Origin of the sequence: Nocardia acidivorans NBRC 108247 (assembly GCF_001625085.1) — a bacterium.
In the GTDB taxonomy this organism is placed as follows: Bacteria; Actinomycetota; Actinomycetes; order Mycobacteriales; family Mycobacteriaceae; genus Nocardia; species Nocardia acidivorans.
In genome coordinates, this window is the sequence record NZ_BDAW01000006.1 from 1 (window position 1) to 54,740 (window position 54,740).

At 66.7% G+C, this 54,740-nt stretch carries 62 protein-coding genes (1 of these 62 running past the window's edge); 28 read left to right on the forward strand and 34 right to left on the reverse strand.

What is annotated here, in order from left to right; all coding sequences use genetic code 11:
- Both NA10_RS38040 and NA10_RS01660 read left to right on the forward strand, forming a co-directional pair.
- On the forward strand, positions 1-436 hold a 436-nt coding region (locus tag NA10_RS38040), incomplete at its 5' end, for a hypothetical protein (protein ID WP_373862325.1).
- A gap of 351 nt (positions 437-787) precedes the next feature.
- Positions 788-1,477, forward strand: coding sequence for a DUF6461 domain-containing protein (locus NA10_RS01660; RefSeq protein ID WP_067562408.1), 690 nt, complete (start codon positions 788-790; stop codon positions 1,475-1,477).
- 282 nt (positions 1,478-1,759) lie between these two features.
- On the opposite strand, the gene NA10_RS01665 is transcribed toward NA10_RS01660, so the two are convergent.
- Both NA10_RS01665 and NA10_RS01670 read right to left on the reverse strand, forming a co-directional pair.
- Positions 1,760-2,611, reverse strand: a complete 852-nt coding sequence (locus tag NA10_RS01665; RefSeq protein WP_157555936.1) for a class III extradiol ring-cleavage dioxygenase family protein — start codon at positions 2,609-2,611, stop codon at positions 1,760-1,762.
- Positions 2,612-2,718: 107 nt separating this feature from the next.
- Positions 2,719-3,186: a hypothetical protein gene (locus NA10_RS01670; RefSeq protein WP_157555938.1), complete on the reverse strand. Its 468-nt coding sequence runs from the start codon at positions 3,184-3,186 to the stop codon at positions 2,719-2,721.
- Positions 3,187-3,800: 614 nt separating this feature from the next.
- On the opposite strand from NA10_RS01670, the gene NA10_RS01675 reads away from it, so the two are divergent.
- A complete protein-coding gene (locus NA10_RS01675) occupies positions 3,801-4,652 on the forward strand; it encodes an acyl-CoA thioesterase domain-containing protein (RefSeq protein WP_067562415.1) in 852 nt (283 codons plus the stop codon).
- Between the two features lie 73 nt (positions 4,653-4,725).
- Here NA10_RS01675 and NA10_RS01680 read toward each other — a convergent pair whose 3' ends face one another.
- On the reverse strand, positions 4,726-5,472 hold the full coding sequence (locus NA10_RS01680; RefSeq protein ID WP_067562417.1) for a hypothetical protein: 747 nt from the start codon (positions 5,470-5,472) through the stop codon (positions 4,726-4,728).
- Positions 5,473-5,566: 94 nt separating this feature from the next.
- On the opposite strand from NA10_RS01680, the gene NA10_RS01685 reads away from it, so the two are divergent.
- Both NA10_RS01685 and NA10_RS01690 read left to right on the forward strand, forming a co-directional pair.
- The gene (locus NA10_RS01685; protein WP_067562419.1) at positions 5,567-5,929 is read left to right on the forward strand and encodes an ArsR/SmtB family transcription factor; all 363 of its coding nucleotides are present in this window, start codon (positions 5,567-5,569) and stop codon (positions 5,927-5,929) included.
- 159 nt (positions 5,930-6,088) lie between these two features.
- Positions 6,089-6,754, forward strand: a complete 666-nt coding sequence (locus NA10_RS01690; protein WP_084514216.1) for an alpha/beta fold hydrolase — start codon at positions 6,089-6,091, stop codon at positions 6,752-6,754.
- 136 nt (positions 6,755-6,890) lie between these two features.
- On the opposite strand, the gene NA10_RS01695 is transcribed toward NA10_RS01690, so the two are convergent.
- From NA10_RS01695 to NA10_RS01730, 8 genes are read right to left on the reverse strand one after another with little or no spacing between them, the layout of a single operon-like run.
- Entirely contained in the window at positions 6,891-7,715 is an 825-nt protein-coding gene (locus tag NA10_RS01695; protein ID WP_067562424.1) for a carbohydrate ABC transporter permease, read from the reverse strand.
- The gene (locus tag NA10_RS01700; RefSeq protein WP_174562461.1) at positions 7,708-8,661 is read right to left on the reverse strand and encodes a carbohydrate ABC transporter permease; all 954 of its coding nucleotides are present in this window, start codon (positions 8,659-8,661) and stop codon (positions 7,708-7,710) included. The genes NA10_RS01695 and NA10_RS01700 overlap by 8 nt, the downstream gene beginning before the upstream one ends.
- Before the next feature lie 4 nt (positions 8,662-8,665).
- Positions 8,666-9,523: a metallophosphoesterase gene (locus NA10_RS01705; RefSeq protein WP_067562427.1), complete on the reverse strand. Its 858-nt coding sequence runs from the start codon at positions 9,521-9,523 to the stop codon at positions 8,666-8,668.
- Positions 9,520-10,890: an ABC transporter substrate-binding protein gene (locus NA10_RS01710; protein ID WP_067562429.1), complete on the reverse strand. Its 1,371-nt coding sequence runs from the start codon at positions 10,888-10,890 to the stop codon at positions 9,520-9,522. The genes NA10_RS01705 and NA10_RS01710 overlap by 4 nt, the downstream gene beginning before the upstream one ends.
- 33 nt (positions 10,891-10,923) lie before the next feature.
- On the reverse strand, positions 10,924-12,057 hold the full coding sequence (locus NA10_RS01715) for an ABC transporter ATP-binding protein (RefSeq protein WP_067562432.1): 1,134 nt from the start codon (positions 12,055-12,057) through the stop codon (positions 10,924-10,926).
- 8 nt (positions 12,058-12,065) lie between these two features.
- Positions 12,066-12,959, reverse strand: coding sequence for an alpha/beta hydrolase family protein (locus NA10_RS01720; RefSeq protein WP_067562434.1), 894 nt, complete (start codon positions 12,957-12,959; stop codon positions 12,066-12,068).
- Positions 12,956-13,483 (reverse strand): YiiD C-terminal domain-containing protein, encoded by a 528-nt coding sequence (locus tag NA10_RS01725; RefSeq protein ID WP_067562437.1) that lies wholly within the window; start codon positions 13,481-13,483, stop codon positions 12,956-12,958. Before NA10_RS01725 ends, NA10_RS01720 begins: the two co-directional genes overlap by 4 nt.
- 28 nt (positions 13,484-13,511) lie before the next feature.
- Positions 13,512-14,672 carry an acyl-CoA dehydrogenase family protein gene (locus NA10_RS01730; RefSeq protein WP_067562439.1) on the reverse strand — a complete coding sequence of 387 codons (1,161 nt, stop codon included), beginning with the start codon at positions 14,670-14,672 and terminating at the stop codon, positions 13,512-13,514.
- A gap of 145 nt (positions 14,673-14,817) precedes the next feature.
- Here NA10_RS01730 and NA10_RS01735 point away from each other — a divergent pair, with 145 nt between their 5' ends.
- Complete coding sequence (locus NA10_RS01735; RefSeq protein WP_067562441.1) at positions 14,818-15,744, forward strand: PDR/VanB family oxidoreductase; 927 nt, start codon at positions 14,818-14,820, stop codon at positions 15,742-15,744.
- Between the two features lie 104 nt (positions 15,745-15,848).
- A complete protein-coding gene (locus tag NA10_RS01740; RefSeq protein ID WP_067562444.1) occupies positions 15,849-16,541 on the forward strand; it encodes a DUF8020 domain-containing protein in 693 nt (230 codons plus the stop codon).
- 166 nt (positions 16,542-16,707) lie between these two features.
- Here the strand turns inward: NA10_RS01740 and NA10_RS01745 are convergent, their stop codons facing one another.
- The 4 genes from NA10_RS01745 to NA10_RS01760 form a co-directional block, all read right to left on the reverse strand.
- A complete protein-coding gene (locus tag NA10_RS01745; RefSeq protein ID WP_218021423.1) occupies positions 16,708-17,157 on the reverse strand; it encodes a type II toxin-antitoxin system VapC family toxin in 450 nt (149 codons plus the stop codon).
- The gene (locus NA10_RS38410; protein WP_245676951.1) at positions 17,147-17,563 is read right to left on the reverse strand and encodes an AbrB/MazE/SpoVT family DNA-binding domain-containing protein; all 417 of its coding nucleotides are present in this window, start codon (positions 17,561-17,563) and stop codon (positions 17,147-17,149) included. Before NA10_RS38410 ends, NA10_RS01745 begins: the two co-directional genes overlap by 11 nt.
- Complete coding sequence (locus tag NA10_RS39055) at positions 17,560-17,991, reverse strand: LysR family transcriptional regulator (RefSeq protein ID WP_067562446.1); 432 nt, start codon at positions 17,989-17,991, stop codon at positions 17,560-17,562. Before NA10_RS39055 ends, NA10_RS38410 begins: the two co-directional genes overlap by 4 nt.
- A gap of 76 nt (positions 17,992-18,067) precedes the next feature.
- Positions 18,068-19,282 (reverse strand): MFS transporter, encoded by a 1,215-nt coding sequence (locus NA10_RS01760; protein WP_067562449.1) that lies wholly within the window; start codon positions 19,280-19,282, stop codon positions 18,068-18,070.
- A gap of 166 nt (positions 19,283-19,448) precedes the next feature.
- Here NA10_RS01760 and NA10_RS01765 point away from each other — a divergent pair, with 166 nt between their 5' ends.
- Entirely contained in the window at positions 19,449-20,324 is an 876-nt protein-coding gene (locus NA10_RS01765) for a LysR family transcriptional regulator (RefSeq protein ID WP_067562450.1), read from the forward strand.
- A 58-nt stretch (positions 20,325-20,382) separates the two neighbouring features.
- Here NA10_RS01765 and NA10_RS01770 read toward each other — a convergent pair whose 3' ends face one another.
- Positions 20,383-21,252 (reverse strand): NAD-dependent epimerase/dehydratase family protein, encoded by an 870-nt coding sequence (locus NA10_RS01770; protein ID WP_067562453.1) that lies wholly within the window; start codon positions 21,250-21,252, stop codon positions 20,383-20,385.
- A gap of 250 nt (positions 21,253-21,502) precedes the next feature.
- The gene (locus NA10_RS01775; RefSeq protein ID WP_067562455.1) at positions 21,503-22,726 is read right to left on the reverse strand and encodes a cytochrome P450 family protein; all 1,224 of its coding nucleotides are present in this window, start codon (positions 22,724-22,726) and stop codon (positions 21,503-21,505) included.
- A gap of 153 nt (positions 22,727-22,879) precedes the next feature.
- On the opposite strand from NA10_RS01775, the gene NA10_RS01780 reads away from it, so the two are divergent.
- Entirely contained in the window at positions 22,880-23,347 is a 468-nt protein-coding gene (locus NA10_RS01780; RefSeq protein WP_067562457.1) for a PaaI family thioesterase, read from the forward strand.
- A 61-nt stretch (positions 23,348-23,408) separates the two neighbouring features.
- Here NA10_RS01780 and NA10_RS01785 read toward each other — a convergent pair whose 3' ends face one another.
- Genes NA10_RS01785 through NA10_RS01810 form a run of 6 tightly spaced genes read right to left on the reverse strand, consistent with a single transcriptional unit; the run spans position 23,409 to position 28,387 of the window.
- Entirely contained in the window at positions 23,409-24,257 is an 849-nt protein-coding gene (locus NA10_RS01785; RefSeq protein WP_245676953.1) for an acyl-ACP desaturase, read from the reverse strand.
- A complete protein-coding gene (locus tag NA10_RS01790; RefSeq protein ID WP_067562458.1) occupies positions 24,257-25,102 on the reverse strand; it encodes an SAM-dependent methyltransferase in 846 nt (281 codons plus the stop codon). Before NA10_RS01790 ends, NA10_RS01785 begins: the two co-directional genes overlap by 1 nt.
- A complete protein-coding gene (locus tag NA10_RS01795) occupies positions 25,102-25,353 on the reverse strand; it encodes an acyl carrier protein (RefSeq protein ID WP_067562461.1) in 252 nt (83 codons plus the stop codon). The genes NA10_RS01790 and NA10_RS01795 overlap by 1 nt, the downstream gene beginning before the upstream one ends.
- A complete protein-coding gene (locus NA10_RS01800; RefSeq protein ID WP_067562462.1) occupies positions 25,340-25,906 on the reverse strand; it encodes a PaaI family thioesterase in 567 nt (188 codons plus the stop codon). The genes NA10_RS01795 and NA10_RS01800 overlap by 14 nt, the downstream gene beginning before the upstream one ends.
- Positions 25,903-26,691 carry a ferritin-like domain-containing protein gene (locus NA10_RS01805; protein WP_067562465.1) on the reverse strand — a complete coding sequence of 263 codons (789 nt, stop codon included), beginning with the start codon at positions 26,689-26,691 and terminating at the stop codon, positions 25,903-25,905. Before NA10_RS01805 ends, NA10_RS01800 begins: the two co-directional genes overlap by 4 nt.
- A 37-nt stretch (positions 26,692-26,728) precedes the next feature.
- Positions 26,729-28,387 carry an AMP-binding protein gene (locus NA10_RS01810; protein ID WP_067562468.1) on the reverse strand — a complete coding sequence of 553 codons (1,659 nt, stop codon included), beginning with the start codon at positions 28,385-28,387 and terminating at the stop codon, positions 26,729-26,731.
- A gap of 223 nt (positions 28,388-28,610) precedes the next feature.
- On the opposite strand from NA10_RS01810, the gene NA10_RS01815 reads away from it, so the two are divergent.
- From NA10_RS01815 to NA10_RS01845, 7 genes are read left to right on the forward strand one after another with little or no spacing between them, the layout of a single operon-like run.
- On the forward strand, positions 28,611-29,849 hold the full coding sequence (locus NA10_RS01815; protein WP_067562469.1) for a cytochrome P450: 1,239 nt from the start codon (positions 28,611-28,613) through the stop codon (positions 29,847-29,849).
- Entirely contained in the window at positions 29,846-31,066 is a 1,221-nt protein-coding gene (locus NA10_RS01820) for a cytochrome P450 (RefSeq protein WP_067562472.1), read from the forward strand. Before NA10_RS01815 ends, NA10_RS01820 begins: the two co-directional genes overlap by 4 nt.
- Complete coding sequence (locus tag NA10_RS01825) at positions 31,063-32,454, forward strand: FAD-dependent oxidoreductase (protein ID WP_067562474.1); 1,392 nt, start codon at positions 31,063-31,065, stop codon at positions 32,452-32,454. The genes NA10_RS01820 and NA10_RS01825 overlap by 4 nt, the downstream gene beginning before the upstream one ends.
- On the forward strand, positions 32,436-33,704 hold the full coding sequence (locus NA10_RS01830) for a cytochrome P450 (RefSeq protein ID WP_067562477.1): 1,269 nt from the start codon (positions 32,436-32,438) through the stop codon (positions 33,702-33,704). The genes NA10_RS01825 and NA10_RS01830 overlap by 19 nt, the downstream gene beginning before the upstream one ends.
- Positions 33,705-33,759: 55 nt before the next feature.
- The gene (locus tag NA10_RS01835; RefSeq protein ID WP_157555940.1) at positions 33,760-34,182 is read left to right on the forward strand and encodes a hypothetical protein; all 423 of its coding nucleotides are present in this window, start codon (positions 33,760-33,762) and stop codon (positions 34,180-34,182) included.
- Positions 34,176-34,400 (forward strand): helix-turn-helix transcriptional regulator, encoded by a 225-nt coding sequence (locus NA10_RS01840; RefSeq protein WP_067562481.1) that lies wholly within the window; start codon positions 34,176-34,178, stop codon positions 34,398-34,400. The genes NA10_RS01835 and NA10_RS01840 overlap by 7 nt, the downstream gene beginning before the upstream one ends.
- Positions 34,369-34,752: a zinc-binding dehydrogenase gene (locus tag NA10_RS01845; protein WP_067562484.1), complete on the forward strand. Its 384-nt coding sequence runs from the start codon at positions 34,369-34,371 to the stop codon at positions 34,750-34,752. The genes NA10_RS01840 and NA10_RS01845 overlap by 32 nt, the downstream gene beginning before the upstream one ends.
- Here NA10_RS01845 and NA10_RS01850 read toward each other — a convergent pair.
- Both NA10_RS01850 and NA10_RS39405 read right to left on the reverse strand, forming a co-directional pair.
- Positions 34,749-35,333 (reverse strand): hypothetical protein, encoded by a 585-nt coding sequence (locus tag NA10_RS01850; protein WP_157555942.1) that lies wholly within the window; start codon positions 35,331-35,333, stop codon positions 34,749-34,751. The genes NA10_RS01845 and NA10_RS01850 overlap by 4 nt on opposite strands.
- Positions 35,334-35,399: 66 nt before the next feature.
- Positions 35,400-35,894 carry a mycothiol transferase gene (locus tag NA10_RS39405; RefSeq protein ID WP_373862326.1) on the reverse strand — a complete coding sequence of 165 codons (495 nt, stop codon included), beginning with the start codon at positions 35,892-35,894 and terminating at the stop codon, positions 35,400-35,402.
- On the opposite strand from NA10_RS39405, the gene NA10_RS01855 reads away from it, so the two are divergent.
- Positions 35,797-37,089 (forward strand): lipase family alpha/beta hydrolase, encoded by a 1,293-nt coding sequence (locus NA10_RS01855; protein ID WP_067562490.1) that lies wholly within the window; start codon positions 35,797-35,799, stop codon positions 37,087-37,089. The two genes, NA10_RS39405 and NA10_RS01855, sit on opposite strands and share 98 nt — an antisense overlap.
- 89 nt (positions 37,090-37,178) lie before the next feature.
- Here NA10_RS01855 and NA10_RS01860 read toward each other — a convergent pair whose 3' ends face one another.
- A complete protein-coding gene (locus tag NA10_RS01860) occupies positions 37,179-39,359 on the reverse strand; it encodes a malate synthase G (RefSeq protein ID WP_067562491.1) in 2,181 nt (726 codons plus the stop codon).
- 197 nt (positions 39,360-39,556) lie between these two features.
- Here NA10_RS01860 and NA10_RS01865 point away from each other — a divergent pair, with 197 nt between their 5' ends.
- From NA10_RS01865 to NA10_RS01875, 3 genes are read left to right on the forward strand one after another with little or no spacing between them, the layout of a single operon-like run.
- Positions 39,557-40,303, forward strand: coding sequence for an SDR family NAD(P)-dependent oxidoreductase (locus NA10_RS01865; protein ID WP_067562494.1), 747 nt, complete (start codon positions 39,557-39,559; stop codon positions 40,301-40,303).
- The gene (locus NA10_RS01870; RefSeq protein WP_067562495.1) at positions 40,300-40,941 is read left to right on the forward strand and encodes a TetR/AcrR family transcriptional regulator; all 642 of its coding nucleotides are present in this window, start codon (positions 40,300-40,302) and stop codon (positions 40,939-40,941) included. The genes NA10_RS01865 and NA10_RS01870 overlap by 4 nt, the downstream gene beginning before the upstream one ends.
- A 2-nt stretch (positions 40,942-40,943) precedes the next feature.
- Positions 40,944-42,233: an acyl-CoA dehydrogenase family protein gene (locus tag NA10_RS01875; protein ID WP_067562498.1), complete on the forward strand. Its 1,290-nt coding sequence runs from the start codon at positions 40,944-40,946 to the stop codon at positions 42,231-42,233.
- Positions 42,234-42,526: 293 nt separating this feature from the next.
- On the opposite strand, the gene NA10_RS01880 is transcribed toward NA10_RS01875, so the two are convergent.
- A complete protein-coding gene (locus NA10_RS01880) occupies positions 42,527-43,474 on the reverse strand; it encodes a GlxA family transcriptional regulator (protein WP_373862330.1) in 948 nt (315 codons plus the stop codon).
- A gap of 106 nt (positions 43,475-43,580) precedes the next feature.
- On the opposite strand from NA10_RS01880, the gene NA10_RS01885 reads away from it, so the two are divergent.
- Both NA10_RS01885 and NA10_RS01890 read left to right on the forward strand, forming a co-directional pair.
- On the forward strand, positions 43,581-44,216 hold the full coding sequence (locus tag NA10_RS01885) for an HD domain-containing protein (RefSeq protein WP_067562503.1): 636 nt from the start codon (positions 43,581-43,583) through the stop codon (positions 44,214-44,216).
- Between the two features lie 42 nt (positions 44,217-44,258).
- Positions 44,259-44,444, forward strand: coding sequence for a hypothetical protein (locus NA10_RS01890; protein WP_067562506.1), 186 nt, complete (start codon positions 44,259-44,261; stop codon positions 44,442-44,444).
- Here NA10_RS01890 and NA10_RS01895 read toward each other — a convergent pair.
- From NA10_RS01895 to NA10_RS39060, 5 genes are all read right to left on the reverse strand, one after another.
- Positions 44,437-45,162 carry a PaaI family thioesterase gene (locus NA10_RS01895; protein WP_067562508.1) on the reverse strand — a complete coding sequence of 242 codons (726 nt, stop codon included), beginning with the start codon at positions 45,160-45,162 and terminating at the stop codon, positions 44,437-44,439. The genes NA10_RS01890 and NA10_RS01895 overlap by 8 nt on opposite strands.
- A 117-nt stretch (positions 45,163-45,279) precedes the next feature.
- Positions 45,280-46,050 (reverse strand): SDR family NAD(P)-dependent oxidoreductase, encoded by a 771-nt coding sequence (locus tag NA10_RS01900; RefSeq protein ID WP_067562510.1) that lies wholly within the window; start codon positions 46,048-46,050, stop codon positions 45,280-45,282.
- Positions 46,047-46,691 carry a DUF305 domain-containing protein gene (locus tag NA10_RS01905; RefSeq protein WP_067562512.1) on the reverse strand — a complete coding sequence of 215 codons (645 nt, stop codon included), beginning with the start codon at positions 46,689-46,691 and terminating at the stop codon, positions 46,047-46,049. The genes NA10_RS01900 and NA10_RS01905 overlap by 4 nt, the downstream gene beginning before the upstream one ends.
- Complete coding sequence (locus tag NA10_RS01910; RefSeq protein ID WP_245676965.1) at positions 46,688-48,205, reverse strand: LVIVD repeat-containing protein; 1,518 nt, start codon at positions 48,203-48,205, stop codon at positions 46,688-46,690. Before NA10_RS01910 ends, NA10_RS01905 begins: the two co-directional genes overlap by 4 nt.
- Before the next feature lie 79 nt (positions 48,206-48,284).
- Positions 48,285-48,722, reverse strand: a complete 438-nt coding sequence (locus NA10_RS39060; protein ID WP_307188371.1) for an NAD-dependent epimerase/dehydratase family protein — start codon at positions 48,720-48,722, stop codon at positions 48,285-48,287.
- Between NA10_RS39060 and NA10_RS01915 the strand changes: the two genes are divergently transcribed.
- Together NA10_RS01915 and NA10_RS01920 are read left to right on the forward strand one after the other, a co-directional pair.
- Positions 48,721-49,587, forward strand: coding sequence for an SDR family NAD(P)-dependent oxidoreductase (locus NA10_RS01915; RefSeq protein ID WP_067562518.1), 867 nt, complete (start codon positions 48,721-48,723; stop codon positions 49,585-49,587). The two genes, NA10_RS39060 and NA10_RS01915, sit on opposite strands and share 2 nt — an antisense overlap.
- 19 nt (positions 49,588-49,606) lie before the next feature.
- Entirely contained in the window at positions 49,607-50,080 is a 474-nt protein-coding gene (locus NA10_RS01920; protein WP_067562520.1) for a MerR family transcriptional regulator, read from the forward strand.
- 16 nt (positions 50,081-50,096) lie between these two features.
- Here the strand turns inward: NA10_RS01920 and NA10_RS01925 are convergent, their stop codons facing one another.
- Positions 50,097-50,984: a 3-methyladenine DNA glycosylase gene (locus NA10_RS01925; RefSeq protein WP_067562717.1), complete on the reverse strand. Its 888-nt coding sequence runs from the start codon at positions 50,982-50,984 to the stop codon at positions 50,097-50,099.
- A 137-nt stretch (positions 50,985-51,121) separates the two neighbouring features.
- On the opposite strand from NA10_RS01925, the gene NA10_RS01930 reads away from it, so the two are divergent.
- Both NA10_RS01930 and NA10_RS01935 read left to right on the forward strand, forming a co-directional pair.
- On the forward strand, positions 51,122-51,322 hold the full coding sequence (locus NA10_RS01930; RefSeq protein WP_067562523.1) for a hypothetical protein: 201 nt from the start codon (positions 51,122-51,124) through the stop codon (positions 51,320-51,322).
- A gap of 133 nt (positions 51,323-51,455) precedes the next feature.
- Complete coding sequence (locus NA10_RS01935) at positions 51,456-52,391, forward strand: hypothetical protein (protein ID WP_157555946.1); 936 nt, start codon at positions 51,456-51,458, stop codon at positions 52,389-52,391.
- Positions 52,392-52,465: 74 nt separating this feature from the next.
- On the opposite strand, the gene NA10_RS01940 is transcribed toward NA10_RS01935, so the two are convergent.
- Complete coding sequence (locus NA10_RS01940) at positions 52,466-53,203, reverse strand: TetR/AcrR family transcriptional regulator (protein WP_067562527.1); 738 nt, start codon at positions 53,201-53,203, stop codon at positions 52,466-52,468.
- Between the two features lie 118 nt (positions 53,204-53,321).
- Here NA10_RS01940 and NA10_RS01945 point away from each other — a divergent pair, with 118 nt between their 5' ends.
- Both NA10_RS01945 and NA10_RS01950 read left to right on the forward strand, forming a co-directional pair.
- Positions 53,322-53,921: an NADPH-dependent FMN reductase gene (locus tag NA10_RS01945; protein ID WP_067562529.1), complete on the forward strand. Its 600-nt coding sequence runs from the start codon at positions 53,322-53,324 to the stop codon at positions 53,919-53,921.
- A gap of 19 nt (positions 53,922-53,940) precedes the next feature.
- Positions 53,941-54,740: the 5' portion of an NADH:flavin oxidoreductase gene (locus NA10_RS01950; protein WP_067562532.1), read on the forward strand. 310 nt of this gene lie beyond the right edge of the window; 800 of the gene's 1,110 nt are visible here — the first part of the coding sequence; the start codon lies at positions 53,941-53,943; its stop codon lies beyond the right edge, outside the window.

Here is a 54,740-nt window from a genome sequence, read left to right on the forward strand (position 1 = left end):
ATGCGGACGACGCAGCCGTTCGGAGTTCGAGATCGACACGGTCGATGGTCCGTTCATGGATCTTCCGCAGATCGTGTGGCCCGACGAAACCATCTTCGAGCTCCGACATCTCATGTACCGTCCGGGGCGCGGCACTTGGTTCACGATGGACCTGGTCATCCGAGCCGACAGTGAGCCGACGGCGGTTTTCAACTATGACGACAAGCCCACGCACGCAACATCTCTCGGTCTGAACTTGGAGGCCGACCTCCAGGCATACCCCCGTAACGAGATACCGTCGTGGATCCCCGCAGCGATCGAAGCGGCTCGAGAAATAGTGAACAGCCGGGATCCGGCGATGGCGGGATGGAATCCTATCTTCCCCGGTAGCCCACCTCCTGCACGTATGAACGCGCGTGCACTCCTGCAACGCCTAACCGGGCGACGCGGCCGATAATTCGGCCAGAATGCCGCGTGCGGCATACGTGGGTCATTGGCCAAGCACGCATCGCTGACGATCTCAGGCCCGACGCAATGCACTGAAATCGGCAGTAGCGTGCGTTCGGCTGCCGCCGAGTCGTAGCAGCTGAGAGATCAAAAGCGGTCGGCCCGTTGATCTTCAGGGCCGACCGCTTGGCCGTTCCGAACCGCGCGCCTCGCGGCATTTCAGTGTGCTTCCGGCCGGTGCCGGCTGTCGGTCCGATGTGCTCGGTGCCGAGGGCCACCCCTCCCGCGCTGAGGCCAGCGGGTCGATCAGGCATTCCAGACGATCGAATGGTTGTCGGTGAGGTCTGCCACCATAACCCATATGGCGACAACCGATCCCCTGGCTCCATTTCAGTGGCTCAACGCATCCGAGAGCCAAGCGGGCCCGCTGGGCGTGATCTTCAGTATCGCCTTTTTCCGAAACCTGGACCCGTCGGGGGTGGTGCGCCGCTTCAGCAACGGCGACGACTCCGGCCAGGAGTCGGACTTCGAAGAGCTCAAGGACAGGATTATCGAGTTCCTCGGCAAGACTGGCGGCGGGCACGGCGGCGGTCACGTGGGCGTGTTTCGGGCCGGTGCATGGAGCGTGGCCATCGAACCGTACGGGTGGTGGATGACCGACCACAAGACGCTGGCGGAACTATCGCGAGACTGTGAGGTCCTGGCGATCGCTCGACACGACTACGCCGTGCACAGCCTCGAGTACGCGATCGACGGGACGATCGTGACCGGGCATCGCCTGTGGTATCCGCATATCCGTTGGGGTTGCGACCCCGACCGGCTCAACGACTACATGCGCGAGCTGGGCATGGAGCTGGACATGACCGACGATGACTATATTTATGACGCCGATGAAGATGAACCCGAGAGCAATTCGGACGCCTGGGACATCAGCGTCAGCACCGGCGTGCCGAGAGCCTTCGCCCTGGCGGCGAAGGTCACTGGAGTGTCGTTCACCGCAGACATGCTGGACCAGCCCCTGCTCGTCGGACGTATCGCCCACCGCCGGTAGTACAAGCCGGAATAGTCACCTCCCGACCACGCCACCGCTAGGCCCGGTAGTCCCGGTGCGCTGGCTGGTACAGCCGGTGAAGTCGTAGAGCATCTCGGGCCGCTCTACATCCACCTGATGGTGCCCGCGAAATCGTTCGATTCTCGATACTGGCGGGTTTCAAAACCATCCTGTATTCGCCATGATGGTGCGTTTGATCGGTCTCGAACCGTCTCTGCCAGTTGATCTTCCGTCGCTCCCCGCTGGCCGGGTCGGTCAGCTCGACATGCGACATGCGACATTTCAGTGTGTTGTCGCGCGCGATGCGATCCCTGCAGCGTTCGCGGCGGAGACCGGATCGGTCGTCCTGGTCCAGCTGGCCACAAGGAACCCATCGTCACGAGACGCTGAGTCGGACAGTAATTGCCCCGCGAGTTCCTGTCCTTCAGCCGCACCTGCGAGGACCTGCCACGCCGCTCGCCCTGTCGCTTTGAGGATCTGCGATTCGGCAGGATCGAGTTGACCGAGGGCGGCGGTGTCCACGCCCGCGAAGGCCCGCGCAAGGGTGCTGTTGTAAGCGGTTGCCCGATCAACGGTGTCCCTGGGCAACTGTTCGCCCGGCGCGGCTTCTCCCATGACGAGCATCGCGACATTAGCCTCTTCCGCAGCCAAGTCCCTCCCCAGCTGGACGCAATCGCGCGGTGACGCGTCGAACGAAATCGACTGATACGCAAACCGTTTGATGAACACGCCGGGTGGCGCGTGGGAGGTGGCTGTGGCTAGCCACAGCCCGACTGATAAGGAAAGTGGCAGCGGTAGCGACCCCTCCTCGCCCAGGCACCAAGCGATATCCCAGCTCCAGTCGATACCGTAACGCCGGAGGCTGCCAAAGGTGTTGCGGGAATCGTATGCGGTTGTCGTGTCGTCGCATCCGACGATGACCAGCAGGTCGGGCAGGGTCGGATCAGACATGAATGCTTCAGACCTTCCGACGGCCCAACCGTCGGCTTCCTCACCGATTTTGGGTACTCGCAACCGACGGATCGCTTCGACACATGCTGCGCGCACGCCGTCCCACTCAGCGGCGTCGCCACCCGCTATCGCGGGTATCAACGCCGGCGGGTGCGGGCAGACAGCGGCGGAGATCAGCGGCACCGGTCCTCCTGAAGATCGTGGTCGCAACCACTTTGGCACAAGGACCGCCATTGCGCTCGTGACCGCAGTGCGGTGGCCGACCAGCCCTGCAGAGCCTGCGGGTGCACTCAGAGCCGCAGTTCAGACAGGACGGGGTTGGCCGCGAGCCGCGGATACTCCTCACCGAGCTCGGTCAAGACGACGTCCCGAAACGCAACCCATGCGTCCCTGAGCTCGGCGATGTCGCAGACCGCCTCGACGACCTCCTCGGCCGTGCAGTACGCGCATGAGATCCGAACCTTGCCAGCCTCGGGCGTAAACACCATCACGTCGTCATTCTCGGTGAACCCGAGCCGGAAACGCTCGCCCCTTTCGATGTAGTCCGGCACCCGCTGCATCGACCAGAGAAAATCGAACACTGGCGTCCACGACCACGGCGGGGCCAGCTCGACCCCATCGACGGTGAATGACAGGTCCGACAGGAAGTAGTACCAGCGCAGATCAACCCGGCTCACGGTTGAAAGGTCGATCCCCTCCTGATACTCCCGGCCATGCTCGACGTATATGCCGGACCGGAGATACCGCATCTTCACCATCAAATCACCAGCCGTTGAACCGTATTCGTCATCCGGGAACAATCCCAGACCAGGTACTGAGAGTCGACCGCGATTTCATGACTGCCCGGCCGATCCGATCCATCCGGAACTCGGCAGTAGCGTGCGTTCGGCTGCCGCCGAGTCGTAGCAGCTGAGAGATCAAAAGCGGTCGGCCCGTTGATCTTCAGGGCCGACCGCTTGGCCGTTCCGAACCGCGCGCCTCGGGGCAGTTCCGGATGTTCTCGCCGAGACCTCTGTTACGGCGCATGGGCGTTACCCGTCGTCGGTTCTGTCACGCCGCGTGCGCTGGAAGCCACCTTCAAGAAAGTGGCCGAACCACCATGTTCGGGGTGCATTGCAGATTGACACTCGCAGCGAAAATGAAACTGGTTCTATTTTCTGTTTTGTGCGGGCGACGAGATGATGAGCGCGGGCCCAGTTGAGCCTCTCTCGACGAAATCGCAACTCGCTGAAGATGGTTCGCCATCGAAGCTTTCCAGCGCCCGATGTCGAAGGCGACTACCCAGGCGATCAGAGATGCACAATAGTAGAACGCGTTCTAGTATCCTGTGTGACGCCGGTCAGGCGTATCAGAATCCGCACGGAGGGGCAGCATGGCTTATTTCGAACATCGCGGCGACCAGTTCCATCCTCTGCCGTTCGCGCAAAGTCAGTGGTCTCCCGACTCGATCAACGGACAGGCACTTGCGGGGTTGACCGCGCACGCCGTGGAGGCGACCTGGACTGACCCCGGATACCGCCCAGCGAAGTTCGTGCTGGACATCTTCCGGCAGCCCACATACCGCCCGCTGCAGACGGAGATCATGCCGGTGCGGGAAGGGCGAAGCATCCGCATCGCGGATGTGCTTGTGCGACAGGATGAACGCATCGTCGCGCGCGCGTCCATGGTGGCGATCCGGCCGTCCCGAGACCCGTCGGGCACACGCTGGCAGCCCGCCGGTGACTCGATGCCCCTCAGCGACTCGATGGCTACGCAACTTCCCAAGCCAGGCATTCTCTGGGGTAGCGACGAGCATCCCGAACAGTGGAGCAGTTCGATGCCCGAGCACCAGAACGCCAGCCGCAAACGGTTGTGGTTCGACCAGCCGCGGGTCATCGCCGAGAGGGACAACACCCCGTTCGTCCGGGCCGCAATGGTCGGTGAACTAACCAACACTCTCACCAGCTGGAGTGACCGCGGAATCGGGTTCATCAACCACGACGTGACGATTCTGCTGGCGTGGCTGCCAATCAGCCCGGTCGTCGGGATCGAGGCCGACAACCACCTGTCCAGCGACGGCATCGCCGCCGGCTCAGCGACTATGTGGGATGCCCGGGGCCGATTCGGGATCAGCCTGGTCGGCTCAGTCGCGCATGCGGCCGGCAGTCTCGACTCAGCGAGCAGACCCGAGCAATGGACAGAAACCGATCGTGCCTACCAGCCCGATTTCGACTCTGCCCAGTAGCTCTCACCCACCTGCCCGCGGCAACCTATCCGAACAGCCCCTCATCGGCATGAGCGGATGTCTGCGGCCGCTGTCAGATGATGTTGATAGCGACGAGGATTCCGATGAAGAGCAGTACAGCCGCGGTGATCAGGTTGGCGCTCTTGTCGATCCATGCACCGCGTAGCTGGTACCCCGCGATCACGCCGAGCATGGTCAGCCCGACGATCGTGCCGAGGGTGACCAGCGAGAACGCGATCAGAGTGCCGGTAGCGGCAGTCGCGCCGAGCGTGCTGGCGGCCAGGAAGACCGGCAGGATGGTCAGGTCCGGTGAGGCGGCAGCGCCGAAAGGAATCACGAAAGCGAGCAGTCGGGTGACTGCGTTGCGGTTGTGCCGATGGTCGTGCGGGGCACTGGTCGTGACGGCGATGGTGTCGGTCGTGTGATGCGCGGCTTCGTGATCGTGATGGTCGTGTGCGTGTCCATGCCCGTGGGTGTGGCCGCCGTGTTCGTCGTGGCTGTGCGCGTGTCCGCGACCGAGTAGTTCCAGCACCGCGAAGACGAGACCGGTGGCGATCAGCAGTCCGCCCACGATGAAATTCTCGTGACGTTCGACCGTGGAGCGGAATTGCAGGCCGACCCCGATCACGATCGCACCCAGGATCAGCGAGAACGCGACGTGCGCTAGGCCCGCCAGTGCCGACAGTCGCAGCACCCGCCGCAGCGGATACCGCTGGGTGCGGGCGATGACTGCCAGTGGCACCCAATGATCGGGCAGCACTGCGTGGCCGAAGCCGACACCGGCTCCGGCGGCGAGCAGAGCGGGAGCGGTCAGGCTCATTACTACCTCCGAGGCGCAGTGCGGGAACGGCCCCACGATAACAGAAAATATGAAGACGTCTTCATGTGTCGCCTTGGCGGTAGGCTGCCCGGGTATGGGACATGGAGTCGAAGGGCGCGACCGGCCGGTGGCGCGCTTGGATGCCGATGCCGCGGCTCACGTCGCGAATACCTTGCAGGCGCTGGCGACGCCGAGCCGTCTGCTGATCCTGACCGAACTTCGCCAGGGCCCGTTGCCGGTGACCGAGCTCGCCGAAGCGGTCGGCATGGAACAGTCCGCTGTCTCGCATCAGCTGCGATTGCTGCGGAACCTCGGCCTGGTTACCGGTACGCGTACCGGCCGCAGCATCATCTACAGCCTCTATGACAGCCATGTGGCACAACTGCTCGACGAGGCCGTCTACCACAGCGAACACCTGCGCCTCGGACTGTCCGATCGGCCGGAAACAGCCGGCTAGCCACCATCGAAGCCCTCGCCTCGACCGGCGAGGTCCTGGCCATCGGCGCACGCCGACCGATCGTGCAGGGCACATCGACCCATGAGCAGGTGCCCGATGGACCCGGCCCACCGTCCGCGCGGATCACGCTGAGCCGATCACCGACCGTCACTACACCTAATTCGACGTGTCCCGCGACTACAGTCCCGCGGCCCGTATCGGTACGCGCCATCTGCGCGAAGCTCAGGTTGCCCGAGCGGCGAGTGCCCTTGTCCAGAAGTCGATCACGGTCTCGATGCAATCGTCGGTGGAGTGGCCGCTAGGTGGTTCGAGAACTACTCCATGCGGGCCGAGAAGGCCGCCGATCCTCGCCCGTTGGTCGTCTTCGGGGCCAGTATGGGCGGAATGCTCGCCTACGAGGCCGCGGCACGTACCGGCCTGGTCGATGCGATCGCGGTCACCTGCCTGCTTGACCCCCGGTCGCCTCGAGCCCGTCGTGCCCTCAGCCGATTCGGCTGGCTCGGACGCCACGGTGCGCGGCTGCTGTTTCCCGCGGTCGACAGGATTCGTGTGCCGATGAGGCTGGTGGCCAACATGACTGCGATGTCCAACAATGCCGAACTCACCGCCACGGTCATCGCCGATCCGCGAGGCGGAGGTGTCTGGATGCCGTTGGGGTTCTTGCGGACCTACTTGCGATCAGCGCCGTTCGTCGAGCCGGGGGACTTCACTACCTGCCCGGTGTGGCTGCTTCACCCTGGTGCGGACCGGTGGACTCCACTGGCTGCGATGATCGGTGCGGCGAGGCAGTCGAGCCTGCGATCGGAGCGGGGTGAGGCCGCGTAGAGCAATGCCGGCACAGCGGCGACGCGGGAACCGAGCCCGGAGAAGACGCGCGTCCAGATACTCGAAGACAACGACATGACGGCATGGTGGTCAAATGATCTCGTCGGCAGAACGCGCGTGATCCCGATGCTGGGAGTTACTTCAGGCCCGAGCGGACGAAGGCGTTGACTATGTGGCGTTGCAGGCCGAGGTAGAGGAGTAGGACGGGGAGGCAGGCCAGGCCGGCTACGGCCATCATGGGGCCCCATTGTTCGCCTTCGGTGCCCATGAAGCTGCGCAGGCCGAGTTGCAGGACGCCGTTGGATTTACGGAGAACCACTGCGGGCCAGAAGTATTCGTTCCATTCGTTGATGAACAACAGGATTGCCAGGGCGGCCAGGGCGGAGCGGAGGTTGGGGACCACGACCGTCCAGAGGATGGACCAGGAAGAGCGGCCGTCGATTTTCGCGGCGGCCACCAGTTCCTTGGGGAAGGCGTTCATGTGCTGGCGCAGCAGCAGGATGCCCAGTGCCGAGCAGAGGGTGGGCAGGACTACGCCGATCAGGGAGTCGATCAGGCCCATGCGGGTGAGCAGGATGTAGTTGGGCAGCATGGTGACCTGGAAGGGGACCAGCCAGACGCCGACGAACGCCAGGTAGAGCAGGCGTTGCAGGGGGAAGGCGTACATGGCGAAGGCGTAGGAGGCCAGCAGGGCGATCAGCAGCTGTCCGACGGCCGAGAGTGTCGCCACCACAAAGGTATTGGCGATCAGCCCGGTGATGTCGACCTCGTGCGCCGCGGTGCCGAAGTTCTCGAACGACAGCGGCCAGGGCAGGGGTGATTGGGAATTCACGTCCTGCGGGCGGCGCAGGGCAGTGGCGAAGAGCCAGTAGATGGGGAAGACGCAGACGACGGCGGTGACCGCCAGCAGCACATGGCTGCCGGCGGTCCGCAGTCGCTCGCCCGGTGAGGTGTCAATCATCGTGGAAGGCAACCTTTTCCGAGATCCAGACCAGGACACCCGCCACCGCGCCGAAGCCGAGGAAGAGCAGAACGCCCGCGGCGGCGCTCAATCCGGCATCGAAGGTGTGGAAGGCGTAATCCCACAGCAGGTAGTAGATATTGGTGGTGGCCTGCGACGGCCCGCCCTGGGTCATGGTGTCGATGAGTGGGAAAGTCAGTGTGGGACTGAGTAATACGGTGGTTAGCACAAGGAACATCAGGGTGGGGGAGAGCATCGGCAGGGTGATCCAGCGCCGGATCTGCCCGGTGCTGGCCCCGTCCATTCGCGCGGCTTCGTCGTAATCGCCGCTGATACCGGCCAATCCGGCCCACACCACCAGCACTGCGAAGCCGATCAGCTGCCAGCCGGTGATACCCAGGATCACCGCGTGCGCGGTGGCCGAGTCGTACACCCAGTTCCGGTGACTGCCCAGCAGCCGATCCACGAACCCGCTGCCGGGGTGCAGCAGCCAGCGCCACACCGCCGCGGCGGCCACCGGCGCGACCAGGAACGGCATGAAAATCAGTGCGTGATACAGGGTTCGGGCCCGCCCGCGCACCTGTCGGCTGGCCAGTGCGAGCAGCAGCGGCAGTGCGACGGTGAACGGCAGCAGCCCGACGATCATCACCCCGGTGCGCCGCAGCGACGCCCAGAACGACGGCAACTCCACCAGTCGCCGGTAATTGTCCGCCCCGACCGGCACCATGGGTGAGGTCGGGAGCAGATTCCAGGAGTAGGTTGACAATTCGAACGCCTGCAACAGCGGTCGATAGGTCCACACCACCAGCAGGAACACCGCCGGCGCAAGGTACAGATAGGGCGCGGCGAAACGCAGTGCGCGCCGCGACAGTTCGCGGCGCGGACGCGCCGCCGGGGCCGCGATGGCCGCCGGCGGTGCGTCCTGTTCGGTGACGACTACGAACACCGCGTCACCCGGAGTGCGCCACGTAGGGCGCGAGCCGGTCGAGTTCCCCGGCTTCGTCGCGGTCGTAGATGACGGTGGCCGCGGCCACCTCCACCGCCGTGGCGATGACCGTCGCACCGACGACATCGATTCGGCTGTAACCGGATCCGGTGACCGCGCGCTGCCGCCCGGCCGGGGCCATGGCATCGAGACGATAGGCCATGGCGGGCCCCACCCACACCGGAATCCCGGCCAGCGCGGCCGCGGCGGTCATATGGTTGTGCCCGCACAGGATTATGCGCACATCGGTGCCCGCCACCACGGCGGCCAATCGCTCGGCCTGCTGCAGCTTGAGCACCTCGGCCGCGGCGATGGCCGAGGGCAGCGGCGGATGGTGCAGCACCAGTACTGTGCCGCGCGGCGCCGGACGGCTCAGCTGTGCGGCCAGCCAGTCGAGTTGTTCGTCCTCGAGTTTGCCGTTGTGCAGTCCCGGGGTGGTGCTGTCGAGTGCGATGATCCGCAGTCCGGCCACGTCGATGACCTGATCTATGGGCTGCGCCGGATCCACTGTGCCCTGATCGCGGCCGAGCAGTTCGACCCCGAACGCGGTGCGCTCGTCATGATTTCCCATGGCGTACAGCACCTGTGCGCCCAGCTCCGCGGCGACCGGCTCCACGGCCGCGCGCAACATCCGATACGCCTCGGGCGCACCGTGATCGGCCAGATCGCCGGTGAGCAGCAGGGCGTCGATGGGACGCCCGCCGGTGCGCAACTGGTCCAGCACCCGGTTCAGCGTGGCGAAGGTGTCCACCGTATCGAGCACGGTCTCACCGCCCGGCCGGATATGGGTGTCGGTGAGCTGGACGAGAGTGAGCCCGTTCATGAGGCCGGCAGCAGTTTGGCGCCCTGGTCCCGGGCGGCGGTCAAGGTGGACTGCGGATCCTTGCCCTGGAACACGATCGACTCGACCGCGTCCATCATGCCGTCGCGGATCTGCAGATAGTTGTTGCCCGGCATGGAGACCCACGGCTCCATATTGGTCAGCTGCGCCAGGTTCGGGGCGAGCAGCGGATTCGCCGCGGCCCAGACGCCGAGCATATTGGTGTTCTTGAGCATGTCCGGGCGCAGCGGCAGATAGCCGATGTTCTGCGAGATCTTGACATAGGACTCCTCACTGGTGAGGAATTTGATCAGTTCCCACGAGGCTCGCTGCTTGGCCGGATCGTTGGCCAGAATATGCAGTCCCGCACCGGAATTGGTGGGGACGGTGGACTTGTCGCCGAAGCGTGGCATGGTGGTGGCGCGCAGATCCCATTTGTCCTTGGCACCGGAGACGAAGGTGCCCTGGATAGCGCTGGTCTCGAGGATCATGCCGATATCGCCGCGCGCGAACGCCTCATAGCCCTGCTTCTGGGCCAGTTTGGGCATACTGCCCGCGGTCACCAGATCCTGTGCCATCTTGGTGGCTTCGACCGCGGGGGCGTCGGCGAAGGTCAGGCTGCGCCGATCCTGCGAGATGACCCGGCCGTCGTTGGAGCGCACCATCGACTGGAAGCACCAGTCCTTGGCGGTCTTGGTCAGGCAGTCGATGTAGACGCCGTCCTTACCGGTCTTACCGGTGATCGCCTTGGCGGCGTCGGCGACCTGCGCCCAGGTGGCGGGCGGCTTGTTCGCATCGAGCCCGGCCTGGTTGAACAGTGAGGCGTTGTAATACAGCACCGGCGTGGAGAACACGAACGGAACGCCGTAGGTGTGCCCGTCCCAGTCGTCCAGGGTGCGGGCCTTCGGGGCGAACGGGTACTGCGCGCCGTCGAAGTTCTTCTGCACCGCGTCCTTGCCGAACAGCGAGTCCAGCGGTTTGGCCTGCAACTGATGAATGGTGAAATCCAGGTCGCTGAAGCCCAATTGGACGACATCGGGCGGATTGCCCGCGACGATCTGGTTCTGCACGCTGGAGATGGTGTCGGTGGCCGGGTTGGGGCTGTTGCCCTGCGGCTTCTGCGCGGTGACCTTGATATTGGGGAACCTCTTGCCGAAATCGGAGATCAGGGCGTTGAAGGTGTCGGTCCACGCGCCGGCCAAGCCGTAGTTGTAGGACTCGAAGACGATCGAAACCTGCTGATCCGCCGTGAGTTCGGGGACCTGCGCGGTGGCGGACGTCTCGCTGGAGGTGGTACCGCCGAGCCCGCAGCTGGTGAGCGCGAGCGAGGCGGCGAACACCAAGCCCGCTAAGGGCAGGGTGCGTTTCACTGATCTCTCCTCATCGAAAGGTATGGCTGTAGCTCAGGCGACGGACACGGCCGCCGCATCGGGCAGGGACATCTCGACCGGCTCCGGTTCCTGCCAGCGCAGTCGGAGTCCGGAGTCTTTGTCGAACAGGTGGATATCGCCCGGGGCCGCGCGCAGCCCGACCGCCTCGCCCGCCCGCACCCCGGCGGGGCGGGTGGCGCGCACGCACAGTTCGACCGCACCGGCGGTGATGTGCACCAGCTCCTCGCTGCCGAGGTTCTCCACCATGGTCACCGTGCCGCGCGCGGCGGTGGCGGCATCGTCCAGGTACAGGCGCTCGGGGCGGATTCCGGCGATGACCTCGGTGGGCTCGAAATCCGCGCCGGGGGACAGTCCCAGCGCCGCGTCGATGCCGTCGGTGCGCACGCGCAGTGTCTCGCCATCCCGAACAACCTGTGCCGGAAAGAGATTCATCGGCGGTGCGCCCAGGAACCCGGCCACGAAGGTGGTGCGCGGGCGGTCGTAGAGTTCCTCGGGCGTGCCGACCTGTTCGACCCGCCCGCCGTTGAGCAGGGCGATGCGGGTGGCCATGGTCATGGCCTCGACCTGATCGTGGGTCACGTACAGGAAGGTCGCGCCCAGGCGGCGGTGCAGGGCGATGAGTTCGGCCCGGGTGGCGCTGCGCAGTTTGGCGTCCAGATTGGACAGCGGTTCATCCATCAGGAAGGCCCCCGGGTCGCGAACCATGGCCCGCGCCAAGGCGACTCGCTGCCGTTGCCCGCCCGAGAGCGCGGCGGGCCTGCGTTCGAGCAGCTCGGACAGCTCCAGGGTGGCGGCCACCTCCGCGACCCGCTGCGCGATGGCCGCGCGCGGACGGCGGCGGGCGCGCAGCGGGAAGCCGATATTCTTGGCCACGGTCAGATGCGGGTACAGCGCATAGCTCTGGAATACCATCGCCAGGTCCCGGCGCTGCGGGGCCTCGGTGGTGATGTCATTGCCGTCCAACAGGATTCGGCCCGAGGTCGGCTCCTCCAACCCGGCGATCATGCGCAGTAGCGTGGACTTGCCGCAGCCGCTGGGTCCGAGTAGGACCAGGAATTCACCGTCGGCGATGTCGAGGCTCACCTCGCGCACCGCGTAGTCGGCGCCGAATTGTTTGGACACCGTGTCGATCTGCAGCCGTGCCACGTCTCTCCTTAGACCGGCTGGGCGCCGGTCGTGATCCATGCCGCCACACCGGCCGCGATGGCGGGGGCGTCCTTGACCCACATGAAGTGGTCGCGATGGGCGATATCGGATTTCTCGTCGATATGCCACTGGGTCACCCGGGCCGCGGGCATGCGCGACACCAGGAAGTCCACATTGGATTTCGGGCCGAGCACATCCTCGGACAGCGAAATGGCCAGCACCGGCAGCGTCATCGCGGCCAGCAGGCTGTTGTATTTGCGTGCGGTGCCGCGCGGCCGGTAGTAGCTGGTGAGCGAGTGGACCGACCAGTCGATCATGACCCCGCCGGGCATGGGCGCGGGAATCAGCACACCGCCGGGCCAGAAACCCTTGATGCGGGAGGTCAATCCGATCCACTGGATCCGGCTCAGCGCCTCGAACCAGCGGCGCGGGCCGAAGGCGTACCAGAACACCGTGCCGGTGCCGATGACGGTGACGCCGGCGACCCGGGCGGGTTCGGCGGCGGCGAACAGCAGGGCCAGCTGCCCGCCCAGGCTGTGCCCGAACAGGTGCACCGGCGCGTTCGGAAAACGCTGCTCCACCGCGGCGACGATCGCGGGCAGATCGGTTTCGATCATTTCGCGGTAGCCGAAGTCCCGGTGCTCGCCCAGGGGCGGGCGGGCCTCGCCGTGGGCGCGCAGATCGGTGGTGACCACCGAAAGCCCTTGCGCGTTCAGGGCTTTGGCGAGCGCGTAGTAGTTCTTGGCCTTCATGGCCATGGCGGTCAGGATGAGAACGACCGGGGCGTCCGCCTGGTCGGCGGGCAGCCAGCGCACGGTGAAGGTGACGCCGTCGGAGGTCTCCACCGCGGTGCTGTCGAGAGTGCTGAATTCCGAACGGGATTCGGGGGTCGTGGTGCTCACGCCTGCTCCGTTCCGGCGATGGCAACATCGCAGACGTAGTCGAAGGTGAACTTGGCGACCTGCACCTCGTTGTCGTTCAGCAGCACCGCCTTACCGGACAATTCGAAGCGCGCGGAGGCGGTCGCGGACAGGATGTCGGCCAGCTCGCGCGGGTCGACGGTGGCGACGGCGCGGATACGGCCCTGTGCCGGTTTGCGATACGAGGCCGTGCCGCCGCGCAGCACCAGGCGCTCGACGGTGTACAGCCGCTCGGCGGCCGCGCCGACGAACGCCGCCGCGCCCGCGATATCGGCCGCGGTGAACAGCGCTCCGGCGTGAACGGTGCCCATGTGATTGCGGACGGTGTCACCCGGCGGGATCTCCACCACCGAGCGGTCCGGGCTGATCTCGGTGATGAGCGTGCCGACGTGTGCGCCGAACGGCACCATATCCTGCGATACCGCCCGCAGGTATTCGTAATCAATTGCGGTGTAATCGAGTTCGGGGTAGGCCGCGGCGAACCCGGCGAGTGTCCTGGTGGTCATGATGATGTCCTTCGCTGGTCTGGATGCTTCAGCGCGGTCCGCGCAGGACGCGCCGGGCGATGGACCAGCGCAGTACCTCCGACGGACCCTCGTAGATGCGGAATGCCCTGGCCTCCACCAGGAATCGGGCCACCAGGTGGTCCTCGCAGACGCCCAGGCCGCCGTGCAGCTGCACCGCGCGATCGAGCACGCGCCAGACCGCCTCGGAGACGAAGGTTTTCGCGATGGAGGTCTGGTGCCGGGCATCGGCGGAGGTGGGGCCCCGCAGATCGATGGTTTCGGCGACCGAGCGGATCAGGCTGCGGGCGGCGGCGATATCGATTTCGTTGTCGGCGATCAGGCCCTGGGCCAGACCGTGTTCGGCGATGGGGGAGCCGAAGGAGTGGCGCCCGGTGATGTGGTCGATGGTGAGCTGCTGGGCGCGCACCGCCAGTCCGAGCCAGTTCATGCAGAAGGTGAGCCGGGACGGGGCCAGGCGCACCTGGGCCAGTTCCAGGCCGCGCCCGACCTGACCGAGAACGGCCGAATCGGGGACCTCGCAGTCCACGAAATCGACTTCGCAGTGTCCGCCGGGAGCGCTGGTGTGGTCCAGGGTCGGCATCCGGCGGCCCACGCGCAGGCCGGGATTGTCCTGATCGACCAGGAACATGGTGGGGCCGTCGGGGGTCATGGCGACGCAGATGACGAAGGCCGCGCCATTCGCGCCGGTGGTGAAGTGCTTGGCGCCGTTGATGATCCAGCCGGTGTCGGTCTCCTGCGCGGTGGTCCGCAGCATGCGCGGGTCCGCGCCCGCGCCGGGGGCGGGTTCGGTCAAGGCGATGGCCGAGCGCACCTCACCCGAGGCCAGCGGGGCCAGATACCGTTCCTGCTGTTCGGGGTTGGCCACGTGCGCGAGCAGATGAATATTGCCGTCGTCGGGGGCCCAGGCGTTCACCGCCAGCGGGCCCAGCAGGCTCGCCCCCGCGGCCTCCAGAACCCGGGCCTGGCCCCGGGTGTCGAGACCGAGGCCGCCGTAGCGCGGGTCCGAGAGCGGTCCGAAGACGCCCGCGGCCTTGGCCTTCTTCTGCAGGTCCAGCCGCAGTGCGTCATCGGTGACGCGACCGTCGACCACCACCTCCCGTTCGACCGGTATGACGTGATCTACAACGAACTGTCTGGTCTGCTCGACCAGCTCCGCCACAGCGCTCATGCCGCCAGTCTCACGCCGCCGCAGGCCGCCCGGGTCGGACGATAGTCAATACCGATCGAGCGAATCGACTCCCGCTACCGACGCGCGATCAACGGTGTCCCTCGGCCAGGGTGGGTCCCGACGCTGATTCCACCGAGGGGATGCGATGACCGACCTGATGGTCCGGGTGACCGATCGACGGAGCGAGGCCGAGGGTGTGTTCTCCCTCGGTTTGGCCGCTGTCGGCGGCGGACCGCTGCCGGACTGGACGCCGGGCGCTCATATAGACGTGAGCGTCGGCACGGCCGGGGTGCGGCAGTACTCGCTCTGCGGCGATCCCGCCGACGAGCGCCGCTGGCGCATCGCCATCCTGCACGAACCCGCCGGGCGCGGCGGATCGGACCATCTGTATCGCACCGCCCGGCCCGGGGCCGCGCTGCGGGTGTCGCTGCCACGCAACAACTTCGAACTGGTGCCCAGCGACGCGTACCTGTTCGTGGCGGGCGGGATCGGCATCACGCCGATCCTGCCCATGTTGGCCGCGGCACATCGGGCCGGCGCGGACTGGACCCTGTACTACGGGGCGCGCAGCCGGGCGCATCTGGCCTTCACCGGCGAGCTGTCCTGGTACCGCCAGGTGCGGATGGTGCCGCAGGACGAATTCGGCCTGCTGCCACTGCCCGCCATCCTGAGCGACTGCGCCGCGCCGGTGTACTGCTGCGGACCCGCGCCGCTGCTCGACGCCATCGAGACCGAGGGTGCGCGACAGGGACTCGAGGTGCACACCGAACGCTTCGCGGCCCGGCAGGTCGATACCGCCGCCGATCGCGCATTCGAGGTCCGGCTCGCGAGTTCCGGCCGCACACTGCGGGTTCCGGCCGATCGGCCGATGGTCGACGTACTCGAGAGCGCGGGTGTCCCGATCGTCACCTCGTGCCGGGAGGGCACCTGCGGCAGCTGCGAGACCACGGTGCTGGCCGGGGAGGTCGAGCATCGGGACTCCGTGCTCACCGCGCAGGAGCGGGCCGAGGGCAGAACCATGATGCCGTGCGTCTCTCGAGCCCGCTCCGAGTCGCTCGTGCTGGACTTGTGAGCACGAGAGAGACTGTGCCCGAGGGAATCACGCGCGCTACACGTGCACGTACCACAGCGTGCCGGTTTCCGATTCGGAAATGATCAGAGAGAAGAAGCAACAGGATGAGGAAGACTGCCGCGGCGTCCGCGCTGCTCGCCGCCGCACTGGCCATTACCGCCGGAGCCACCGGTTCGGCCCAGGCGGAGACCACCGATGTCGTGAACTACACGGCCACCAATACCGAGAAGGCGATGACCATTCGCACCGATGCCGGTTCGCTGGCCGTCGAGGATGGCGTCTTCAAGATCAAGGCCGCCAATGGCACCGTGCTCGGCGGCACCGAATTGTCCTTCCGGGTGGACGATTTCGTCTTCCCGATCGCGACCGAGATCAGCGATCACACCGCCACCCTGACCCCGCAACTGGATCTCGAGCACGCCGTCTACAAGCCGGTCGCGCTGCCGTATGAGAACCAGGCGCCCTGGAAGACCGACTACGACCGTGAGCAGGCCGCCTGGAGCCGCATGACCTCCACCATCACCATGGGTGCCACAATCGGCACCCTGGTCGGCGGTATCGGCGGCGCGGCCGTGGGCTGCCTGCTGGGCGGCGCCGGTGGCGCGGTCCTGTCCGGCGCCCTGAGCGCGATGTTCGGCGCCCTGCCCGGCGCCATCATCGGCTGCATCGCCGGTATGAGCGTCATCGGCTTCCTCGGCACCGTCGCCGGCCAGATCCTGGTCACCGCACCCGCCGCGATCCTCGCCGCGGCCCAGTACTTCACCACCATCAACCAGCCCTCCCTGGCTGCAAAGTAGGTGTGAAGACCCGGCGAATTCGCCGGGGGGACACGGCCCCGCTCGGTTCCTCATCCGAGCGGGGCTTTTCGCCGTCCGCGTGCCTAGCTCGATCGCGCCGAGGGCGGCCGTGCAACCAACGTCCGGGCGCGTCCGGTTCACGGTATTACGGGACAGTTGTGGGCGGCTATGGCCGATCAGGGGCGATCAGCTCGAGATTCGGGAAGTAAGTCCGGAAGCGCGCCGCATCGCGGGTCAGCAGTCGATAGCCCGCGACAGCGGCATGCGCACCGATATAGAAATCCGGTAGCGGGCTTCGATTCTCACCGCCACGACGTCGATACGCGACGAATGCCTTGCTCGCCACGAACCCAGCCGCATACGGCAGATCCATACGCTCCAACTCCGACTCCGGAAGAGCCTCGTCCAATCCCTCGATGGTGTCGAAGCCCCCAGCGACCTCGGCGTAGATGATCGGATTGATGACGGTCGCACCAAGGTCACGAGCCTCGGCCAGCGCATCGTCCGACCAGTCCGCCCACTTCGGGTCATCGGTGAGAACGTCGAGCAGGACACACGAATCCACCAGCGTGACAGGATATTCCGAGGCCGCGCGCAGTCCTTCGCTACTCGCCACGGAACAGTTCCATCAACTCGTCCGTGCTCATCGACGTGGTCGCGCGCCCGCGCATGTGCCCGGTAAGACGTTTCCCCCGGCGCCGCGCCCCTTCACGACGCACGATCCGCAGCGTATTGCCATCTTCGATCACCTCGACCTCATCCCCCTCTTCCAGCGCGAACTTCCGGCGCAGTTCCGCGGGAATGGTGACCTGCCCCTTGCTGTTGAGCCGCATCACAGACTCCATTTCATACGTAATACACAAGACACGTAATACTATCTGAGCAGGCGCCCGAAGGCAGCGCATTCGGAACTGGCCGACAACGACGCGTGGCGGTTCGCGTCGCTGCGCGACATCATCGGTGAGACGGTCGGCCACCCCGGCGGGTACGCCGACGTCACAGGCTTTGGAACGCCAGGTCATTCGTTCACCTCCACGGCAGCGCGTATCGCGCGAATCAGCAGGGTTGTCAGTGGTTGCGGCGCCTGCGAGGTCCAGACCACGGCCGCCTCGATGGGCGGTGCGTCGGTGATGCGGACTACGCGATTGTTGGGCGGGCAGAACACCACCCGAAGCCGGTTGATCGGTTGTTCCGCAGCGTGATTCACCCGCTGTGACAGCTCCGCGAGGCCGGCCAGCATCGCGCCCGCGCCTTCGGTGAGGATCTCACCGGCCGCGGTGAGTCGCACTCCACGCGAATCCCGGACCAGCAGGACCGCGCCCAGCGCCCGTTCGAGTTGCTTGATCTGAGCGGAGAGGGTCTGCTGGGTGAGGCGCAGCCGGGTTGCCGCCCGGGTGATGTTGCCTTCCTGCGCCACCGTGTGGAAGGACTCGAGCAGTCGAACGTTCAACTCGGGCAGGGCAGATCGGGGCCGGCGGTCGACACGCCACACGTCGTGGTCCCATGCGTCTGAACTTGCCACGGCGTCAGGCTTCCGCGGTAGCCGCGGACTTGGATCCGCGGGTCGACCAGATCGCAAGGCAGGCAAGCGCACTCAGTGCCGCGCCGAACCAGAGCACTGCGGACAGGGTGAGATTGTCGGTGACGAGCCCGCCGCACAGCGCGCCCAGTGCGATGGCGAGGTTGAACATCGCGGTGTTCAGCGCGGTGGCTGCCTCCATGGACTCCGGGTGGGCACGCAGGATCCAGGTCTGCACGCCGACGGGGATGCCGCCGAAGGCCAAGCCCCACACCGGCAACAGGCCCAGCGCGATCACCGGGGCGCCCCCCGCGAGAGCGAGGAGGACCAGGACCACCGCCAGCGCGGCACTGATGGTGATGAGCGTCGCACGGACATCGCGGGTGGCCATGGCGCCGGTCAGGAAGTTGCCGACGATCCCGGCGATACCAAAGGCCAACAGGGCCGGACCGACCGCCGCCTTGTCCAGCCCGGCCAGGTTCTGCAGGATCGGGCTCACGAAGGTAAAGGCGGCGAAATGCCCGCTGACCAGTAGGAAGGTGACCAACACGCCGCCTCGCACCACCGGATTGCGGAATTGCCGACCGAGAGTGCGCACGTGCACGGCCTGCGTAGCGGGCACGTGCGGCAGCAGAGCGAGCAGCGCCACGACCACCACCAGCCCTAGACCGCCGAGTACCCCGAATGCGATGCGCCAGTCGGTCAGTTCGCCGATGAGGGTGCCGGCCGGGATGCCGAGGACATTGGCCGCCGTGGCCCCGCCGAACGCGATGGCTGTCGCTCGCGGCACGAACTTCTCCGGCACCATGCGCACCGCGATGCCCGCGGCCAATGCCCAGAAACCGCCGATGGCAATGCCGACCATGAATCGTGAGACCAGCAGCAAGGTGAAGTTCGGCGCGAAGGCCGACAGCAGGTTGGCGGCGACCATGAGGGTGATCAGGCCGATCAGCACGGTGCGGCGGTCCAGGCGGCCGATCGCCACCGGCAGCAGCGGCGCGGTCGCCGAGGCAACCAACCCCGGCACGGTCACCATCAGCGCGGCGGTGCCCTCGGACACCGCGAGCGCATCGCTGACCGAGGTGAGCAAGCCCACCGGCAACTGCTCGGAGGTCACTACTGCGAAGGTGCCCAGGGCTACAGCCGCGACGCCGAACCAACGGCGCAGCGGCACCTGTTCGGCAACGGGCTCCGTTGTCGGCGAATCGGATATGGTCGTCATGCGGAAACTCCTTGATCGGGCCGGGACCTTCCGGTCACCGGGATCGAGACCTCGGTGGCGGGGTGTGCATCGGGCTCGGGTCCTAGAATGAGCGGCCGGCAACCGCCGAACAACGATCAAGAAAGCAATGCCGCATTAACCGCGGAGTTAACGAGACAGGGACTTCGTGGAGTTACGCGATATCGAGATCTTCCTGACGCTGTCCGAGGAGCTGCATTTCGGGCGGACCGCCGAGCTGCTCAATGTCACCCCGGCGCGCATCACCCAGGCAATCAAGAAGCAGGAGCGGCAGATCGGCGCGCTGCTGTTCGAACGGACCAATCGGGTGGTGCGGCTGACGCCGGTCGGTGAGCAGCTGCGCGACGATCTGCGCCCGCTCTATCAGGGGCTCAAAGACAGCGTGCGGCGGGCAAAACTTGCCGCTCAGGGTCAGCCGGCAGTGTTGCGCATCGCGCTGCTGCCGTTCAATTATGAAGGGCTGCACCGCTATTGGGATGAGTTCCGGCGGCGGCACCCGCAGTGGGAGCTGCGGCTGCACCGGCTGCCCTTTGTCGACCCTTTCGGTATGCTCCGCAGCGGTCAGTACGACGCGATCGTGGTCTGGCCCCCGGTCGGCGACGACCTGACCCTCGGACCCGTCCTGTTCCGCGATACCCGGGTGCTGGCGGTCAGTCACGACCATCCGCTGGCGGACCGTGACTCGGTGTCGGTCGAAGATCTCGCCGACTACCCGCACACCTTTGCTCCGGACGCGCCCCGGGAGTGGGAGGAAACCTACCTGCCCTTCATCACCCCCAGCGGCCGCCCGATCCCCCGTGGCAAACCCACCACCAGCCCCGACGACCTGATCAACTGGGTCGGCAACGGCGATATCATCCACCCCTTCCCCGCTCATGTGCTGCACCACTGGGCGGTGACACACGTCCGGTGGATACCCATCACCGATATGCCACTGCTGCCCTACGCGCTGGTGTGGCGCACCGAGAGCGAGCCGGTGTGCGCACTCGCGACAGTGATCAACGATCTGAGTGGCTCTTCGTAGCGGCCGGGGGTGAGCCCGTCAGGCGATATGACGGGCTCGTTCCCGCGGTGCGCGCTGATCAGCGATAGGAACCGGTGGTCAGGTCCGCTATGGCGTTGGGGCCCTTGGGTTCCCAGTTCAGCTGGTCGATTCCGGCGTGGCCGGTGACGGTCTGGCTCAGTGCCAGGGCGTCGGCGAAGGACGCGCCCAGTTCGGCTCGGGCTTGATCTAGCGGCCAGACCTTGGTGTCGCCGGAGACACCGGCCGCCCGGCCCGCGGCCATGGCCAGGTCGGCGACCGGGACGGCGGGCTGAGTGATGCCATGCCAGACCGAACCCGCCGGGGCCGCATCGACGACCTTGGCGAAAAGGTCTGCCAGGTCGTCGATGTGGACCATGGGCCACACGGCCGAGGAGTCGGCGACGATCACGGGAGCTTCGTGCTTGCGCGCCAGATCAACTAGCAGAGCGGGGATTCCGCCGCCCCGGCCGTAGACGATGCCGGGGCGGATGACTGCCGCGCGGACGCCCGCGTCGGCCAGCGCGAGGACTTGGCGTTCGATGTGGGGACGGTACCCGACGATGGGGATCGGGTTGGTGGGCGTCGTTTCGTCGGCACCGCCGGTCGCGCCGAGCACCCAGACCCCACTGGTGTAGACGAACGACTTGCCCGTGCCGCGCAGCGGATCAGTGACCGCGGCAACCGCGGCGGCGTCGACGGCCGCATCGCCGCTGGGGGTGGCCAGGTTGATGACGGCGTCGATGTCGGGGCCGACTGCGGCGGTCAGCGAAGCGGGGTCGGCCAGATCTCCCGTGCGGGTCTCGTACGCACTCGCGCCGTCGTCGGTCCCGGGACGCTCGAGCGCCACGATCGTATGTCCGAGAGACGAGAGATGTTCGGCGACAGCGGAACCCACGTACCCGCTCGCGCCGATGAGTAGTACTCGCATGGAAAATCTCCTCCTGGTAGCGGAAACCGTCAGGGCTGCTCAGCAACCCGTACAGTACCCCCGTACCGTATTACTTGCGGCAGTCTTCCGCTAGTCATGGCTTCCGGTTGGTTGCTTGCGCCCGGGTCGATGGGGCTTGGCCGCATCGCCCTCCCCGGCTGCGAAGTAGGTGTGTCCCCCCGGCGAATTCGCCGGGGGGACACGGCCCGCTCGGTTCCTCATCCGAGCGGGGCTTTCGCCGTCCGCGTGCCTAGCTCGATCGCAGCCGGACGGGGAGGTCGAGCAGGCCGCGGATGAGGGTGCTGGACTGCCATTCGATGGTGGCGGCGGGGGACAGGTGCAGGTCCGGGAAGCGTTGCAGGAGTGCGGAAAAGGCGATCCGGGCTTCCAGGCGGGCCAGGGGCGCGCCCAGGCAGAAGTGGATGCCGTGGCCGAAGGCCAGGTGGGGTGCGGGGGTGCGGGTGGGGTCGAGGGAGTCGGGGTTCGGATAACGGCCCGGATCGCGATTGGCGGCGGCCAGGGACACATAGACGAGTTCTCCGGCGGGGATGTCGGTGTCTGCCACCGTGATCGGTTCGGCGGTATAGCGGACGGTGGAGAGATTGACGGGGCCGTCGTAGCGCAGGAACTCCTCCACCGCGTCCGGGATGGCGGCAGGATCGGCGCGGAGCGCGGCCAGTCGCGCCGGATCGCGCAGCAGGGCCAGGGTGCCGTTGGCGATGAGGTTGACGGTGGTCTCGTAGCCCGCGACCAGGAGCAGAAAGGACATGGCCACCAGTTCGGCCTCGGTGAGGGCGTCGCCGTCCGCGCCCACGGCGATCAGGCCGGAGAGCAGATCATCCTGTGGCGCGGCCTGTTTGGCGCGCACCAGGCGGGTCAGATAGGTGGCCATGGCCAGCGCGGCGCGGGTGCGTTCGGCCTCGAGGCCCACCACCCCGACCAGGTCTCGCGTCCACTGCTGGAATTCCTCGCGTTCGGTGAGCGGTACGCCCAGCAGTTCACAGATGACCGTAATCGGCAGGGGGACGGCGAATTCGCGCAGCAGATCCACGTCCTCGCGGCCCTCGACGGCGTCCAGCAGGGCGGTGGTGATCTCCTCGATGCGCGGGCGCAGACCGGCGACCCGGTGCGCGGTGAACGCCTTGCCGACCAGTTTGCGCAGCCGGGTGTGCTCGGGTGGGTCGATATTGAGCATGTGGGTGACCAGCGCAAGTTGCCGCGGATCCGTCGGGGGAGTGGATCGTTTGGCGCTCACCAGGGCGTCGATCCGCGCGATGTCCTTGTGTAGGCGCGGATCCGCCAGCGCCGCACGGCCTTCGGCGTAGCCGAGGATGATCCAGCGAATCACCCCGTCGGGGAAGCGCACCCGCCGCACAGGGCCGTATTCGCGCCAGCGTCGATAGTGCGCGTGCGGATCGGCGAAGAAGTCCGCGCCGAGGGTCTCGATCCGGTCCGTTGTTTCGGAATCCACCATGGCGCGACGCTATCGATCCGGCGGTCGCGCGGCGGTCCGGTGCGCCGGTCTCGATCAGGCGATCGGATATTGGAATGGAATACCTTGCGGGGAACCGGAATTCACTGCCGACTGCTCGAATGAGGAGCATCGTTCGGCAGGGAGGAAGAATTCATGACCACCATCGACAACCATGTACAGGACACATCCGCCAAGCGCGTCGGCGAACTCACCGAGGTATTCCAGCGTGGACTCGATGAGAATCTCGGCGTCGGCGCGTCGCTCGGCATTCGCCTGGAGAGCGCGGGCGACGGCTACACGCGCTATTACCTGGATCCGAACGCGGCCACCATCAATGCCATGTTCACCGTGCACGGCGGTGTGATCGCCACCCTCATGGACACCGCCATGGGCAGCGCCGTGTTCACCAAACTCGGTGACGGCGTGGCGTATACGACGCTCGAGCTCAAGGTGAATTTCATCCGCTCGGTGACGCTGGACGGCTCCCGTCTCACCTGCGAGGCCACCGCGGTGCATGTGGGCCGCCGCACCGCCACCGCCGAAGGCCGGATCACCGATGCCGCGGGCAAGCTGATCGCGCACGGCTCCACCACCATTCTGGTGCTGGGCGGCGACCGGTAGCGCGAACGCCGAAAAGGGCCCCGCCACCGAATTCCTCGGTGGCGGGGCCCTTTTGGTGTGCTCAGGTCAAGCTGCGGCAGTGGGCGACGAACTCGGCCAGTTCATCCACCCGATCGGTGCGCGCGTCCACCGCGCGATCGATCACCTTGATCAAATGGTCGTAGGCGGCGGTGTGGTCGTAATCGGCCACATCGGCGATGCGCAGCGCCCACCGCCAGTACCCGCGCAGCGTATCCGCCAGCGGCATCCGGAATCCCGCGATCACCTCGCGAATGGGCTCCACCGCGGCATCGCCCTGGACCCGCAGGTATCGGCTCACCACATCGGCCATGAAGCTGAAATGCCGTGCCTCATCGCGGGACAACCGGGTAAGCACCGCCCCGAGCACCGGATCGTCCACCACATCGCGCAACTGGTGGTAGTACATCTGGGTGGCCTTCTCCTGCACCAGCGCGTAGGCGAAGAACTGCACCGGATGGGTGTAGGTCAATTCGAAAGGCTTGCGCCCCTCCACCGCCAGCTCATCGCGCAGTACATCGCGATCGCTCATCCCGGAGGCTTCCTGATAGCGCGTCAGCGCCCGGGAATGGGTGTCCTCCTCCAGCGCCCAGCGCACGGTGAAGTGGTACAGCTCGCGATTATGCGTGAAGGTCGCCAGGTCCACGCTGTCGTCCACCGGGAAACTGCGCTGGTACACCTCGAAGTACCCGGGCAGGTGATCTTCGATGTACGTGACGAACTGCACCGCCGAGCGCTGTCCCTCGGACAGTCGCCCGGCATCGGCGGCGCGCCAGTCGAACGCGGTCTCCACATCCCAGGAGCGGGCGGCGGGCGAGGCCGCCAGGAAACCGTCCACCGCCGTGACCAGCTCCGGGACGGGTAGCAGCGCGGATTCGAAGGTCATCGCCATTACCGCGCCTTCCGGCAGGTGAGCGCGTAATGCTTGGTGGTGTAACCCCATCCGGCATTGGCGACCTCCAGATAGTGCCGCAGTTTGGCGGCCAATCCGGGCTGGTGCGCGTCGATCCGGTCGGCGGCGGCATCCACATTGCCGATCCAGTCCTCGATGGTGCGCCGGTACTGATCGGTGAGATCGTCCACGGCGATGATCGAGAAACCGGCGTTCTCGGCGGCGGTGACCAGATCCGACAGCGGCCGTAGATCACCCCAGCCGAAGATGTCCGAGCGCACGAACTCGGTGCCCGCCCGTTCGTCGAAAGCCTTGCGCGCGGCCGCATTCCGGAAGCAGCTCTCCGAGACGTAGAGGGTGCCGTTGCGGCGCAGCACCGCGCGCGCCCGCCGGAACACCTCATCCAGATCCGGCATGTGCACGATGGAGCCGAGCATGGTGACCGCGTCCATACTGCCGGCGGCCAAGTCCAGCTCCTCGAAATGCCCGACCCGGGTCCGCACCCGCGCCGCCACCCCGCGCACCTCGGCCTGTTCGGCGATGTACTCGTGCTGACGCGGCGCGGGGCTCACCCCGAGGGTGTCGCAGCCGTACTCCTGCGCCATGAACAGAATGAGTGAACCCCAGCCGCAGCCGATGTCCAGGAGGCGTTCCCCACCGGTGAGCCCGAGCCGCCCGGCCACGAACCGCAGTTTGTTGCGCTGCGCCGATTCCAGTGTGTCGGTATCGGATTCGTACAGCCCGGAGCTGTACTTGCGCAGCGGGTCCAGGAACTGGCCGAAGATATCGGGATCGAGATCGTAATGCTGATTGGTATCGGCGGTGACCGCGCCGGCGCCCGACATCAGGCGGCCTCGCGCAACATCTTGTCCACCACGGCGGCCACCTCGGCCAGGGTGGAGGTGCCGAAGACGTCCTGATCGTCGAGCTCGATATCGTAGCGGCGCTCGATCCGGGCGATCATGCGCAGCACGCGCACCGAATCCACCCCGGCCATACCGCGCAGATCGGCGTCGGGCAGCAGGACCGACTCCGGCAGCCCGATCTCGGCGACGGCGATCTCGGTGACGGTGCGCAGAATCTCAGTGGTGGACATGGCGAACTCCATTCGGGGGCAGGGCATCAGCCGTGGTGAGGGCGTGGGAGAGCAGTGCGACCTCGTCGTCGCCGAGGGAGAGCTGGTGACGCGCGTCCGCGAGCGTGAACGGTTGATAGGTCGCGGACGAGGAGGCGCAGACCGCGCCGTCGGCGTCCAGGATGTCCGCGGCCGCGCGAATCGGGTCCTCGCCGCCGTCGCCGGTCAGCGTTGCCACACAGCGGTATTCGCGGTCGATGAGCAGCGGGGTGAGGAATCGGGTGCGCTGGGAGACGGTGAAGGCGGGCACATGCCGGGCCAGCACGATGAGATTGCCCATCACCTCATCGCAGACGACCCCGGTGAGGCCGCCGTGCACCACGCCCGGATAGGACTCGAAGCGGCGATCGAGGCGGAACCGGGCCTGGAGGCCGTCTGGGTGCGGGGTGAAGCTCAGCCGCAGTCCGGAGGCGTTGTGCGGGGAGCAGCCGAAGCAGTGGTAGTCGGGTATGACCGACCACGGCACCGCGACGACCGGCGGATCCAGCTGCCGCACAGTGTGTTCCACCGTCATGCGATCGCGTCCGCCAGCGCGCGGCGCACCTTGGCATTGCTCGACACATCGAGCCCGGTCAGCTGTGCGAACGTGCGTCGCACCTTGTCGTGCAGCACCTCGAGTTCACCCTCGGACGCGACCTGCTCCAGGAACAGATCGAAACCGGTGTCGATGGTCTCGTGATCGCCCAGCTCGGCGATCCCGGCCTTGAAGGTGCTGACCGGATGCTTGATCTTGGCCTCGGAGCTGTACACGTACAGGGTCTCGAGGACCGACGGCAATTCCTCGGGGCGCTTGCGCAACCGCTCGGTGGCGTAGTGGATGAACTCCCGGGCGTGCCCGGCCTCATCGCGACTCGCGTTGAGCAGCAACGCCTTCAGTACTGGCTCCCGCACCCACGCCGAGACCGCGCGATAGATGTGATTGACCGTGAGCTCGGAGATGATATTGGTGGCCAGCGTCGCGGACGGCGTACTGCCGGGCGCGTACGGTTCGCGCATGGCGTCCACCGCCCGGTCCTGCACATCCTCGCCGATGGCGCGCAGCCAGCTGCGAAAAGCGTAGTGGTGCTGCACTTCCTGATAGCCCCACACCACCGCGAAGGTGGAGAAGTCGTAATCGTCCACGAATTCGGCGAGGAATCCGTGGACGGCGGCGATCACATTGGATTCGCCCATGGCCGAACTCTTGGCCAGGGTGATGTACTCCGGCCGCACCAGAGCGCGGTCGATGGTGTCGAAGTCGAGGTCGCTCAGTTTCCAGTGCAGGCGTTCGTAGTGGCGGAAGACGTCATAGCTGTGCACGCGGGACTCCGTTCGAGGGGGTGAATTCCGTTGGGCTTCAGTGCCGCTGGGCGATGAGGTCGCGGGCGGCGAGCCGCTGGAGCTTGCCGCTGGAGGTGCGGGGGATACTGCGCGGTGCGACGAGATGGACCTCGACGGCGGCCAGGCCGAGTTCGGCGGCCACCTGCCCGCGGATGGTTTCGGCGAGGGCGGCGGCCTCGGCGCCGGTCAACTCGGTCTCGGCGATGAGGGCGATGACATCGGCGCCCTCGGGATCCACGGCCGCGGTGCAGCGGCCCTTGTAGATGCCCTCGACGCCGCCGACCGCGGCCTCCACATCCTGGGCGTAGTGATTGACCCCGCGCACGGTGATCATGTCCTTACAGCGGCCGGTGACGAAAAGCTCACCGTCGCGCAGATATCCGAGATCGCCGGTGCGCAGCCAGCCGTCGATGAAACGGTCCGCGACCGTGGCCGGATCGACCGCCAGATAGCCGTCGGTGACCGACGCGCCCCGGATGAGGATCTCACCGACCCGCCCGTCCGGCAGCGGGGCCGCGGTCTCGGGATCGACGATGCGGAGCCGGAGCCCCCGGACCGCCGCTCCCACCCCGGCGACGGCGCGCGCACCCGGTGTGTCGGCGGAAACCGGCTGTGCGAGAAAGTCATCCGCGAGTCCGGCCCGATCGACCCATTCGAAGACCGGGCCGCGGCCCAGCGGCGGGAAGGCCACGGCGAGGGTGGCCTCGGCCATGCCGTACACCCCGAACATGGTGCTCGGCGCGAACCCCGCCGGCGCGAACCGCTCGGTGAACGCGCTCACCACCGCGTGCGAAATCGGTTCCGCCCCATTGAAAGCTATGCGCCACCGGCTCAGATCGTATTCGGCGACCTGTTCGGGCGGCACCGCCGCCAGCAGCGCCTCGTAGCCGAAGTTCGGCATGGCGGTGATGGTGCTGCCGCTGGCGGCGAATTCGCGCAGCCAGCGCGCCGGATCCTTGACGAACGCCAGCGGTGACCACACATGCGCCGGAATGCCGCGCAGAATGGCCGAGAGCGTGCCGAACAGGCCCATATCGTGGAACAGCGGCAGCCAGAAGCCGCCCTGATCGTTCAGGTCCAGGGCGATGCCCTCGCGGATCGCGGCGAGTCCGCTCAGCACCTGACGGTGGGTCAGGCGCACGCCCTTGGGGGTGGCGGTGCTGCCCGAGGTGAACTGCACCACGGCCAGATCCTCGGGACCGGGGACGGCGTGGGCCGGGAGCGGACCCTCGGCGGAGGGACCGGAAAGTGTTGCGGTATCCACGAATTCGACATCCACGCCCGCCAGCAGCGGTACCAGTTCGGCGAAGGCGGGCGAGACCAGCACCGTACGCATACCTGCGGCGGCGGTGATGGCGGCCAACTGCTGCGGATATCCGGCGGCCCGGCGAATCCCGGCGGGCAGCGGCAGCGGGGTCGCCGCCGCACCGGCCGCGGCGATGGCGAAGAAGCTCACCATGAACTCGGGGGCATTGGGGCACAGGATGCCGACCGGTTCCCCGCGCCGCACACCCCGGGCCAGCAGTGTCGCCGCCGCGCTCTCGGCGGCCCGTTGCAGTTCGGCGTACTCGATATTCTCCGCCGTCGACCAGAAAGTCGCCGATACCCGCGGATGTGCGGCGGCAATGTCGGCGAGCCTGCTGGGCAGGGTGCCGAGCGAATCCGAGGAATTCATGACCGTCACGACAACAGCGAATTGTGTCCGAGCGCTGAACGGATTATGAAACCCGCGCGCTGATAAGCACTCTCGATCAGCCAATTGCGTTGGACGATAAAGAGATACGGTGATCGGGCGATAGCTTCCGGCGATTGCCGGACGGTCCCGGCGCGGTGCGGTCCAGGATGAACCCGAAATTGTTTCGGCGAAATTCGCAGCCCAATTCTTTCAGGAGTTGCCGGTGAGTTCGGACCAGGCCGCGGTGGCGCAAGTGACCCCGGTGCAGCTGGCGGTCGTGGAGAGCATCGCCCCGCATATGCGCCACAATCCCTATGACAGCTATCAGACGCTGCGCGATGCCGGACCGTTCGTCCCCGGACCGCACGAGACCCAACTCGTCACCCGGCACGCCGAAGCCCAGGCGATCCTGCTGGACCCGCGCTGGAGCCACGCCGAGGAACCCGAACTACTGCACGGGGACAGCGATGTCGAACTGCCCGGCTCCTTCCTGTGGATGGAGCCGCCGGACCACACCCGCCTGCGCGGGCTGGTGGGCAAGGCGTTCACCGCCCGCACCATCACCGGATTGCGGGATCGCGCCGAACAATTGGTGGGCGAACTGCTCGATCGGGTCCTCGCCGCGGGGGAGGTGGATCTGCTCGAGGCGCTGGCGTATCCGGTGCCGCTCACCCTCATCTGCGAGCTGCTGGGCGTCCCCGCGCGGGCGCATGAACAGGTCCGGCACATGTCGGCGGGTATCGCGCGCGGACTGGATCCGGATCTGCTGCTCAGCCCGCAGGAGCTGGCCGCGCGCACCGCGGCGGTGCACGAATTCACCGAATTCTTCGGCGATCTGGTCGAACAGCGCCGCCGTACCCCGCGCGCGGACCTCATCACCGCACTGGTGCAGGCCGAGGAGGCCGGGGTGCGGCTCACGCACACCGAACTGATCGGGACCCTGCTCATTCTGGTGGTCGCCGGACACGAGACCTCGGTGAACCTCATCGGCAACGGCGCACTGGCGCTGATCCGCGATCCCGGTGAGTTCGCGCGGCTGCGCGCGGATCCCGACCTGGCCGGCGCGGCGGTGGACGAGGTGCTGCGCTACGACCCGCCCGTGCACCTGACCACCCGTACCGCCCGCGCCGAGATCATGGTCGCCGGAAGGACATTCACCCCCGGGGACGCCGTGATCGTGCTGCTCGGCTCGGCCAATCGCGATCCGGCGGCCTTCCCCGAACCCGCCGCCTTCGATATCGGCCGCTACGGGCCGGGTCGCCGCACCGAACGGCACCTGTCCTTCGGACTCGGCCTGCACTACTGCCTGGGCGCGCCACTGGCCCGCCTGGAGATGCGAGAAGTGCTGCGCGCCTTCGCGCTTCGCGTCGACAACCTGACCCTGCTGGAGGAACCCCCGTACCGGCCCAATGTGGTGGTGCGCGGGATGTCCGAACTTCGCGTCCGTGTGGAGGGCAAATGAGTACCGCGGTTCCCGAGATCACCTTCGACGCCTTCGAACCGAGCGAACGCGCCGATCCCTACCCCGCCTACCGGCGCGTGCGCGATGCCGCGGCGTTGTTCCCGTACGCCTTCGGCGATGTGCCGGTCACCCTCGTCACCCGGTACGAGGAATGCGCGGCGGTGCTCACCGGCGCGGACTGGGGACACGGGTACTCCGCCGGGATCAGCCCCTTCCGGGACAGCGGCGCGGCCATTCCGGGCTCGTTCGTGCGCATGGATCCGCCCGAGCACGCCCGCTATCGCAAGCTGGTGGCCAAGGCGTTCACCCCGCGCATGGTCGGCGAACTCGCGCCGGTCGCGGGCCGGGTGGTCGACGAGCTGGTCGACAAGGCCGTGCGGCGTGGTGAACTCGATATTATCGACGATCTCGCGGTACCGCTGGCCGTGGCCATGATTCCGGTGCGACTGCTCGGTGCGGATCCGGCCGACGGGTCGCGATTCCGCGAGTGGCAGTTGGCCATCGCGCGCGGCAGCGATCCGGACTCGCTGCTCGGCGAGGCCGATGTGGCCGCGCGCGGTACGGCCGCCCTGGGATGTATGGGGTACTTCGCCGAGTTGATCGCCCGCAAGAAGCACACTCCCACCACGGATCTGCTCGGTGAACTGGTGACCGCCAGCGTCGAGGGCGATATGTTGACCGAGCCCGAGGTGATCGGGATGGCGCTGCTGCTCCTGGTGGCCGGGATGGAGACCTCCATCAATCTCATCGGCAATGGCATGCTCGCACTGCTGCGGCATCCCGAACAGCTGGCGCTGCTGCGCGAGCGGCCGGAGCTGATCGGGTCCGCCCTGGACGAGATGCTGCGCTATGACGCGCCCACCCAGTTCACCATTCGCGTCGCGCTCGCCGATACCGTCGTCGGCGGCCGCGAATTCCGGCGCGGGGACGGGGTGGTGGTGCTCACCGCGTCGGCGAGCCGCGATGACCGGGTCTTCCCGGACGCCGACGCCTTCGATATCACCCGGTACGCCGGAAACCGCGGCGCGCGAAAGCATCTCGGGTTCAGTCTCGGCATCCACTACTGTGTGGGCGCGCCGCTGGCGCGACTCGAGGCCGAGGCCGCGGTGCGGACGCTGCTCGAGCGCGCACCGGAGCTGCGCCTGGCGACCGAGGACCTCGCGTACCGGCCCAGTCTGATCCACCGGGGCGTGTTGAATCTGCCGGTGACACTGTGAGGACCGGGCGGCACGCGGTGGTCCTCGGCGCGGGGATCGCAGGTCTGCTGATCGCCCGGGTGCTGTCGGAATCCTTTGCGCGCGTGACGATCCTGGAACGGGATCGGGCGGACGGGGCGCGGGTGCGGCGCGGGGTTCCGCAGGGGCGGCATCTGCACGGACTGCTGGACAGCGGGCGCGCGGTCTTCGAGGAGCTCTTCCCCGGGTGCACCGGGGAACTGCTGCGCCGGGGCGCGACCGCCGCCGAGGTGCTGGTGAACACCCGCTGGTACGTGGGCGGTGCGCGCTTGGCGGCGACACCGACGGGGCTCACCTCGGTGATCGCGAGCCGCCCGCTGCTCGAGGACGTGCTGCGCGAGCGCACCCGAATGATCGCGAATATCGCTGTGCGCGAGGGAATTACCGTGCACGGGCTGGTCGGCGGCGCCGATCGGGTGACGGGGGTGACCCTGGACGGTGCCGCCGAGACCTTCGCCGCGGATCTGGTGGTGGATGCCACCGGGCGCGGTTCGCGAATCGAGTACTGGCTCAGCGATATCGGCGCACCGGTACCCGAATCCGAGCGGCTCGAGGTGGATCTGGGCTACGCCACGCGACTGTTCGGGCATCGGGCGGGGCAGCTGGGCGGGGATGCCTCGGTGATCATCTCGACCGGAGCGAACGGGCGCGGCGGGGGAGCGGTGCGGATCGAAGGCGATCGGTGGCTCGTCACCCTCGCGGGCATGCTCGGGGATCATCCGCCCACCGATCCCGCCGAATTCCGCGAGTACGCCGCCACGCTCTCGGCTCCCGATATCCACGACATCATCACCGACTCCGAACCCGTGGATGATCCGGTGCCCTACCGCTTTCGGTCCTCGGTGCGACGGCGCTTCGATCGGCTGACCGCGATGCCCGCCGGGCTGCTGGTGGTCGGGGACGCGCTGTGCGCGTTCAATCCGCTGTACGCGCAGGGGATGACGGTCGCGGCCCTTCAGGCCATGGCGCTGCGGGAATGCCTATACGCGGGCGGTATGCCCGATGAGTTGGCCGTGCGATTCCATACCGCCTGCGCTGAGCCGGTGAGCGCCGCCTGGCGACTGACAGCCACCTCGGATCTGAGCAATCCGGGCGTGACCGGAACACGCGATCTGCGCACCCGGCTCACCAATCGCTATGTGGCACAGACGCATCGGGCCGCCCAGCGCGATCCGGTGGTGGCGCGGAGCTTCATGCGCGTCGCACATCTGGTCGAACCGCCCGCCGTACTGGCGCATCCGCTCATCGCCGCGCGGATTCTGTTGCGCGGCAACAGCACCGCATCGTCCCGACCGCCCCGCGGCAGCGCCGCCGCCGAGAGCACCACCCCCGCGCAATCAGGAGCAAGCGTATGGCCGCACCACACGTGAACACCGCTGTCGCCGACCAGGATCCGGCCATTGTCACGGCAATGGCACAGCTCTTCGGCCCCGACGGCCGTGCCGATCCCTACACCCCCGCGCGCGTGCTGCGCGAGGCCGGGCCGATCCACCTCACCCCGCTCGGACATCATCTGCTCACCCGGTACGAGGACTGTGCCGCGGTGCTCTCCACGACCGCGTGGAGCCACGCCGAAGAGGCCGGGATGATGCATCCGACCGTCTCACCGGAGAACGCGGCCGAGGAATTGCCCACCTCGTTCCTGTGGATGGAGCCGCCGGACCACACCCGGCTGCGCAATCTGGTCACCAAGGGCTTCACACCGCGCATGGTCACCCGGCTGCGCCCGCGCATCGAGGAGCTCACCGAACAGCTCGTCGACACCGCCTTGGCGGCAGGGGAATTCGATCTGGTGGAGCTGATCGCCTACCCGCTGCCGCTCATTATCGCGTGCGAGCTCATCGGCGTGCCGAAGGAGGCGTACGGGCAGGTGCACCGGTGGTCGCAGGATCTGGCGCGCGGCTTCGACCACGATTACACCCTGCCCGAGGAATCGCTCAAGGCGCGCAGCGCGGCCTCGCGCGGATTCATGGGGTACTTCCGGGAACTGCTCAACGAGCGCCGCGCCGCTCCGACCGATGATCTGCTCAGCGTGCTGTCGCTGGTCGAGGATCGCGGTGATGTGCTGACCGAGCAGGAACTGCTCGCCACCTGCATCACCACCTTCGTCGCCGGACATGAGACCACGGCGAATCTGATCGGTACGGGCATGCTGCGGCTGCTGCGCAATCCCGATCAGCTCGACCTGCTGCGCGCGCGGCCCGAACTCATCGCCGCCGCACCCGATGAACTGCTGCGGCTGGAGCCGTCGGTGCAGATCACCACCCGGGCCGCGACCCGGCCGATCACCGTGGCCGGACACGACTTCGCACCGGGCGAAGGCGTTGTGGTGCTGATCAATTCGGCCAATCACGATCCGGCGGCCTTCCCGGATCCGGAGCGCGCCGATGTCACCCGCTACTCCGATCCGATGAACCCGGCCAAGAAGCACCTCGGGTTCAGCCTCGGCATCCACTACTGCCTCGGCGCGCCGCTGGCACTGCTCGAGATGGAGATTCTGCTCGAAGTGCTGTTGCGCAAAGTCGGTGCGATGGAACTGCTTTCGCAGGATCCGCCGTTCAAGCCGAACGTCGTCATCCGGGGTCTGGAGTCGCTGCGGGTCGGTTTCGCGCCCGCCTGATCCAGTCATGTAAAAATTTCTTTACATCGAGTCTGGTTTTCTTTACTCTGAACGCATGCCGTTCGAAGAGAAGCGCACCTGGATCCTCGGGGTCGCGCCCGTCGTCTCGTACACGATCTACCTGGTCGTGGTGCTGACGCGGGCGCGGCCCCACGGTCTTTCGCAGGTGGGATACATCGCGCCGCTGCTGTGGGCGGTCGGGGGATCGATTCTGGTGTCGATCGTGGCGACCATCGCCGTCGCCATCGCCGGGCGTGATGACCGCAAGGATCAGCGCGATCGGGAGATCGATCGGATGGGGACGCTGGTCGGCAATGCCTTCGTCGTGCTGAGCGCGGTCGGCGCGCTGGTGCTCACCATGGCCGAGGCCGAGCGTTTCTGGATCGCCAATGTCCTCTACCTGGGCTTCACGCTCTCGGCCGCGGTCGGCGCGGGTGCCGAGATCATCGCCTACCGGCGGGGGTACTGGCCGTGGTGAAGTCCACTCGTGTGCGAAACAGTATTCGCGCCCTGCGCTTTTCGAACGGTGAGATGACCCAGGCCGACCTGGCCGACCGGATCGGCGTCACCCGCCAAACCGTCAATGCCATTGAACAGGGCAAATATTCGCCGTCCTTGGAGATGGCATTCCAGATAGCCAGGGTGTTCGGCATCGCCCTGGACGATGTATTCGAATACCCGGAAGAAGAAGCATGATGAAGGCCATCACCCAGCACGCCTACGGCACCACCCGCTGACCGAACTCCGCGCCCTCCTCACGCCCACCGGCACCCTGGTCATCGGCGGCGGCGAAGGCGGCGGCCCCTGGTTCGGCGGCCTGGGCCGCACCGCCCGCGCCCAACTGACCTCCCCCTTCGTCAAACACGGACTCGCCGGGCTGCTCTCGCTCCCCAAGCCCGAAATGCTCAGGGATGTAGCGGAATTGGCGTCGATCGGAGCCTGGACGCCTCGTATCGACCGTACCTTCGACCTCCCGGACGCGGCCGCGGCCATCGACTACCTGGTCACCGGTCATCCCAAGGGCAAAATCGCCCGCACCGTCGGTTAGGCGGCCAGGTTCAGGAAGTTCGCGTAGCTGTACCACGGCCCCTCGATATGCCGGTAGTGATTCCCGGCGCTCGCATTCGGAAGCGGCTGCGGCGGATCGCCCTTCGGCACATAGGCGAACCCGTCGATCCCGAGCCCCGATCCCGCCAGACTGAACGAACACCCCTGCGGAATAGCGGTCACCCGGTCGATCCGATACACCCCGAACCGTCGACTCCCCTCGAAATCCGCACAGCTCGCGGCGGCACTCTCCAGACTCGGCCGGGACAACATCCAACCGACGCGCTGCGGCACCCCGGTAACGAGCAGCATCGCGGCGAGTGCGAACACCACCGGCGCGATCACCGAAATCCGCCACACCCCATAGGCATTCACTCCGGCGACAGCCACCGCGAGCCATATGCCACCGGTGATCACCAGCGCCCAGCCGCCGAGCAGCAGCGCACCCAGTTGATCTCCGCGAGAGGCGTACTCCCACAGCACCCACAGACAGCACCCCGCCACCAACGCGGTAACGGACACCATGGAGATCGTCCACAACTGCGGAATGCGCTCCGGCGCAGCCGGGGGATAGACACTCACCGACCCCATCCTGCCCGATTCCGGCGTCAGAGCACATACGGCCGATCCGGCGTTGGCGAGTATCGGTCACGCCATTCCCGCCGTGGACGTGGCGGTCGACGAGCGGTCCTCGGCTGCCGGGCGAGTTACGTCGCGATATCGCGGATGTAGTCCTTGTGGACCGCCCCGCTCCGGAGGTTCCGGTGCGGCGCCCGCGTGGTGGGCGGTCTCCTCGATCATGTGCGTAAGTGCCCAGCGCAGGCTCAGCGCGGGACCGCCCGGCCGCTGTGCAGATCGCACGCTGGGAATCCGCCACGCGCACAACGCATCCCATCGCCGTCTTCGAGGGAGGCCGACTATCCGGTGGGAGTGCTGCCGCTGCGGTTCACTCCGGACGGGACCGGGATGTGGATCGGATCGAACCGCGGTACCGACGGGTGGCGGTCGGCGCGCTGGATTCAGTGCACAGTCGTACACTGAATTAATGGTGGAGTCTATGCCGCAGCGGCGGGCCGAGATTCGGGCACTCGCGCGCCTGGCGGGCGATGAACTCGGCGGTGCGATCGACGGGATCGGGACCACGCACCGGGCGGTCAGCGATCACGTGTTCGCGGCGGTGTCGTGGGGTATCGGCCCGGCCGCGCGGCCGGTGAAATCGGTGCACGATGTCATCACCTCCGGGGTGTATCGAGTGGTCAGTGGCGGCGCGGTCGTGGCCGGGTCGGTGGCCGAACTCGCGGGGGAGTTGCCCGGACTGCCCACCCCCTCACGCACCGTGTACGGGTCGGGGCTGATCGCGACGCTACAGGGGCTGATCGGCGACAACCTCGCGCGGGAGCGGCCGATTCTGGCCTCGCCCATGAGTTTTCGCGTCGACGGGGAGCCCGTCGACGCGCGTGAACTCGGTGCGGTGGTGACGAATCCGCGCCCGCGGATCGTGATCTTCCTGCACGGGCTGGTGGAAACCGAGCATGCCTGGCGGCTCGGCGGACGGCCCAGCTACGCCGAGCGACTCGACTCCGATCTCGACCGCACCACCCTCATGGTGCGATACAACAGCGGCTTGCGCATCGCCGAGAACGCCCGCCAACTCGATCTGCTCCTGCGTGATCTCGTCGCGCACTGGCCGGTCGAGGCGCGGGAGATCGCCCTGGTCTGTCATTCGATGGGCGGCCTGATCGCCCGCGGTGCGTGCCATGCGGCCGATACCGAAGGCCAGGACTGGGTACGGCGAGTCCGCCAGATCGTATGCCTGGGATCCCCGCATCTGGGCGCACCCCTGGAACAGCTGGTCCACCGCGTCACCGGGGTCTTGGACCGGGTGCCCGAGACACGTCCGTTCGCGCGCCTGCTACGCCGTCGCAGCGCCGGAATCCGCGACCTGCGCCGGGGTGCACTGGTGGACCAGGACTGGTCGGATCTCGGCGCGGATACCTTGCGCCGCAAGGTGATTCAAGAGGTCCCACTCCTGCCCGGCGCCGACCACTATTTCGTCACCGCGTCCATCACCCGGAGCCCGCGACACCCGCTCGGCCGACTCATCGGCGACGGTCTCGTGCTGCCCAGCAGCGGCTCCGGCCGAAACCGCGCCCGCCGCATCGGATTCGACGACGCCAACGGCCTGCACCTACCGGGCGCGAACCATTTCAGCCTGCTCAACCACGAGGCCGTCTACAGCGCCCTGCTGACCTGGCTCGGCGACAAGCCCGTGGTCGCGACGGCACACGAGCCCGCACGACGCATCCCGCCCCTGACCGCTCGTGAAGACCATGGATGAGGCCCCGCTCCGGATGTTTCCGGTGCGGGGCCTCGGGGTGAAAAGAGCTGCTAGGAGCTACTTTTCGGGGGTCTAGCGTTCAGTTGGGTTCAGCCGAACTTCTGTGCCTTCGCCTCACGGCGACGGCGGTGCAGGATGGGCTCGGTGTAGCCGTTGGGCTGCTTGGTGCCTTCGAGCACGAGTTCCTTGGCCGCTTGGAAGGCGATGGAGGCGTCGAAGTCGGGGGACATGGCGTGGTAGTTGGAGTCGCCGGCGTTCTGGCGGTCCACGACGGGGGCCATGCGCTCCAGGCTGGCGAGCACATCCTTTTCGGTGACGATGCCGTGGCGCAGCCAGTTGGTCATGAGCTGGCTCGAAATGCGCAGGGTGGCACGGTCTTCCATGAGGCCGACGTCCTTGATGTCGGGGACCTTGGAGCAGCCGACGCCCTGGTCGATCCAGCGCACCACGTAGCCGAGGATGCCCTGGGAATTGTTGTCCAACTCCTGCTGGATCTCCTCGGCGGTCCAGTTGGTGTCCTGGGCCAGGGGGATCTCGAGGATCTCGTCGACGGTGGCGCGGGGGCCGCCCTTGGCGATCTCGGCCTGCCGCTTGAACACGTCCACCAGGTGGTAGTGGGTTGCGTGCAGGGTGGCGGCGGTGGGCGAGGGGACCCAGGCGGTGTTCGCGCCGGCCTTGGGGTGGCCGATCTTCTGAACGAGCATGTCGGCCATCAGGTCGGGCATGGCCCACATGCCCTTACCGATCTGCGCCTTACCGGGCAGGCCGGCGGCGATACCGGTGTCGACATTCCAGTCCTCGTAGGACTTGATCCACTGCTGGGCCTTCATCTCGGCCTTGCGGACCATCGGCCCGGCCTCCATGGAGGTGTGGATCTCATCGCCGGTGCGGTCCAGGAAGCCGGTGTTGATGAAGACCACGCGGTCCTTGGCGGCATTGATGGACGCCTTGAGGTTGACCGTGGTGCGGCGCTCCTCGTCCATGATGCCGACCTTGAGGGTGTTGCGCGGGACGTCCACGACATCCTCGACGGCCGCGAACAGGTCGTTGGTGAAGGCGACCTCGTCGGGACCGTGCATCTTCGGCTTCACGATGTAGACCGAACCGGTGCGGGTGTTCTCGAGCTTGGTGTCGCCATTGAGCGCGTGCTTGGCGATCAGCGAGGTGAACAGGCCGTCGAGGATGCCCTCGGGCACCTCGTTGCCGTCCTTGTCCAAGATGGCGTCCGAGGTCATCAGATGACCCACATTGCGCACGAACAGCAGCGAACGACCGTGCAGCACAAGTTCACTGCCGTCGAGCGCGGTGTACACCCGGTCCGGGTTCATGGTGCGGGTGAAGGTCTTGCCGCCCTTGGCGACCTGCTCGGACAGATCGCCCTTCATCAGGCCCAGCCAGTTGTGGTAGCCGAGCACCTTGTCCTCGGCGTCCACGGCCGCGACCGAATCCTCGAAGTCCATGATGGTGGTGATCGCGGACTCCAGCACGACGTCCTTGATACCGGCGTCGTCGGTGGAACCGACCGGGGATTCGCGATCGAACTGGATCTCGATGTGCAGGCCGTTGTGCTTGAACAGCAGCGAGGTGGGGTCCTCGGGGGTGCCGAGGTAGCCGACCAGCGCGTCACCGTCGGCCAGGCCGATGGTGGTGCCGTCCTCGAGGGTGACCTCGAGTTCGCCGTCCACGATCGCGTACTTGCTGGTGCCCAGGTGCGATCCGGTGATCAGCGGCAGCGCGTCGTCGAGGAAGTTGCGGGCCCACTCGATGACCTTGTCGCCGCGAACCTTGTTGTAGCCCTTGCCCTTTTCCGCGCCATCTGCCTCGGAGATGGCGTCGGTGCCGTACAGCGCGTCATAGAGCGAGCCCCAGCGGGCATTGGCCGCGTTGATGGCGAAGCGCGCGTTCATCACCGGAACCACGAGCTGCGGGCCCGCGGTGGTGGCGATTTCGGCGTCCACGTTCTCGGTACCGATCTGGAAATCGGCCGGTTCGGGACGCAGGTAGCCGATCTCGGTGAGGAACTGCTTGTAGGCAGCCTTGTCGTAGCCGGCGCCGGGGTTGGCGCGGTGCCACTCGTCGATCTTGGCCTGGATGTCGTCGCGTTCTGCCAGCAGAGCACGGTTACGGGGAGCGAGGTCGTTGATCACGGCCTCGGCGCCCGACCAGAACGCGGCGGAGTCTACGCCGGTACCGGGAAGAGCCTCGTTTTCCACGAAATCGTGGAGCACGCGCGCGACCTGGAGTCCGCCGACCTGAATCCGCTCTGTCATCTACTGCCTCGTTTCGAGATAGCCGGGGGGCTGTTGATGTGTGGAAAAAAGTACGCCCGTCATGTTACTCGCGGGTATGGCGGCCCGGTTCGCGGTACCGGTGTTTCGGGTCCCGGGGCGAGCCTTGATTGTATCGGCCGGTACATTTAATGTACTGAGCGGAACATTTAGCGATTCGGTGGACGCAGGTGTCAGATATGGGAAACACGTTGTCCGGCAAGGTCGTTGTGGTCACCGGCGGCAGTCGCGGGCTCGGCCGCGAGATGGTGCTGGCCTTCGCCGCTGCCGGGGCCGACGTGGTGATCGCCAGTCGCAAGCTCGAATCATGTGACGCACTCGCCACCGTGGTGCGGGAGAAATACGGGCGGCGGGCCTTGGCCGTGGCCTGCAATGTGGGGGAGTGGGCGCGGTGCGAGGCGCTCGCCGAGACCGCGTTCGCCGAATTCGGGCGGGTCGACGTGCTCGTCAACAACGCGGGCATGTCCCTGCTGTACCCGAGTCTTGACCAGGTCTCCGAGGCGATGTTCGACAAGGTGATCGCCACCAATCTCAAGGGCCCGTTCCGGCTGTCGGCCCTGATCGGGGCGCGGATGGCCGCGGCGGGCGGCGGATCGATCATCAACATCTCCTCCATCGAGGCGGCCCGGCCGGAACCGATGGCCGTGCCCTACGCCGCGGCCAAGGCCGGGCTCGAGGCGCTGTCGGGGGGCCTCGCGCAGACCTACGGACCGGCGGTGCGGGTCAACACCATTCGCTGCGGGGCGTTCGACACCGATATCGCCAAGGCATGGCCGCGGGAGATGCGCGACTATCTGGCGCAGCACAATGCGCTCGGACGCATCGGTGTGCCCGCCGACATCGTCGGTGCGGCACTGTTCTTCGCCTCGGACGCATCGTCCTTCTGCACCGGAGCGACCCTCCAGGTGGACGGCGGCTGGCGATGACCGAGACGCCCGCGCGCCGGCGCGGCAGACCACCCGCCTCGGAGTCGAATCCGGTGCGGACCCGTGAGCGGATTGTGCGCGCGGCCCTGGAGTTGTTCGCGGAGAAGGGGTTTCACGCCACCAGCGTCGGCGAGATCGGCGATCGGGCCGGAATCCAACGCGGAGCGCTGTACTACCACATCGGATCCAAGGAGGAATTGCTCTTCCAGATCCGGCGCAACTACACCCAGTTGATGCTGGACGCGGCCGCGCGCATCGCCGAGAGCTCGGAAGCGCCGATGCACAAGCTGCGCGCCTTGATTCGCAGTCATGTGCGGCTGATTCTCGAACACCGGCACGAGGTCACCATCGCCCTGCGCGATGCCGGGGCGCTGACCGGTGAACGCGCACTCGACTTGCAGGCGCTGCGCGACGGTATCCAGCAGAGCTGGCAGCGGGTATTCGACGAGGGCCATGCCGCCGGTCTCCTGCGCACCAACGATCACATCGTCACCAATAGCGTTGTCGCCATGCTGAATATGGTCAGCGCCTGGTATCACCCCGACTGCGAGCACAGCCCCGATCGGATCGCGGACATTCTCACCACCACCATTCTGGGCGGTGTTGCCACACCTGCCGGAAACACACTGAAAGGCTGACCATGGCTTGGGATTTCGACACCGACCCGGAGTACCAGCGGAAACTGGACTGGGTCGCGGAGTTCGTCCGCACCGAGGTGGAACCGCTGGATCTGCTGTACCCGGAACCGTACGACCGCAAGAATCCGGAGATCCGGGCGCTCATGAAACCCTTGCAGGAGAAGGTGAAAGAGCAGGGGCTGTGGGCCTGCCACCTCGGACCGGAGCTCGGCGGGCCCGGATTCGGTCAGGTGAAACTGGCGCTGCTGAACGAGGTGATCGGCACCTCGAAGTGGGCTCCGCTGGTATTCGGTTGTCAGGCACCCGATTCCGGCAATGCCGAGATCCTCGCGCACTTCGGGACGCCCGAGCAGAAGGCGAAGTACCTGCAACCGCTGCTCGACGGCGAGATCGGGTCCTGCTACGTCATGACCGAGCCCACCGGCGGCTCGGACCCGACCTCGTTCAAGACACTCGCTGTGCGCGACGGTGATTCGTGGGTCATCAACGGTGAGAAGTGGTTCAATTCGGCGGCCGAATTCGCCAGCTTCCATATCGTCATGGTCGTCACCGATCCCGAGGCCGAACCGCATCAGCGCCTGTCCATGTTCATCGTGCCCGCGGACACCCCGGGGCTGGAGATCGTGCGCAACTTCACCGTTCCCGGCTTCAGCGAGAACGAAGGGCATCTGCGCTTCACCGATGTGCGCGTGCCCGCCGATGCGCTGCTCGGCGCGGAGGGACTGGGCTTCATCGTCGCGCAGACCCGGCTCGGCGGCGGTCGTGTGCATCACGCCATGCGCACGGTCGCCATGGTGCGCAAGGCCTTCGACATGATGTGCGAGCGCGCGGTCTCGCGGCCCATGCGCAAGGGCGTGCTCGGCGGCCTGCAGATGACGCAGGAGAAGATCGCCGAATCCTGGATCGAGATGGAGCAGTTCCGGCTGCTGGTGCTGCGCACCGCCTGGCGCATCGACAAGGAGCAGGATTACCGCAAGGTGCGGCACGATATCGCCGCCATCAAGGTGGCCATGCCCAAGGTCATGCACGATATCGCCCAGCGCGCCATGCACCTGCACGGGGCGATCGGGGTCAGCACCGATCTGCCGTTCGTGGACATGATGAATTACGCGCAGGTCATGGCCATTGCCGACGGCCCGACCGAGGTGCACAAGATCACTCTGGCCAAGGAGGTCCTCAAGACCTACCTGCCCGGAGATCCGGTGTACCCCAGTGGTTTCCGGCCCGCACTGCGCGAGCAGGCGCGGGAGCTGGTCGCCCGGCGGCTGGAACATACGGTGGGCAATCTCTGACCTACGACCTCTGACCTACGAGGGGGAGCTCACGCTGCGAAGAACCTCGGTGCGGCGGTGGCCGCACTCCTGATTACCGGCGGGATCAGCGGCGGAGTGACCACCCCCGGGCCTGGCCGTCGCCGACCCGGGGACCTCACACCTCCGAATGCGGTCTGCCCGTACCCGGATGTCGCCAACCCGGCGTGCACGTTCGGTCATGACGGCAACGAAGAGGGCGGGGCCACCGGTGGCGATCACTCCGGTGGCGAACACGACAGCGACACTCGCTAGCGCGTTTCCGCCCCCGTCGCTCAGGCGCTCTGACGCGTCATGGCGGAGCGGAACCGGGCCCGGTACGCCGAGGGCGTAATGCCCATGTGACGCAGGAAGATTCGGCGCAGCGACTCATCACTGCCCAGGCCCGAGCGTCGCGCCGCCCGGGTGACGGACTCACCGGATTCCAGCAGCGCCCGCGCCGCCTCCAGCCGCACCGATTCCACGAAAGCGGCCGGGGTGGTGTGCAATTGCTCGCGGAACAGGCGGGTCAGATGGCGGACGCTGAGCGACCCGCGCGCCGCCAGCGCCGGCAGGCGATGATCGGCGGCGGGGTCGGCGACGATCTCGTCGAGCAGCGCTCGCAGCGGATCGTGCGGTGGCCGCGCGATACGTGAGGCGGCCGAGAACTGCGATTGCCCGCCGGGGCGTTGCAGAAAGACCACCAGATCGCGGGCGACCTCGCGGGCCAGGTCGGCCCCGGCATCGGATTCGACCATGGACAGTGACAGGTCGATCCCCGCGCTCACACCCGCCGAGGTGAGCATCGGGCCGTCGCGCACATAGAGCGCGTCGGGTTCGACGGTGATGCGGGGATAGGCCCGGGCCAGGGTCCCCGCGTGCCGCCAATGCGTGGTGGCCCGGCGCTCATCGAGCAGACCGGTCGCGGCGAGCGCGAACGCGCCCGTGCAGATCGAGGCGATACGGCGTGCGGGATCGGCGAGGGCGGTGAGCGCGTCCAATAGTTCGGCCGGAGCGGGCGCGCCGGGCAGCTCCGGGGAGCCGGGAACCAGGAGGGTGTCCGCGTCGGAGATCTGCGCGAAGGAGGCGGCCACGCCCAAGCTCGCGCCCGCCGAGGTCGCCACCGGAGCGCCGGTGGGCGAGCACAGCGTCAGTTCGTAGTCGCCGCCCAATGCGATTGCGGTGCTGAAGACTTCGAGGGGAGCCGTCACATCCAGCAGGCGAACGCCGTCATAGGCGAGCATGGCGAGCTTGCGGTGGGTCACACCGTCCAGGGTAATGGCCCGATCTGTGGGGTATGTGTCCAGATGGCCAGGGCGGTGACCGGGGGTCACGGGCCAGGCTCGAAGCATGACTCGCATCGCCGATATCCGGATCCCCGACAGCCGCCTCGCCACCGAGGCCACCGAACTCGTCCGGGATGTGGCCACCCCGCTGATCTACGACCACTCCCGCCGGGTGTACCTCTTCGGCGCGCTCCAGGGCGAGCGGCGCGGACTCGACTACAACCCCGAACTGCTGTACGTCGGAGCCATGTTCCACGACCTCGGCCTCACCGAGAAATACCGCACCACCGAGCAGCGGTTCGAGATCGACGGCGCGGACCAGGCCCGCGAATTCCTGCTGGCGCACGGGATTACGGCGCATGCGGCCGAGACGGTGTGGACCGCGATCGCGCTGCACACCACCCCGGAGATTCCCGGCCGCATGGCGCCGGAAATCGCCCTGGTCACCGCCGGGGTCGAATTCGACGTGCTGGGAATCGGTTACGACGACCTGCCCGCCGAAACCCGTGCGGCGGTGGTCGCCGCGCATCCCCGGCCGGACTTCAAACGCCGCATTCTGGCCGCGTTCACCGAGGGTATCGCGGACCGCCCGGCCACCACCTTCGGCAATGTCAAAGCCGATGTCCTCGAACACTTCTCGCCGGGATTCGTGCGCACCGACTTCGTGGAAGTGATCGAGAACTCGGCCTGGCCGGAATAGCGGGTCAGTTCGTTTCCGGCGCGGGCGCGTCACGGTCGGCGGGTGCCGCCCACCTCGGCGAACGGCCAACCCGCCGCCGCGGCCTACCTGCGCACCATCGACGGCGAATATGCGGCGTTCGGCCTGGCGGTACCGACCCTGGAAGCCGAAGCCCTCCACCGCATCTCGGTATTCGCGGACCCGACTCTGGTCCGGCGCCGCGGGCAGCCCGCAGCGCCGGTCAGCTGACGCGGGGTTCCACCCAGAGCGCTTCGGCGAGTGCGCACAGCTCGCCCCTCGGCGTCGAAATCGCCACGCCGACGGTGTGTTTGCGGCCGTCACGGCTGATCGGCCAGGCGTGCGAGATGTAGTCTTCGCCCGCGTGGATCGGGTTCAGCTGGGTGGCGGTGAGGGCCGCGGTGACCGCTCCCCGCGCCATATCGGAGTGGATGAACGCCGCGATGCCGCCGGGACAATCCAGCGCCGACCAGACGGATTCGGCTGTGAGTTCACCGTTTTCGGCGGCCAAGCCCGGATCGGGGGTCCAGGCGGCGGTCATCATGGCTCGGCCCGGGAGAGACCAGGAGAACAGGCGGATGCCGCGGCCCGGGGCGCAGGCCGCACCGCAGCCGTAGCAGTCGGTGATCCCGCGCGCGGGGGAGGACAGCGCCGTCTCGGTCGCGGTCTTCGCCTCCGACCAGGACGGCGCGGGCGGCGGTGTCAAGGTCAGCGCCGCCGGTGTCGCCTCGGCCAGGAGGGTGCCGTCGGGGGAGGTGAGCGCGGCGTGACCGTCGTCGGCGGTCAGGATGAGCGGGGTGGCCACCGCGATCGGACGGCGGAAATCGATGCGCACGGTCGGGGCGCCGCTGCGCCCCGCGAGCATGCCTGCCACATAGCCGCCGAAGGCCACCTGCGGGTAGCCGTGGATATGGTCGGGAATGGTGAGCGTGTCCAGCGGAACCGTCATACCTGCCAAGCCCTTCCATATACCGCATGCCGATCGATCATTCGACGATAACGCCGGGCGGCGGGTGGGCGTATCGGGGGTGCGGGTGAGAAGTTGCACAGCCCAGGCGGTTGCGGGTCAGCCGAACGCGGAGCCGCCGCCATTCACATTCAGCTTCTGGCCGCTGAGATATTCCGCCTGCGCGGAGACCAGGAAGCGCACGGTATTGGCGATATCGCCCGGGCGGCACACTCGGCCGAACGGTGAACTCTCATCAAGTTTGCGGATATCGTCCATACCGGTGAGCGCCTTGACCAGGCGACGCCCCATCTCGGTGTCGACCAGCCCGGGGGCGACCACATTCACTCGAATGCCGTGCTTCTGTTCCTCTTTCGCGAGTGTGAAGGCCAGAGCCTCCAGCGCGGCCTTGGCCATGGTGTACGGCGCGCCACCGGGCGCGTATCCGGTGGAGGCGACGCTGGAGATCATAATGATGTCCCCGCGCGGACGGGATCGCATGGAGGGCAACACCAGTCGCGAGACATGGTGTGCGCCCAGGGCGTGCGTGGACATGACGCGCAGCAGTTCGGCGGGATCGGTATCGGCGACATATCTTCCGCGACTGGCGATTCCGGCATTGTTGACCAGCAGATCGATATAGCCGAACTCGTCGATGATCCGATCGACCATATGCTCGTCGTCCTCGATCGAATCCACACTGGCCCGCACGGCTATGGAGCGCCGGCCCGATGCCTGGACGGCGGCGACGGTTTCGGCGGCCGCCTCGGCGTCGGAGCGGTAGTTGATCGCCACATCCGCGCCGTCCTGCGCCAGGGCGAGGGCGATGGCACGGCCGATACCGCGTCCGCTGCCGGTGACCAGCGCTACGCGTCCTTCGAGATTCGTCATGAGAGTGGTTGTACCCCACGCTGAGCCAGCAGCAGGGTCATGATTCCCGCCTCCTGGGATTGCTCGGTGATCATGGCGCGCGCGGATTCCTTCACCGGACCGGATTTCACCAGCTTGTCCGCGGCCTGCGCCATGGCCACGCCGCCGCGATGGTGGCGCAGCATGAGTTGCAGGAAGTAGGTCTCCGCGTCGGCGCCCTTATCGGCGGAGAGCGCGTCCAGTTCCCGCATGGTGGCCATACCGGGCATGGTCGCGGTGCCGGTCATGGCCGAATGATCATGTCCGGCGGGCATATCGGCCTCGGGCATCCAGGACATCGGATGCGGATTGGTCGGTGAGGCATTGGCCAGGCGCAGCCAGCCCAGCAGGGTGCCGATCTCCAGGCGCTGGGTGTCGGAGATCTGCTGTGCCAGTTGCCGAATGGCCGGGTCGATGCCGGTGTCCAGGCGCTGCACCATGATCAGTGCCTGCTGGTGATGCGCCAGCATGTCCTGGGTGAAGCCGATCTCGGCCGGATTCAGCACGGCGGGAGCGGACTCGTTCTCGGGAATGACCAGCGGGCGCAACAGCATTCCGGCAATGCACAGCACGACGGCGATCACCCCGACCAGCGCGCCGCGGACCCGGCGATCGGCCGTCATGAACCCACCACGGAATGCTGATCGGCAGGCGGGGTGTAGACGTCGCCGGCGAGCTGCAACACCATGAAACCGTTGTCATTGCAGGTGGCCCACAACTGATTTCCGTGCCATTCCGGCGGGGAGAAGCACCAGTCGGTGGACAGATCGCCGAAGGCCACCATGCCGGTGCGGGACGACAGCGCCTGCGTCGGATCGAACTTGCCCTCCAGCATGGCGCGCGCCGCCGACGGGAACTCCATCACCGGTACCCCGATGATCGAGGCGAGCGCGTGCGGGGAGTTCCACAGCTCCAGGTTGCGGCCCTTGCGCGCGGGCGGATTGAAATACGCGATCTCCTTGGCGTGGAAGGGATCTCGCACATCGAAGACGCGGATACCGGACTCCTCCCAACCGCAGGCCAGGGCCGTGGGATTGTTCGGGCGGTCGGCGGCGCAGTAGTGCACATCGTAGGAGAAGACCGAACCGCCCATGGCCGAGGCCATGGCCGCGTCCTGGTTCTCCGGCAGGTTGATCTCCAGTTTGATCTTGGCCGCGACCTTCGGATTCGTGTCATCGGAGATATCGATGAGCTTCACCCCGCCCGCGCCGCCCTCATCGGCGGTGAACAGGTACGGCTGGCCGTCATAGATGACCGGAATACTGTGCTGGGTCGCCCAGCCATCCATCCAGAACACCCGGCCCAGATGGTTGACCTGCGGATTCGGATCGCGCCGCTGCACCGCGCTGATATCGAGGGTGGTGAAGCCGCCCAGTGCGGACAGGTACATGCGATTGCCGTCCGGGCTGATGCCGAAACCGTGCGCCTCGATACCGGTCAGGCCCTGCCAGATCACATGCGGATTGGTCGGATCGGTGAGATCGACCGCGCTGACGAAACCGGGGGCGATGCCCGAGGCCCAGTAGGTGTTGCCGTCCGGGGAGAAACCACCCTCGTGCGTGGTGATCGGCAGGGGCATCAGCAGATTCGTGCCGCTGCCCGGATTGAGCAGGCGCGGATGCGCACAGTCGGAGATGTCGTAGACCGACAGGAAGCCCGCGCCGATGCCGACCGGAACCCCGGTGCCCACCAACAGTTTTCGCTCGGCATTGACCTTGAGCGACTCCCAGGTGCCCGCCAGCATGGCGGGTTCGGTCAGGCTCGCGGTCTCCACCGGATTCGCCGGATCCGAGACGTCCAGCACCTGGACGCCCTGGGCGGGCCCGAGAATATTGCCCGGGAACATCGAGCCGGTGTACGAGCAGTGCTCGAACGTGGTGGAGGTGATCCCCGCACCCTTGCCCACATATCCGCCCACGAACGACATATTGCAGCGGTAACCCTGGGTGCTGCGGCCGCTGTCGCGGTCCGCGGCCGGAACATCGCCCTGCATACCGGTTTCGGGTAGCGCGTCGGGCCCGCACTCCGCGCGCGGCACCGAGGTGCGCCCCACATCGAAGAATTGCCGCACCGCGCTGCCGAGGTCATCGGCCGGATCCGCCGACGCCCCGCCGAGCGGCAGCATGGCCGCACACATCAGCGTCACCGCGAAAAGACCTGCGGGCCTGGACCGCCGCATTCCCGAGAACCGCCCCATCGCGGTGCCCCCCGTTCCCTCAAGAGCTGCCTGTCGTGACCCCGGGCACAGTACGGCCCCCAATGTGGTCACGGTTACGTCTCGGAACCGTAACCCATAAACTGACCGCTCGGTAGGGTGCGATCCGAATTAGGCGAGTGCGGCTGAACGACCCCCCGGAGCAGCTGTTATTACCGGAGGCTGCGTGCACGATCTCCGCCACCCCCGCCACGGCCTCCGCCACCCCGGTCTCGGGATCGCCGACGTGCGTCCCGGCCCCCGCCCGCCGCGACAGCCCCCGCACCTCACGCCCCCGCTCCCGAAGCCGTTCGGCCACAACCCGCCCCAGCACTCCGGTCCCGCCGGTCACCAAATAGGCCCCCATAAGCCAATACTTACCCGCGCCACCTTCCGCACGGCAGAAATCGGCTCTGCGGCTTGCTTTCGAGCGCGCTCGAACCTTTAGCGTCGGGGCCATGACGAACGAGACGAAGACATGGCTTATCACCGGTGCGAGTTCGGGGCTGGGGCTGGCGCTCGCGGAGGCGGCGCTCGCGGCCGGAGAGCGAGTGGTCGGGACGGCGCGGCGGGTCGACCGGTTCGAGGGGCTTGCGGGGCGGTATGGGGATCGGCTGCTTGCCGTCGAGCACGATGTGCGCGATACGGCGGGAGCGGCGGTGGTCGTGCGGCGGGCGCTGGAGGTGTTCGGGGGCGTCGACGTGCTCGTCAACAATGCCGGGGGCGGACAGGTTGGTGCGGCGGAGGAGATCACCGATGCCGCGCTGCGGGCCATGCTCGAACAACATCTGTTCGGTCCGGCCGCGTATGTTCGGGCCATGCTGCCGCACTTTCGGGAGCGTCGCTCGGGTGCGATCGTGCAGATGAGCAGCCAGGGCGGGCGGATGTCTTTTCCCGCCGTCGGCAGCTATTCGGCGGGTAAGTTCGCGCTCGAGGGCTGGTCGGAGGCGCTCGCGGGGGAGGTCGCACCGTTCGGCATTCGCGTCCTCATTGTCGAGCCCAGTCGTTTCCGCACCGCGTTCAACGCCGCCGATGTGCTCGAGACCGCGCAGTCGAGCTCGATCTACGACGGACCCATCGGTGCCGTGCGCGCGAACATGGCCGAGGCCGACGGTCGGCAGGAGGGCGATCCGGTTCGCGCCGCCCGGGTGATTCGAGACATGCTCGAGCAGCCCGACGCACCGCTGCGGCTGCCGCTCGGTGCCGAGGCGGTTCGCAATCTCACCCGCGTCTACCGCGGTGCGCTCGACGATGTGGAGAAATGGGCGTCCGTGAGTGAGTCGGCGGACTTCCCGAATATGCCGCCCGCGGTGCGCGCGTTCTGATCGCCGTACGCTGTACGCCATGGCGACCGAAGCGCTGATCGAACGCATCCTGGCGGCCGGTGACGGGCCGTCCTCGTCGGCGATCGACGCGCTGCACGAACTGCTCGACGACGCCACGATCGAGGCGTCGCCGACGCCCAGGAGTGTCGCCGAGGCCGCCCGGCTCGTCGGGCTGTCGGCGCACACCCTCCGGTATTACGAGCAGGAGGGACTCGTGCGGCCCGCGCGCAACGCCTCCGGGTACCGCGAGTACTCAGCGTTCGATCTGCGCCGCCTGGTCTTCCTCACTCGAATGCGGCTGTCGGGCATGACCATGGCCGACCTCAAGCGCTATATCGCGCTCGTCGAGCAAGGCCCGAGCACCATTCCCGAACGCCGCCGAATCATGCTCGACCAGCGAGACCGGATCAGACGACAGATTCGTGAGCTCGGCTTGGCGCTGGAGACCACCGAGTACAAGATCCGCGTCTACGACGGACACCCGGAAGGCTGATGCCGCCCACCGGCTCTCAGCGGCGGCCGGCTCGAATGTCCGGATGATCGCCGGAGTCGAGGAGGGCGTGGCAGATGTTCGTCAGTTGAGTGCGTAGGACTTCGGCGCGGGCGGCTATGTCGGCTTGGGCGCGGACGTATTCGGCGCGGCCGGAAGGGGTTTCGATCCGGATGGGGGTGTAGTCGTAGGCGGAGAGGTCGTAGGGGCTGGCCTTCATATCCAGTTCGCGGGCGGCGCAGGCCAATTCGAAACAGGCGAACAGCAGATCCGAGGGGATGAGCGGGGTCAGTTTGAAGCCCCACTTGTAGAGGTCCATGTTGGCGTGCAGGCAGCCGGGTTGTTCGCGTTGTTCCTGGGATTCGCGGGTGAGGGGTTCGATATTGAGGGGGACGGCCTCGGGGGTGAAGAAACGGAAAGCGTCGAAGTGCGTGCAGCGCAATTGCATTGACTCGACCACCGCGTCGGTGCCCGCGGAGCCCAGGCGCAGGGGGACAGCGTGCCGCAGGTCGTCGGTGCGGTAGACCATGGCCCATTCGTGCAGGCCGAAACAGGAGAGCTGGGCGGGGCGGGTGGCCGTTTTCTCCAGCAGACGGGTGACGAATTCGATGGTGCCGCGGCGCTTTTCGAGGAAGGCCGGGTCGGCGGTGACGGCGTCGGTGTGCGCGAGTTGGTGGTAGCCGCGGGCTTGCGCGTAATCGGGGGCCTCTGCGAGCGCTACGCCGAAGCCGGGGTGCCAACGTTTGAGCTGGGCGGGTTTGTGGCCGTAGTAGGTGAACAGGAAGTCGATGACGGGATGTTTGGTGCCCGCCGCCCGCTGATGCAGGTACGGTCCGACCAGGGCGTCGACGCGATCGCGGTGCGCCGCCGCCCGGGCACGCCACTGGACCTGCGGTAGAAACCGCAGGTCCAGGGCTTGCTCATGGTCGGCGTGGGTATTCACCCAGACATTCTCGCGTACCGGTCCGCGGTGACCGAATCGGCCCGATCTCGTTGCCGGGTCACGATCAACGTGGTTTCTGCCGGCTGCGACGTTCGGGTGACATGGACCAGCCCCAAACGGCCGAACACGCGATCCTGATCATCGGTGTTGGACTTATCTGGATCGCCCCCATCGTCGTGGCCGCCGTGATCCGTCGCACTCGACTGACGTTGGTCCTGCACCACGACTGCGATGCCGACCAGGGCGCGCTCTACTTCGTTTTCGGCGCGGTGATCTCACGTGCGAAATCGAGGTCGATATAACCTGCGGTTTTCGGGCTAGGCTCGATCTGCGGAATCACTTGTGCCACATCTCCGTTGCCCATTGATCTGACGTTTGCCACAGTTTCTGACGCAGGTGCGAGCCATCACCATGACATCGATATAGTGTGAAATGATGTCCAGGCTTTCCAAGATGCTTCGCGACAGCGCGCATCGCGTGGCCCGAGCAGCAGAGCGGTTCGCGGAGCATGAGGCGTCCTCGATTCGAGGCTGTGCCAACGACCTCTCCAAATCTGCCAGGACAATCGGGGGAGAGGACGATTGGCTCGCGAAGACGATAAATCATGCGGGCAGGGCGGATCGTGAACTAAGCCGGATCGAACCCAATCGTCGGCCATTGACCGCAGCACCCGATCTCTCGTCGGTACCAGGCGTGGACGAACTGCTACGGGTCCCAAGCTTGGACAACCGATGGCTTCGCGAGCAGCTATCCGGATTGGAACAGCAGTACGGTCCGTATCGCTTGCGGCTCACCGACGTGTCCTACTTCGGGCCCAACGGTTCCGGCGGGCATGCGGTCACCGGCTTCAGATTCAACGGTGAGATCATCGATGGTGCCGGAGGGCGCGTAGGCAGACTTGAACGGCACATCTATACAGAGCGCGGCGGGACGGTCGCATTCAACGCTCATATGCGCTTGGAACCGTCAGCTCGTGGCAGGGGCTTTTCGAGAGCTTTCACCGCTGCGATCAACGACTACTACCGTCGCTCGGGCGTCGCCCAGATCAAGGTCTTCGCCGTTCAGGACGGCTCCGTCGCCTGGGCGCGAGCGGGTTTCGACTTCGACCGTGATCCGGAAAAGCTGGCGCGAACGGTGTCCAGCATCAAGGACCGGGCCGCTGCGATCTATCCCGATTGCTCACCAGCCGACCGAAAGCAACTCGACAGGGTCTTGAAGCAGTTCAAGGGCGGCAAAGCGCGACCCCCGACAGCTGGCGAACTCGTCGAATTGACCGGCGTGGACCCAGAACTCGGCATAAAGCTGATGAAAGGTGCGTCCTGGCACGGTGTTCGGATGCTGTCAGCCGAGCCAGGATTTCCGAATACGTAGGAATGCGGTCGCCATAGCGTAGCGATTGGTTGATCGAGGCGATATGGACAGCGTTGGCGGTCCTGAGGATCCGGTCAGATCCCGAGGCGCGTCGCGATACCGTCGAGGACGGAGTCCAGCCCGATCTCGAACTGCCACTGCACATCGTCCTTGCGGTCCGCATTGTGGATATACCGTGAGTACATGGGGTAGCGGCCGGTCTTCATCAGCCAGGCCATCTGTGTGGCCAGTCCTGCGCGAGCCTCCTCGCGGGTGGCCCAGCCGCGGGCGTGCAGCATCCGACTCGTCCTGACTTCCGAGTCGACCGCGCCGTGCATATAGGCGATGACGGTGCTGTAGACCGCCATGGCGGTGTCCACATCGAGCCCGAGACCGTCGAGGACGGCGAGAGTCGCCTCCGGCACGGCCAATTGGTTCGGTGTCGGTGCGCCGTAAGCCGCTCGTGAGACCCAGGGGTGTCGCAGCAGGATTTCTCTGGTGCGCAGCGCGATGGACCGCATGGTCGCGCGCCAGCCGTCGGTGCCGTCGGGCAGATCCAGCTCGGCGTAGACGAAATCGACCATCAACTCGAGCAGTTCGTCCTTGCCGGTGACGTAGCGGTACGCCGCCATGGGAGCGACGCCGAGTTCGGTGGCCAGTCGGCGCATTGTCACCGCGTCGAGTCCTTCGGCGTCGGCGACCGCGACGGCGACCTCGGCGATCCGCCGGGGAGTCAAGGTGGCGCGGGGAGCTGGCACCGGCCGCTCTAGGCGCTCCCATAGCGAGACGAGGTCCTTGTCCTCGTTCGCCGACTGTTTCCCCTGAGGGGGCATCGGTTGGATTCCTTCCGCCGGATGATGTCGCATACAGCGTACCGGCCGTGGACAACGTACACACGGCTGTGTACGTTGTACTTTATGGATACAATGTACACATTGCCCGGAGGCTCCCATGGCTGAGTCGACCGATGGCGTCCTGCGGATCGCGGTAATCGTCGGCAGCGTCCGGGAGGGGCGGTTCGGCCCGGTCGTCGCCGACTGGATCACCGGACACATCGCTCAGCGCGAGGACATGAAAGCCGATCTGATCGACCTGGTGAAAACGCCACTGCCAACCGTTTTCCCGGCGTTCGGGCAGGCGCCTTCCGGCGAGGTCGTAGCGCAGTTGGCCGCGGTGTCGCCCCGGTTGGACCGAGCTGATGCCTTCGTGATCGTCACGCCCGAGTACAACCACAGTTTCCCCGCAGCGCTCAAGAACGCCCTCGACTGGCACAACGAGCAGTGGCAGGCCAAGCCGGTCGGATTTGTCTCATATGGCGGACTTTCCGGCGGGTTGCGCGCGGTGGAACAGCTTCGCGTCGTGCTCGCGGAGCTCCACGCGGTGACAATCCGAAACACGGTCAGTTTCCACAATGCCGCTCAGGTCTTCGATGCCGACCGCAAACCGTCTGACCCCGGGTGTGATGGCGCGGCCAAGGCCCTGCTCGACCAGCTCAGCTGGTGGGGTCGGTCGCTGCGCGAGGCCAAGCGCGTCCGCCCGTATGCCGTTTGACGCCGGAAAGCGAAGATCGATGACCACCAAGCTTCTCGAACGTACCAACGACATCCTGGTTCGCCCCTTCTCGATAGGACGCCTCACGCTGCCCAACCGCGTCGTGATGGCACCGATGACGCGCGAGTTCTCACCTGGCGGAGTGCCGGGGCACGGGGTCGCGCAGTACTACGCCCGACGGGCGGCGGCCGGTATCGGTTTGATCGTCACCGAAGGCACCTATGTCGGCCATGAGTCCGCGGGCAGTAGCGCACGGGTTCCGCACTTCTACGGTGACGAGGCTCTTGCCGGCTGGTCGGCCGTGGTCGATGCGGTTCATCAGGCGGGCGGCCGAATCATGCCGCAGTTGTGGCACGTCGGCATGGATCGCATGGTCGGCAATCCGCCGGTCCCCGACGCGCCGCGGATCGGCCCCTCCGGTATCGCGCTGGACGGCACCGCCTCGGGCCGAGAGATGACCCAGGCGGATATCGATGCCGTGATCGCCGCGTACGTCACGGCAGCGGTGTCCGCGGAAGCTCTGGGCTTCGACGGCATCGAGATCCATGGTGCCCACGGTTATCTGATCGACCAGTTCCTGTGGGCCCACACCAATCGGCGCACCGACGTTTACGGGGGCGACGTCATCGGCCGTACCCGTTTCGCCGCGGAGATTGTGGCCGCGTGCCGCGACAGCGTCGCTGGTGACTTCCCGATCTTCTTCCGCTTCTCCCAGTGGAAGGTCGGCCACTACCGGGCGCGGATAGCCCAGACACCACACGAATTGGAGACCATGCTCGGTCTGCTGGTCGACGCGGGCGTCGACGCCTTCCACTGCTC

Excerpts from the sequence above, each read along its gene's own strand:
- NA10_RS01660 (WP_067562408.1), top strand. The coding sequence starts at position 788 with ATGGCGACAACCGATCCCCTGGCTCCATTTCAGTGGCTCAACGCATCC.
- NA10_RS01670 (WP_157555938.1), bottom strand. The coding sequence starts at position 3,186 with ATGGTGAAGATGCGGTATCTCCGGTCCGGCATATACGTCGAGCATGGC.
- NA10_RS01675 (WP_067562415.1), top strand. The coding sequence starts at position 3,801 with ATGGCTTATTTCGAACATCGCGGCGACCAGTTCCATCCTCTGCCGTTC.
- NA10_RS01680 (WP_067562417.1), bottom strand. The coding sequence starts at position 5,472 with ATGAGCCTGACCGCTCCCGCTCTGCTCGCCGCCGGAGCCGGTGTCGGC.
- NA10_RS01685 (WP_067562419.1), top strand. The coding sequence starts at position 5,567 with ATGGGACATGGAGTCGAAGGGCGCGACCGGCCGGTGGCGCGCTTGGAT.
- NA10_RS01695 (WP_067562424.1), bottom strand. The coding sequence starts at position 7,715 with ATGATTGACACCTCACCGGGCGAGCGACTGCGGACCGCCGGCAGCCAT.
- NA10_RS01705 (WP_067562427.1), bottom strand. The coding sequence starts at position 9,523 with ATGAACGGGCTCACTCTCGTCCAGCTCACCGACACCCATATCCGGCCG.
- NA10_RS01725 (WP_067562437.1), bottom strand. The coding sequence starts at position 13,483 with ATGACCACCAGGACACTCGCCGGGTTCGCCGCGGCCTACCCCGAACTC.
- NA10_RS01730 (WP_067562439.1), bottom strand. The coding sequence starts at position 14,672 with ATGAGCGCTGTGGCGGAGCTGGTCGAGCAGACCAGACAGTTCGTTGTA.
- NA10_RS01735 (WP_067562441.1), top strand. The coding sequence starts at position 14,818 with ATGACCGACCTGATGGTCCGGGTGACCGATCGACGGAGCGAGGCCGAG.
- NA10_RS01740 (WP_067562444.1), top strand. The coding sequence starts at position 15,849 with ATGAGGAAGACTGCCGCGGCGTCCGCGCTGCTCGCCGCCGCACTGGCC.
- NA10_RS38410 (WP_245676951.1), bottom strand. The coding sequence starts at position 17,563 with ATGACCTGGCGTTCCAAAGCCTGTGACGTCGGCGTACCCGCCGGGGTG.
- NA10_RS01760 (WP_067562449.1), bottom strand. The coding sequence starts at position 19,282 with ATGACGACCATATCCGATTCGCCGACAACGGAGCCCGTTGCCGAACAG.
- NA10_RS01770 (WP_067562453.1), bottom strand. The coding sequence starts at position 21,252 with ATGCGAGTACTACTCATCGGCGCGAGCGGGTACGTGGGTTCCGCTGTC.
- NA10_RS01775 (WP_067562455.1), bottom strand. The coding sequence starts at position 22,726 with ATGGTGGATTCCGAAACAACGGACCGGATCGAGACCCTCGGCGCGGAC.
- NA10_RS01780 (WP_067562457.1), top strand. The coding sequence starts at position 22,880 with ATGACCACCATCGACAACCATGTACAGGACACATCCGCCAAGCGCGTC.
- NA10_RS01785 (WP_245676953.1), bottom strand. The coding sequence starts at position 24,257 with ATGGCGATGACCTTCGAATCCGCGCTGCTACCCGTCCCGGAGCTGGTC.
- NA10_RS01790 (WP_067562458.1), bottom strand. The coding sequence starts at position 25,102 with ATGTCGGGCGCCGGCGCGGTCACCGCCGATACCAATCAGCATTACGAT.
- NA10_RS01795 (WP_067562461.1), bottom strand. The coding sequence starts at position 25,353 with ATGTCCACCACTGAGATTCTGCGCACCGTCACCGAGATCGCCGTCGCC.
- NA10_RS01800 (WP_067562462.1), bottom strand. The coding sequence starts at position 25,906 with ATGACGGTGGAACACACTGTGCGGCAGCTGGATCCGCCGGTCGTCGCG.
- NA10_RS01810 (WP_067562468.1), bottom strand. The coding sequence starts at position 28,387 with ATGAATTCCTCGGATTCGCTCGGCACCCTGCCCAGCAGGCTCGCCGAC.
- NA10_RS01820 (WP_067562472.1), top strand. The coding sequence starts at position 29,846 with ATGAGTACCGCGGTTCCCGAGATCACCTTCGACGCCTTCGAACCGAGC.
- NA10_RS01830 (WP_067562477.1), top strand. The coding sequence starts at position 32,436 with ATGGCCGCACCACACGTGAACACCGCTGTCGCCGACCAGGATCCGGCC.
- NA10_RS01835 (WP_157555940.1), top strand. The coding sequence starts at position 33,760 with ATGCCGTTCGAAGAGAAGCGCACCTGGATCCTCGGGGTCGCGCCCGTC.
- NA10_RS01845 (WP_067562484.1), top strand. The coding sequence starts at position 34,369 with ATGTATTCGAATACCCGGAAGAAGAAGCATGATGAAGGCCATCACCCA.
- NA10_RS01855 (WP_067562490.1), top strand. The coding sequence starts at position 35,797 with ATGGTGGAGTCTATGCCGCAGCGGCGGGCCGAGATTCGGGCACTCGCG.
- NA10_RS01860 (WP_067562491.1), bottom strand. The coding sequence starts at position 39,359 with ATGACAGAGCGGATTCAGGTCGGCGGACTCCAGGTCGCGCGCGTGCTC.
- NA10_RS01865 (WP_067562494.1), top strand. The coding sequence starts at position 39,557 with ATGGGAAACACGTTGTCCGGCAAGGTCGTTGTGGTCACCGGCGGCAGT.
- NA10_RS01870 (WP_067562495.1), top strand. The coding sequence starts at position 40,300 with ATGACCGAGACGCCCGCGCGCCGGCGCGGCAGACCACCCGCCTCGGAG.
- NA10_RS01875 (WP_067562498.1), top strand. The coding sequence starts at position 40,944 with ATGGCTTGGGATTTCGACACCGACCCGGAGTACCAGCGGAAACTGGAC.
- NA10_RS01880 (WP_373862330.1), bottom strand. The coding sequence starts at position 43,474 with ATGCTCGCCTATGACGGCGTTCGCCTGCTGGATGTGACGGCTCCCCTC.
- NA10_RS01885 (WP_067562503.1), top strand. The coding sequence starts at position 43,581 with ATGACTCGCATCGCCGATATCCGGATCCCCGACAGCCGCCTCGCCACC.
- NA10_RS01895 (WP_067562508.1), bottom strand. The coding sequence starts at position 45,162 with ATGACGGTTCCGCTGGACACGCTCACCATTCCCGACCATATCCACGGC.
- NA10_RS01900 (WP_067562510.1), bottom strand. The coding sequence starts at position 46,050 with ATGACGAATCTCGAAGGACGCGTAGCGCTGGTCACCGGCAGCGGACGC.
- NA10_RS01905 (WP_067562512.1), bottom strand. The coding sequence starts at position 46,691 with ATGACGGCCGATCGCCGGGTCCGCGGCGCGCTGGTCGGGGTGATCGCC.
- NA10_RS01910 (WP_245676965.1), bottom strand. The coding sequence starts at position 48,205 with ATGTGTGCGGCCATGCTGCCGCTCGGCGGGGCGTCGGCGGATCCGGCC.
- NA10_RS01915 (WP_067562518.1), top strand. The coding sequence starts at position 48,721 with ATGACGAACGAGACGAAGACATGGCTTATCACCGGTGCGAGTTCGGGG.
- NA10_RS39060 (WP_307188371.1), bottom strand. The coding sequence starts at position 48,722 with ATGGCCCCGACGCTAAAGGTTCGAGCGCGCTCGAAAGCAAGCCGCAGA.
- NA10_RS01920 (WP_067562520.1), top strand. The coding sequence starts at position 49,607 with ATGGCGACCGAAGCGCTGATCGAACGCATCCTGGCGGCCGGTGACGGG.
- NA10_RS01930 (WP_067562523.1), top strand. The coding sequence starts at position 51,122 with ATGGACCAGCCCCAAACGGCCGAACACGCGATCCTGATCATCGGTGTT.
- NA10_RS01935 (WP_157555946.1), top strand. The coding sequence starts at position 51,456 with ATGTCCAGGCTTTCCAAGATGCTTCGCGACAGCGCGCATCGCGTGGCC.
- NA10_RS01940 (WP_067562527.1), bottom strand. The coding sequence starts at position 53,203 with ATGCCCCCTCAGGGGAAACAGTCGGCGAACGAGGACAAGGACCTCGTC.
- NA10_RS01945 (WP_067562529.1), top strand. The coding sequence starts at position 53,322 with ATGGCTGAGTCGACCGATGGCGTCCTGCGGATCGCGGTAATCGTCGGC.